The 57,671-nt window shown below is 61.3% G+C and carries 43 protein-coding genes (2 of these 43 running past the window's edge); 24 read left to right on the plus strand and 19 right to left on the minus strand.

The features are described from left to right. From AC1RBR_RS24800 to AC1RBR_RS24820, 5 genes are all read right to left on the minus strand, one after another. Positions 1-1,836 carry the 5' portion of a sarcosine oxidase subunit alpha gene (locus tag AC1RBR_RS24800; protein ID WP_492566979.1) on the minus strand. It extends 1,182 nt beyond the left edge of the window, so the window shows 1,836 of its 3,018 coding nt (coding positions 1-1,836); it begins with the start codon at positions 1,834-1,836; the stop codon falls past the left edge of the window. Further along, positions 1,833-2,162, minus strand: a complete 330-nt coding sequence (locus AC1RBR_RS24805) for a sarcosine oxidase subunit delta (protein WP_003228964.1) — start codon at positions 2,160-2,162, stop codon at positions 1,833-1,835. The genes AC1RBR_RS24800 and AC1RBR_RS24805 overlap by 4 nt, the downstream gene beginning before the upstream one ends. 14 nt (positions 2,163-2,176) lie before the next feature. After that, entirely contained in the window at positions 2,177-3,427 is a 1,251-nt protein-coding gene (locus AC1RBR_RS24810; protein WP_003206307.1) for a sarcosine oxidase subunit beta, read from the minus strand. A 20-nt stretch (positions 3,428-3,447) separates the two neighbouring features. Next, entirely contained in the window at positions 3,448-4,701 is a 1,254-nt protein-coding gene (gene glyA / locus AC1RBR_RS24815; RefSeq protein ID WP_007962601.1) for a serine hydroxymethyltransferase, read from the minus strand. A 285-nt stretch (positions 4,702-4,986) separates the two neighbouring features. Next, positions 4,987-5,697, minus strand: a complete 711-nt coding sequence (locus tag AC1RBR_RS24820; RefSeq protein WP_492566980.1) for a TraX family protein — start codon at positions 5,695-5,697, stop codon at positions 4,987-4,989. Between the two features lie 126 nt (positions 5,698-5,823). Here AC1RBR_RS24820 and AC1RBR_RS24825 point away from each other — a divergent pair, with 126 nt between their 5' ends. Both AC1RBR_RS24825 and AC1RBR_RS24830 read left to right on the plus strand, forming a co-directional pair. Next, a complete protein-coding gene (locus AC1RBR_RS24825; protein WP_007913115.1) occupies positions 5,824-6,864 on the plus strand; it encodes a threonine aldolase family protein in 1,041 nt (346 codons plus the stop codon). Between the two features lie 263 nt (positions 6,865-7,127). Then, positions 7,128-7,952 carry an SDR family oxidoreductase gene (locus AC1RBR_RS24830; RefSeq protein ID WP_492566981.1) on the plus strand — a complete coding sequence of 275 codons (825 nt, stop codon included), beginning with the start codon at positions 7,128-7,130 and terminating at the stop codon, positions 7,950-7,952. 122 nt (positions 7,953-8,074) lie between these two features. On the opposite strand, the gene gbcB is transcribed toward AC1RBR_RS24830, so the two are convergent. Continuing rightward, a complete protein-coding gene (gbcB, locus tag AC1RBR_RS24835) occupies positions 8,075-9,175 on the minus strand; it encodes a glycine betaine monooxygenase reductase subunit (RefSeq protein WP_027610659.1) in 1,101 nt (366 codons plus the stop codon). 281 nt (positions 9,176-9,456) lie between these two features. Here gbcB and gbca point away from each other — a divergent pair, with 281 nt between their 5' ends. Further along, complete coding sequence (gbca, locus tag AC1RBR_RS24840) at positions 9,457-10,752, plus strand: glycine betaine monooxygenase oxygenase subunit (protein WP_115986006.1); 1,296 nt, start codon at positions 9,457-9,459, stop codon at positions 10,750-10,752. 128 nt (positions 10,753-10,880) lie between these two features. On the opposite strand, the gene AC1RBR_RS24845 is transcribed toward gbca, so the two are convergent. The 9 genes from AC1RBR_RS24845 to AC1RBR_RS24885 all read right to left on the minus strand — a co-directional run bounded on the left by AC1RBR_RS24845 (position 10,881) and on the right by AC1RBR_RS24885 (position 26,594). Further along, positions 10,881-12,125 (minus strand): metallophosphoesterase family protein, encoded by a 1,245-nt coding sequence (locus tag AC1RBR_RS24845; protein ID WP_456018090.1) that lies wholly within the window; start codon positions 12,123-12,125, stop codon positions 10,881-10,883. A gap of 25 nt (positions 12,126-12,150) precedes the next feature. Beyond that, complete coding sequence (locus AC1RBR_RS24850) at positions 12,151-14,019, minus strand: c-type cytochrome (RefSeq protein ID WP_492566983.1); 1,869 nt, start codon at positions 14,017-14,019, stop codon at positions 12,151-12,153. A 198-nt stretch (positions 14,020-14,217) separates the two neighbouring features. Then, positions 14,218-17,670, minus strand: a complete 3,453-nt coding sequence (locus tag AC1RBR_RS24855) for a GMC family oxidoreductase N-terminal domain-containing protein (RefSeq protein ID WP_492566984.1) — start codon at positions 17,668-17,670, stop codon at positions 14,218-14,220. Between the two features lie 1,071 nt (positions 17,671-18,741). Continuing rightward, positions 18,742-19,512, minus strand: coding sequence for an electron transfer flavoprotein subunit beta (gene etfB / locus AC1RBR_RS24860; RefSeq protein ID WP_095137468.1), 771 nt, complete (start codon positions 19,510-19,512; stop codon positions 18,742-18,744). A 10-nt stretch (positions 19,513-19,522) separates the two neighbouring features. Then, entirely contained in the window at positions 19,523-20,743 is a 1,221-nt protein-coding gene (etfA, locus tag AC1RBR_RS24865; RefSeq protein ID WP_097089050.1) for an electron transfer flavoprotein subunit alpha, read from the minus strand. Continuing rightward, complete coding sequence (gene dgcB, locus AC1RBR_RS24870) at positions 20,743-22,692, minus strand: dimethylglycine demethylation protein DgcB (protein ID WP_492566985.1); 1,950 nt, start codon at positions 22,690-22,692, stop codon at positions 20,743-20,745. Before dgcB ends, etfA begins: the two co-directional genes overlap by 1 nt. Before the next feature lie 211 nt (positions 22,693-22,903). Next, positions 22,904-24,964, minus strand: coding sequence for a dimethylglycine demethylation protein DgcA (dgcA, locus tag AC1RBR_RS24875; RefSeq protein ID WP_047596497.1), 2,061 nt, complete (start codon positions 24,962-24,964; stop codon positions 22,904-22,906). Between the two features lie 15 nt (positions 24,965-24,979). Beyond that, complete coding sequence (locus tag AC1RBR_RS24880; protein ID WP_007926354.1) at positions 24,980-25,510, minus strand: DUF5943 domain-containing protein; 531 nt, start codon at positions 25,508-25,510, stop codon at positions 24,980-24,982. 106 nt (positions 25,511-25,616) lie between these two features. After that, positions 25,617-26,594, minus strand: a complete 978-nt coding sequence (locus AC1RBR_RS24885) for a dipeptidase (RefSeq protein WP_027610650.1) — start codon at positions 26,592-26,594, stop codon at positions 25,617-25,619. 234 nt (positions 26,595-26,828) lie between these two features. Between AC1RBR_RS24885 and AC1RBR_RS24890 the strand changes: the two genes are divergently transcribed. The 3 genes from AC1RBR_RS24890 to AC1RBR_RS24900 all read left to right on the plus strand — a co-directional run bounded on the left by AC1RBR_RS24890 (position 26,829) and on the right by AC1RBR_RS24900 (position 28,102). After that, positions 26,829-27,230, plus strand: coding sequence for a lysozyme inhibitor LprI family protein (locus AC1RBR_RS24890; protein WP_492566987.1), 402 nt, complete (start codon positions 26,829-26,831; stop codon positions 27,228-27,230). A 103-nt stretch (positions 27,231-27,333) separates the two neighbouring features. Then, positions 27,334-27,657, plus strand: a complete 324-nt coding sequence (locus AC1RBR_RS24895; protein WP_047596501.1) for a helix-turn-helix domain-containing protein — start codon at positions 27,334-27,336, stop codon at positions 27,655-27,657. A 28-nt stretch (positions 27,658-27,685) separates the two neighbouring features. Next, entirely contained in the window at positions 27,686-28,102 is a 417-nt protein-coding gene (locus tag AC1RBR_RS24900) for a DUF3010 family protein (RefSeq protein ID WP_095137473.1), read from the plus strand. A gap of 139 nt (positions 28,103-28,241) precedes the next feature. On the opposite strand, the gene AC1RBR_RS24905 is transcribed toward AC1RBR_RS24900, so the two are convergent. Then, positions 28,242-29,186, minus strand: a complete 945-nt coding sequence (locus AC1RBR_RS24905) for a GlxA family transcriptional regulator (RefSeq protein ID WP_025108540.1) — start codon at positions 29,184-29,186, stop codon at positions 28,242-28,244. A 192-nt stretch (positions 29,187-29,378) separates the two neighbouring features. Here AC1RBR_RS24905 and AC1RBR_RS24910 point away from each other — a divergent pair, with 192 nt between their 5' ends. From AC1RBR_RS24910 to AC1RBR_RS24935, 6 genes are all read left to right on the plus strand, one after another. Beyond that, positions 29,379-30,323, plus strand: coding sequence for a choline ABC transporter substrate-binding protein (locus tag AC1RBR_RS24910; RefSeq protein WP_492566990.1), 945 nt, complete (start codon positions 29,379-29,381; stop codon positions 30,321-30,323). Between the two features lie 118 nt (positions 30,324-30,441). Further along, entirely contained in the window at positions 30,442-31,329 is an 888-nt protein-coding gene (gene cdhC / locus AC1RBR_RS24915; protein WP_086793588.1) for a 3-dehydrocarnitine:acetyl-CoA trimethylamine transferase CdhC, read from the plus strand. Between the two features lie 140 nt (positions 31,330-31,469). Next, the gene (locus AC1RBR_RS24920) at positions 31,470-32,435 is read left to right on the plus strand and encodes an L-carnitine dehydrogenase (protein ID WP_492566992.1); all 966 of its coding nucleotides are present in this window, start codon (positions 31,470-31,472) and stop codon (positions 32,433-32,435) included. A gap of 128 nt (positions 32,436-32,563) precedes the next feature. Continuing rightward, positions 32,564-33,040: a thioesterase family protein gene (locus AC1RBR_RS24925; RefSeq protein ID WP_492566994.1), complete on the plus strand. Its 477-nt coding sequence runs from the start codon at positions 32,564-32,566 to the stop codon at positions 33,038-33,040. A 23-nt stretch (positions 33,041-33,063) separates the two neighbouring features. Further along, on the plus strand, positions 33,064-34,230 hold the full coding sequence (locus AC1RBR_RS24930; protein WP_492566996.1) for a gamma-butyrobetaine dioxygenase: 1,167 nt from the start codon (positions 33,064-33,066) through the stop codon (positions 34,228-34,230). Positions 34,231-34,599: 369 nt separating this feature from the next. Continuing rightward, positions 34,600-34,863 carry a hypothetical protein gene (locus tag AC1RBR_RS24935; RefSeq protein ID WP_007962640.1) on the plus strand — a complete coding sequence of 88 codons (264 nt, stop codon included), beginning with the start codon at positions 34,600-34,602 and terminating at the stop codon, positions 34,861-34,863. Positions 34,864-35,016: 153 nt separating this feature from the next. On the opposite strand, the gene gbdR is transcribed toward AC1RBR_RS24935, so the two are convergent. Both gbdR and AC1RBR_RS24945 read right to left on the minus strand, forming a co-directional pair. Continuing rightward, the gene (gene gbdR / locus AC1RBR_RS24940; protein WP_007949927.1) at positions 35,017-36,120 is read right to left on the minus strand and encodes a choline metabolism transcriptional regulator GbdR; all 1,104 of its coding nucleotides are present in this window, start codon (positions 36,118-36,120) and stop codon (positions 35,017-35,019) included. Positions 36,121-36,670: 550 nt separating this feature from the next. Continuing rightward, a complete protein-coding gene (locus AC1RBR_RS24945; protein WP_492566998.1) occupies positions 36,671-38,047 on the minus strand; it encodes an L-serine ammonia-lyase in 1,377 nt (458 codons plus the stop codon). Positions 38,048-38,483: 436 nt separating this feature from the next. Here AC1RBR_RS24945 and AC1RBR_RS24950 point away from each other — a divergent pair, with 436 nt between their 5' ends. The 3 genes from AC1RBR_RS24950 to choV all read left to right on the plus strand — a co-directional run bounded on the left by AC1RBR_RS24950 (position 38,484) and on the right by choV (position 41,515). Continuing rightward, positions 38,484-39,428: a choline ABC transporter substrate-binding protein gene (locus AC1RBR_RS24950; protein WP_007959751.1), complete on the plus strand. Its 945-nt coding sequence runs from the start codon at positions 38,484-38,486 to the stop codon at positions 39,426-39,428. 66 nt (positions 39,429-39,494) lie between these two features. Continuing rightward, entirely contained in the window at positions 39,495-40,340 is an 846-nt protein-coding gene (gene choW, locus AC1RBR_RS24955) for a choline ABC transporter permease subunit (protein WP_492566999.1), read from the plus strand. Further along, a complete protein-coding gene (gene choV, locus AC1RBR_RS24960; RefSeq protein WP_007962646.1) occupies positions 40,337-41,515 on the plus strand; it encodes a choline ABC transporter ATP-binding protein in 1,179 nt (392 codons plus the stop codon). The genes choW and choV overlap by 4 nt, the downstream gene beginning before the upstream one ends. A 200-nt stretch (positions 41,516-41,715) precedes the next feature. Here choV and AC1RBR_RS24965 read toward each other — a convergent pair whose 3' ends face one another. Then, complete coding sequence (locus AC1RBR_RS24965) at positions 41,716-43,656, minus strand: BCCT family transporter (protein WP_492567271.1); 1,941 nt, start codon at positions 43,654-43,656, stop codon at positions 41,716-41,718. Between the two features lie 485 nt (positions 43,657-44,141). Between AC1RBR_RS24965 and betI the strand changes: the two genes are divergently transcribed. From betI to yccS, 9 genes are all read left to right on the plus strand, one after another. Next, the gene (gene betI / locus AC1RBR_RS24970; RefSeq protein WP_095137483.1) at positions 44,142-44,735 is read left to right on the plus strand and encodes a transcriptional regulator BetI; all 594 of its coding nucleotides are present in this window, start codon (positions 44,142-44,144) and stop codon (positions 44,733-44,735) included. A gap of 90 nt (positions 44,736-44,825) precedes the next feature. Continuing rightward, positions 44,826-46,298 (plus strand): betaine-aldehyde dehydrogenase, encoded by a 1,473-nt coding sequence (betB, locus tag AC1RBR_RS24975; protein ID WP_027610639.1) that lies wholly within the window; start codon positions 44,826-44,828, stop codon positions 46,296-46,298. Positions 46,299-46,507: 209 nt separating this feature from the next. Continuing rightward, a complete protein-coding gene (betA, locus tag AC1RBR_RS24980) occupies positions 46,508-48,211 on the plus strand; it encodes a choline dehydrogenase (RefSeq protein ID WP_115985990.1) in 1,704 nt (567 codons plus the stop codon). A gap of 285 nt (positions 48,212-48,496) precedes the next feature. Further along, a complete protein-coding gene (locus tag AC1RBR_RS24985) occupies positions 48,497-49,939 on the plus strand; it encodes a TldD/PmbA family protein (RefSeq protein WP_492567002.1) in 1,443 nt (480 codons plus the stop codon). Further along, a complete protein-coding gene (locus AC1RBR_RS24990) occupies positions 49,939-51,276 on the plus strand; it encodes a TldD/PmbA family protein (protein WP_481395962.1) in 1,338 nt (445 codons plus the stop codon). Before AC1RBR_RS24985 ends, AC1RBR_RS24990 begins: the two co-directional genes overlap by 1 nt. 174 nt (positions 51,277-51,450) lie before the next feature. Next, complete coding sequence (mdtD, locus tag AC1RBR_RS24995; protein ID WP_095137487.1) at positions 51,451-52,890, plus strand: multidrug transporter subunit MdtD; 1,440 nt, start codon at positions 51,451-51,453, stop codon at positions 52,888-52,890. A gap of 228 nt (positions 52,891-53,118) precedes the next feature. Next, complete coding sequence (gene dbpA, locus AC1RBR_RS25000) at positions 53,119-54,504, plus strand: ATP-dependent RNA helicase DbpA (protein ID WP_007962660.1); 1,386 nt, start codon at positions 53,119-53,121, stop codon at positions 54,502-54,504. Between the two features lie 153 nt (positions 54,505-54,657). After that, a complete protein-coding gene (locus tag AC1RBR_RS25005; protein ID WP_492567005.1) occupies positions 54,658-55,836 on the plus strand; it encodes a BaiN/RdsA family NAD(P)/FAD-dependent oxidoreductase in 1,179 nt (392 codons plus the stop codon). A 227-nt stretch (positions 55,837-56,063) separates the two neighbouring features. Further along, positions 56,064-57,671 carry the 5' portion of a YccS family putative transporter gene (gene yccS / locus AC1RBR_RS25010; RefSeq protein WP_481395964.1) on the plus strand. It continues 585 nt past the right edge of the window, so 1,608 of the gene's 2,193 nt are visible here — the first part of the coding sequence; the start codon lies at positions 56,064-56,066; the stop codon falls past the right edge of the window.

Raw genomic sequence — 57,671 nt, forward strand, 5'->3', positions numbered from 1 at the left:
AAAGATGTGCCCACAGTGACGACCGGCCACGGCGCCGAACGTTACCGGCGTGTAGTTGGGGCGGAACATCGTGGTACCCATCTGCGGGATGGTCACGTTCAGCGAACGCGCGGCGATGGCCAGGCCGTTGACGTTGCCGAGCTTGCCCTGGTCGGTGCCGAAGCCCAGCGCGGTGTAGCGTTTGACGTGTTCGACCGACTCGAAACCTTCGCGGGTCGCCAGTTCGATGGCGGCGGCGGTGACGTCGTTCTGCAGGTCGACGAATTGCTTCGGCGCACGCGAGGTGCCCTTCTCGTGCGGCACCTGGAACAGCGCCAGGGTCGCTTCTTCGAGACGGCTCAGGGCCTTGGGCAGCGTGCCTTCGACCACCGCGAAGCCGGCTTCACTGGCAGCACGAGCGCCACCTTCAAAACCATCGGCCAGCGAATCACCGAGACCGTAAACACCGTTGATGCCACCGACGCACACACGTTTCTGCGGTGCTTCGCCCGGTACGAAACCGAGGATGTCTTCGCGCCAGATCGGTTTGCCACCGAGGTGCGAAGCCAGGTGCACCACCGGGCTGTAACCGCCGGAACTGGCGATCACGTCGCAGTCGAGCCATTCGCCCGGGCTGGTCACGGTGTGCGCTTTGACGTCAATTGCGGCGACGCGGGCAGCGCTGACGCGCTTGCTGCCACGGGCCTCGATCACGGCGCTGCCGGTGAGGATGCGAATGCCTTTGGCGCGGGCTTCTTCCACCAACGCGCCACGCGGATTGCTCCGTGCATCGGCGATGGCCACCACTTGCAGGCTGGCGTCGAGCCAGTCCAGCGCCACGCGGTAGGCGTGATCGTTGTTGGTGGTCAGGACAAGTTTTTTGCCCGGCGCCACGCCATAACGGCGCACGTAAGTCGAGACCGCACCGGCAAGCATGTTGCCCGGCACGTCGTTGTTGCCGTAGACCAGCGGACGCTCATGGGCGCCGGTCGCCAGCACTACACGCTTGGCGCGAACCCGGTGGATGCGCTGACGCACCTGACCGATTGGCGCACGGTCACCGAGGTGATCGGTGAGGCGTTCGTGAATGGTCAGGAAGTTGTGGTCGTGGTAACCGTTGACCGTGGCGCGCGGCAACAGCAGCACGTCCGGAGTGTTCTTCAGTTCAGCAATGACGCTGGCCACCCATTCCATCGCCGGTTTGCCGTCGAGGCTTTCGCGGGAATCGAGCAGGCTGCCGCCGAACTCTTCCTGCTCATCAGCGAGGATCACCCGCGCACCGCTGCGCGCAGCCGCCAGGGCAGCCGCGAGACCGGCAGGGCCGGCGCCGACGATCAGCACGTCGCAGTGCTGGTTCATGTAGTCGTAGGTGTCCGGATCGACTTCGGTCGGCGAACGGCCAAGCCCTGCAGCCTTGCGAATGTATTTCTCGTACGTCATCCAGAACGATTGCGGGTACATGAAGGTTTTGTAGTAGAAACCCGGCGGCATCAGCTTGCCGCCGACCTTGCCGAGAATCCCCATCATGTCGTTGTTGACGCTCGGCCAGCCGTTGGTGCTGGTGGCGACCAGGCCTTGATACAGCGCCTGTTGCGTGGCGCGCACGTTGGGAATCTGCGTGGCTTCGGTGGCACCGATCTGCAGCACGGCGTTCGGCTCTTCGGCACCGGCGGCGAAGATCCCGCGAGGACGCGAATACTTGAAGCTGCGGCCGATGATGTCGACGCCGTTGGCGATCAGTGCCGAGGCCAGCGAGTCGCCCTCGAAGCCTTTGTAGCTCTGACCGTTGAAGGTGAAGCTCAGCACTTTGTTGCGGTCGATCCGTCCACCGTTGGACAGGCGATTGGTCTGGCTCATACCTTCTCTCCCAGCGCCGTCGTGGCTGTTTTCGCCGTATCAGCCTTGTCGGTGAATTGCGGCTTGGTGCCGATCTTGTAGGTTTCGAGAATCTCGTAGGTCACGGTGTCGCGAGTGACGTTGAAGTACTGGCGGCAACCGGCGACGTGATCCCACAACTCGTGGTGCAGACCACGCGGGTTGTCGCGGAAGAACATGTAATCGCCCCACTCTTCATCGGTGCAGGCGTTCGGATCCAGCGGACGCGGGATGTGCGCCTGCCCGGATGCGTGGAATTCCTCTTCGGAGCGCAGTTCGCCGCAGTGAGGACAGAAGATATGCAACATGGGGATTTCTCCTGTTAGTGGGCAACCGCAGCAGCGCCGTGTTCATCGATCAACGCACCGTTGTGGAAACGGTCGATGGAGAAAGGTGCAGCCAATGGGTGCATTTCACCCTTGGCCAGACTCGCGGCAAACACGTTGCCCGAGCCAGGTGTGGCCTTGAAGCCACCAGTGCCCCAACCGCAGTTGAAGAACATGTTCGGTACCGGGGTTTTCGAAATGATCGGGCAGGCGTCTGGCGTGGTGTCGACGATGCCGCCCCACTGGCGGTTCATGCGCACCCGCGACAGCACCGGGAACATCTCGACGATGGCCTGGATGGTGTGCTCGATCACCGGGTACGAACCGCGCTGGCCGTAGCCGTTGTAGCCGTCGATACCGGCGCCGATCACCAGGTCGCCCTTGTCGGACTGGCTGATGTATCCGTGCACGGCGTTGGACATGATCACGCTGTCGATAATCGGTTTGATCGGCTCGGACACCAGCGCTTGCAGCGGGTGAGACTCGATCGGCAGACGGAAACCGGCGAGTTTGGCCATGTGCCCGGAGTTACCGGCGGTGACCACACCGACACGCTTGGCACCGATGAAACCCTTGTTGGTTTCTACGCCGATGCACACGCCGTTTTCCTTGCGGAAACCGATCACTTCGGTCTGCTGGATCAAGTCCACGCCCAAGGCATCGGCGGCACGGGCAAAGCCCCAGGCCACGGCATCGTGACGAGCGACGCCACCGCGACGCTGAACGGTCGCGCCCATCACCGGGTAGCGAGTGTTTTTCGAGCAGTCGAGGTACGGAATCTCGTCGGCCACTTGCTTGGCATTGAGCAGTTCGCCGTCGACGCCATTGAGGCGGTTGGCACTGACCCGACGCTCGGAATCACGGATGTCCTGCAGGGTGTGGCACAGGTTGTAGACACCGCGCTGGGAGAACATCACGTTGTAGTTGAGATCCTGCGACAGGCCTTCCCACAGTTTCATCGCGTGTTCGTACAGGTGCGCCGACTCGTCCCACAGGTAGTTGGAGCGCACGATGGTGGTGTTGCGCGCGGTGTTGCCGCCGCCCAGCCAGCCCTTTTCGACCACGGCCACGTTGGTGATGCCGTGCTCTTTCGCCAGATAGTAGGCAGTCGCCAGACCGTGCCCGCCACCGCCGACGATGACCACGTCGTAGACCTTCTTCGGCGTCGGCGTGCGCCACATGCGCTGCCAGTTTTCGTGGTGGCTGAGGGAGTGTTTGAAGAGGCCGAAGCCCGAATAGCGTTGCATAGTCATTTACTCCAAACCGCTCAGCGATAAACCGGGTAGTCGGCGCACAGTGCCGCGACGTTCTTGGCCACATTCGCTTCAACGTCGGCGTCACCGAGGTTGTCGAGGATGTCGCAGATCCAGCCGGCCAGCACTTCACACTGGGCGACCTTGAAGCCACGCGTGGTGACTGCCGGGGTGCCAATGCGCAGGCCCGAGGTCACGAACGGCGACTGCGGGTCGTTCGGCACGGCGTTCTTGTTGACGGTGATGTGCGCACGGCCAAGGGCAGCGTCAGCATCTTTGCCGGTCAGGCCCTGACGGATCAGGCTGACCAGGAACAGGTGGTTGTCGGTGCCGCCGGACACTACATCGTAGCCACGTTTGATAAACACGCTGGCCATCGCTTGAGCGTTGTCGATCACTTGTTGCTGATAGGCCTTGAAGCCTGGCTCCAGCGCTTCCTTGAAGCACACCGCTTTACCGGCGATGACGTGCATCAGCGGGCCGCCCTGGGCGCCGGGGAATACGGCGGCGTTGAGCTTTTTCTCGATCTCTTCGTTGGACTTGGCGAGGATCAGCCCGCCACGCGGACCGCGCAGGGTCTTGTGCGTGGTGGTGGTGACCACGTCGGCGTACGGCAGCGGATTCGGGTACAGGCCAGCAGCGACCAGACCGGCGACGTGGGCCATGTCGACGAACAGCAGCGCACCGACCTTGTCGGCGATCTGGCGGAAACGCGGGAAGTCCAGAGTTTTGGAGTAAGCGGAGAACCCGGCAACGATCATCTTCGGCTTGCACTCGACGGCCAGACGCTCGACTTCGTCGTAATCGATCAGCCCGGTGTCGGTGTTGATGCCGTACTGCACCGCGTTGTACAGCTTGCCCGAGGACGACACTTTGGCACCGTGGGTCAGGTGACCGCCGTGGGCCAGGCTCATGCCGAGAATGGTGTCGCCCGGCTGGATCAGCGCCAGATAAACAGCGCTGTTGGCCGAGGAACCGGAGTGCGGCTGGACGTTGGCGTAATCGGCGCCGAACAGCTGCTTGGCGCGCTCGATGGCCAGCGCTTCGACTTTATCCACATGCTCGCAGCCACCGTAGTAGCGCTTGCCCGGATAACCTTCGGCGTATTTGTTGGTCAGGCCGCTGCCCTGCGCTTGCATGACGCGCTTGCTGGTGTAGTTCTCCGACGCGATCAGCTCGATGTGATCTTCCTGACGTTGCTCCTCGGCATTCATCGCCGCCAGCAGTGCATCGTCGTAACCCTGGATCTGGTCTTGCTTGCTGAACATCGCGTCTCTCCCAGCGGCATCTGTGCGCCATTCGTCTCGGTAAGGCACTGGCAATCAAGGCAGTGCCCTTTGATGCGATGGTATGACCGGCGCAGACAGCTCAAATGCCTACGGACGCCACGCAAAGGTGCGTTTACGACATGGCCGGAAAAGGCTGATCGGACACATCATCCAAAACTGCGGAGATCCCCTGTGGGAGCGGGCTTGCTCGCGAAGAGGCCGTGTCAGTCGACATCAATGCCGCCTGACGCACCGCTTTCGCGAGCAAGCCCGCTCCCACAGGGGTCAGGTGTATGCCGTGCGGACGGCGAGCAATAGGAGGAAATGCGCGGGGTAGAGGGCGTAAGCCCAGCGCCGCATTGGCGGTGGCTGGAGATGTCGCCCATGTCGCAACAGGAACATTCCGAGCATTGGCGCGAACAGGCAGGTGGCAATGCCAAGTATGGCCACGCTACTGCCGAACCTCGCCGACTCATACAGCACCTGCCACTGATTACCCGCCAGACACACCAGCCCCGACAGCAGGCTGAAATACCAGGGACGACGAAACACCAACAGCAGCGCCAGCGGCAACAGAACGCCGAAGAATCCGAACATCAGTCGCTCCGGAAAAACAGCGGCCAGCACCAACGCAGCGACACCCAGTAATCGCGACATGATCGAGGGATCCTGCCAGCCCCGCGCCACCAGCAACCCCAGCGCCAGCGTAGGCATCACGTTCAAGGTGTCGGGATCAGGAATGTACAAGCGGTACGGAATCTCACTGACCGCACTGAACAACAGCAGCCAGCCCAGATAGCGCCACTCGGTCTTCTGCGCACCGGCCCGGGACAGGTTCGCCGCCATCGCCAGACAGAACCACGGGAACGCCAGACGCCCCGGCACATACAGCCAATCGGCGCTGATCCCGACATATCGCAGGTGATCGAGCAGCATGCTCAGCAGCGCCAGCCACTTGAGCAGATCCAGCGCGCCGTCGCGTTTAGTCACGTGCATAATCGGGTAACAAACTGGTAATTTTCTGACAGCGACATCCCGTGTGCTCCCCGGAAGATCTTCGGTAAAGTGCGCACCCTCATTGACCACGAGCCTTCACAAGAGTCTCGACCACGGAAGCCGGCCATGACCGACAAGAGCCAACAATTCGCCAGCGACAACTACTCCGGTATCTGCCCTGAAGCCTGGGCCGCCATGGAACAGGCCAACCACGGCCACCAGCGCGCTTATGGCGACGATGAATGGACCGCACGCGCGGCCGACCATTTCCGCCAGCTGTTCGAAACCGACTGCGAAGTGTTTTTCGCCTTCAACGGCACCGCCGCCAACTCGCTGGCGCTGTCGTCGCTGTGCCAGAGTTACCACAGCGTGATCTGCTCGGAAACCGCCCACGTCGAAACCGACGAATGCGGCGCCCCGGAATTCTTCTCCAACGGCTCGAAACTGCTGATCGCCGGCACCGAAAACGGCAAGATCACCCCGCAGTCGATCCGCGAGGTCGCGCTCAAGCGCCAGGACATCCACTACCCGAAACCGCGCGTGGTGACCCTGACCCAGGCCACTGAGGTCGGCAGCGTCTACACCCCGGAAGAAGTCCGCGCCATCAGCGCCACCTGCAAAGAGCTGGGCCTGCACCTGCACATGGACGGCGCGCGTTTCTCCAACGCCTGCGCATTCCTCGGCTGCTCGCCGGCCGACCTGACCTGGAAGGCTGGCGTCGATGTGCTGTGCTTCGGTGGCACCAAGAACGGTATGGCGGTGGGTGAAGCGATCCTGTTCTTCAACCACAAACTGGCCGAAGACTTCGATTACCGCTGCAAACAGGCCGGGCAACTGGCGTCGAAAATGCGCTTCCTCTCGGCACCGTGGGTCGGCATCCTCGAAAACGACGCCTGGCTCAAATACGCCCGCCACGCGAACCACTGCGCACAACTGCTGGCCGAACTGGTCAGCGACATCCCCGGCGTGGAACTGATGTTCCCGGTGCAGGCCAACGGCGTGTTCCTGCAACTCTCGGAACCGGCCATCGCCGCGCTGACCGCAAAAAACTGGCGCTTCTACACCTTCATCGGCAAGGGCGGCGCACGCTTCATGTGCTCGTGGGACACCGAAGAAGAACGCGTACGCGAACTGGCCCGCGACATTCGCGAAGTCATGTCCGCCTGATTCCTTGGCAAATGAACTCCTGTAACAAGTTACTCCCCTGTGGCGAGGGAGCTTGCTCCCGCTGGGCTGCGTAGCAGCCCCCAAAACCTGAGTAGGCGGTTCGTCAGACAAACCGTATTGCCTGGGTTTACGACTGCTGCGCAGCCGAGCGGGAGCAAGCTCCCTCGCCACAAGTTCACTTCGCCGCCCCTATCGCGACAGCTGCTTGGTCTACATTGTCTGTCGAGCCCTCCGCTCACATAACAATAAGCAGGAGCATCGGCATGTCGCTACAAGGCAAAACCCTGTTCATCACTGGCGCCAGCCGTGGCATCGGGCGTGAGATTGCGCTGCGGGCCGCGAAAGACGGGGCCAATATCGTGATTGCGGCCAAAAGCGCCGAAGCCCACGCCAAGTTGCCTGGAACCATTCACAGCGTCGCCGCGGAAATCGAAGCGGCGGGCGGCAAGGCATTGGCCCTGCAAGTCGATGTGCGTGATGAAGACGCGGTGCGCAGTGCGCTGGCCCAGGCCAATGAACATTTCGGCGGTATCGATGCGCTGGTCAATAACGCTGGGGCGATCAAACTCACCGGTGTGCAGCACATCGAACTCAAGCGTTTCGACCTGATGCACCAGATCAACACCCGCGCGGTGTTGCTGTGCAGCCAGGCCGCCCTGCCCTATCTGAAGAAATCCGCCGGGCATATTCTCAATCTGTCTCCGCCACTGAACCTGGCGAACAAGTGGTTCGCCCAGTTCAGCCCCTACACCGTGACCAAGTACGGTATGAGCATGCTGACGATCGGGATGAGCGAGGAATTCGCCAGTTACGGCATCAGCGTCAACTCACTGTGGCCGCAGACGATGATCGCCACCGCCGCCATCGAATTTCAGCTGGGCAACCGCGAGTCGTTCAAGCAGGCGCGCACGCCGGCGATCATGGCGGATGCGGCGCATGTGATCCTGGATAGCCGCCAGCGGCAGATCACTGGACGGCTGCTTATCGACGAAGAAATTTTGCGTGAGTACGGCGTAACTGAGTTCAAGCATTACCGCTTCGAGCCGGACAGCGACGCCGCGCTGATGCCCGACCTGTTTATCGACTGAAACACATTCCCCCTGTGGGAGCGGGCTTGCTCGCGAAAGCGGTGTGTCATTCAACACGTATGCTGACTGATCCGACGCTTTCGCGAGCAAGCCCGCTCCCACATTTGGGCCCGTGCAAAGCCTTAGAACTCGATACGCACGTCGCCCTTCGGCACGCTGCAGCACGACAGAATGTAACCCTCGGCCTCGTCGTCCTCGGTAATCCCGCCGTTGTGCTCCATTTCCACTTCGCCCCCCAGTTTCATCACCTTGCACGTCCCGCAAATCCCCATGCCGCAGGCTTTCGGAATCATCAGGCCAAGCTTGGCCGCCGCTGCGTGCACGGTTTCGCCCGGGGCCACGCGAATGCTCTTGCCGGAGGCGGTGAATTCGACCTGATGCAGATCCGCCGCATCGATTTCCGGCGCATCGGCTGCTTGCTCGGCTTGCTCCACCGCATCGGCACGCGCTTCCGGTGGCGTGGCGCCGAAGGATTCCTCGTGATAGCGCGACATGTCGTAACCGGCCACTTCCAGCAGGCGCTTGACCGCGTTCATGTACGGCGTCGGGCCGCAGCAGAACACTTCGCGCTCGAGGAAGTCGGGAACCATCAGCTCCAGCATCTTGTGATTGAGGTAGCCGCGATAGCCGGCCCACGGCTCGCCCAGCCCGTGTTTCTCGCAGATCAGGTGCAGGCTGAAGTTGTCGATCCGCGACGCCATGTGCTCCAGCTCGCGGTGGTAAATGATGTCTTTTGGCGAGCGGGCGCTGTGGATAAAGGTCATGTCGACGTTGGCGTTGGTGTCGTAGAACCAGCGCGCCATCGACATGCACGGGGTGATCCCCACGCCGCCGCTGAGATACAGGACTTTCGGGCTCGGGAAGTCGATGGCGTTGAACAACCCGACCGGGCCGTGCACCGCTAGCTCCTGGCCTTCATGCAGGGTGTCGTGCAGCCAGTTGGAAACCTTGCCGCCCGGCACGCGTTTGATGGTCACCGAGAAGCTGTACGGCACCGACGGCGAGCTGGAAATGGTGTACGAGCGCATGATCGGCTGACCGTCGATTTCCAGCTCCAGGGTCACGAACTGCCCGGGCTTGAAGAAGAACAGGATCGGCTGGTCGGCCATGAAACAGAAGGTGCGCACATCCCAGGTTTCCTGGATGACTTTGACGCAACGGACGATGTGTCGGCCATTGGCCCAGGTCTGGGTGGTGACCGGATTCAGGAAGCTGTTGGACATGCTGTTCTCCACGGCCGACTGTCGGCCTTCATGTGGCGATTCTGCGTATAGCGTGAACCGCCCGTTTACCTATCCGCGACATCGGCATACTTATCGCGACCAGCCCCCAACCGCCGGGGGTTGCGCGTCGGGAACAGATTGCACCATGTCGCCCATGGATAAGGTTCCGGGCAGCGCCGGCCCCACACTCGCCCCACACCAAGACGAATTCTTTACACCTTGCGTAGCAACCCTGATCAGCCACTTTCGCGGCCACGCAGATGGCCTTGAGGAATACATCGATGGACGTCACCGCAAAAATCAGCCTGGGCGATCCGCTGGAACCCGCACGCAAGGCCACCGCACAGATGCTGCAGGAGCGCGAGCGCACCTTTTCGCTGCCGCAGCCGTTCTACAGCGACGAGCGCCTGTTCGATATCGACATGCAGGAGATCTTCCAGAAAGAGTGGTTGATCGCCGGCATGACCTGCGAGATCCCGGCCAAGGGCAACTACCTGACCCTGCAGGTCGGCAAGAACCCGATCATCGTCATTCGTGGCGCCGACGGTGTGGTGCATGCCTTTCATAACGTCTGCCGCCACCGTGGCTCGCGCCTGTGCACCAGTGAAAAGGGCAAGGTCGCCAAACTGGTCTGCCACTATCACCAGTGGACCTACGAACTGGACGGGCGCCTGCTGTTCGCCGGCACCGAGATGGGCGCCGACTTCGACATGAAGCAGTACGGCCTCAAACCGGTGAACGTGAAGACTGCCGGCGGCTACATCTTCATCAGCCTGGCGGAGAATCCGCCGGCCATCGATGACTTCCTGTCGACGCTGAACCACTACATGGAACCGTACGACATGGAGAACACCAAGGTGGCGATCACCACCACCTTGATGGAAAAGGCCAACTGGAAACTGGTGCTGGAAAACAACCGCGAGTGCTACCACTGCAATGCCTCGCACCCGGAACTGCTGAAAACCCTGCTGGAATGGGACGACGTCACCGACCCGCGCGCCGATCAGGCCTTCAAGGATCACGTCGCCGCCTCCGCTGCTGCCTGGGAAGCCGAGAAGATCCCTTACGCCCACGCCAGTTTCGGCCTGCGCAACCGCATCGTGCGCATGCCGCTGCTCAAGGGCACCGTGTCGATGACCCTGGACGGCAAACAGGGCTGCGCCAAACTGATGGGCCGGATCAAGAACCCCGATCTCGGCTCGATGCGCATCCTGCACCTGCCGCATTCGTGGAACCACTGCATGGGCGACCACATCATCGTGTTCACCGTGTGGCCGATCAGCGCCCAGGAAACCATGGTCACCACCAAATGGCTGGTGCACAAGGACGCCGTCGAAGGCGTGGATTACGACGTCGAACGCATGCGCCAGGTGTGGGACGCGACCAACGATCAGGACCGGCGTCTGGCCGAAGAAAACCAGCGCGGGATCAACTCCACGGCTTATCAGCCTGGGCCGTACTCGAAGACCTATGAGTTTGGCGTGGTCAATTTTGTGGATTGGTACAGCGAGCGGATGCTGAGCAACCTTGGGGCCGAGCCTGCGCCGTACCTCAAAGGCGTCCCGGTCCAGGGCTAAAAGCAAAAGCAAAGGCTTCGCGAGCAAGCCCGCTCCCACAGGGACTGGCGGTGTACACAAATTCTGTTATCACCGCCGACCACTGTGGGAGCGGGCTTGCTCGCGAAGAGGCCGGCCCTGTCACCGCCTCACTTCGATGACCACCTCACACTGCCATCCTCACCAATAAACTCCTCAAAAATATCCTCCCCCACCAGCCTGATTTTCGCGTAGCCATTCAACACCCGCAGCGGATACGCCGGGTCGTTGGCATCCTGCGTCTCCGACCACAACACCCGCGAATGCCCGTTCAGCTCGCTGGCATTGCCATAGGGAATCGCCCCGTGCCCGGCGCAGCGCGCGTGCAAACCGCCCTGCTGTGCGTAAACGATGCCGTTGTGCAGATGCCCCCAGTACCAATAATCCGGCTCGCGCCCCAAGGCATCGCATACCGGTTGATACAGCGCGGTCTGGTGATGCCCGGAAATATCGAAGCCCTGGTGATGACTGAGCACCATGATCTTTTTGCGTTTCGGCAGGGCTTTCATCCAGGTGATCTGCGGCTCGTTGAGCGTGCCGTCCATGTACAGGTTCATCGCGTCCGAGGCATACGCCGAATCCAGCCCGACCACCAGCCAGTCGTCGTTGATCAAGGCGAAATAACTGGTGCCCTGCTGCCCCGGAAAGCGCTTGGCCAGTTCCTTGAAATAGCCGTGGGCGCCGCTGTACATCTCGTGATTGGAGTTGAGGGTGAACGAGCCGTGGCTGCCCATCGGCCAACCGGCCATGTCGACGTCTTCCTGCGAATGGCTGCCGGCGTAGTAGACGTCGCCCAGATGGATGGTGAAATCGGCCTGGGCCAGTTGCATCTGGTTGGCGACTGAAACCGCCGGTGCATGACTGTTAAAGGGGCCGGTGCCCCAATCGCCGGCAATCGCCAGGGTCACGTCGCGCTCCATCTGCACCACCGCCGGGTCAGTGCCGAAGGTCGCGTGATGGCGCAGGTTTTCAATCCACTTGAGCAATGCCTCGCTCCACAGCAGGTCGAGCAATTCCCACTTGCGACACCCCAGCAAACTGCCGTCCTGCAACACCCGGGTTGCCAGTTGATCCGGCGATTGCGGCAACGGTGTGGCATTGCCGATACGCAGGATCGACAGGCCATGGGACAACTCCCACGGCACCGCCGGTTCATCGCCCGGCAACTCACCGTTTTTCAGCACGTACTGCGCCTGATCGTGACCGCGCTGCAGCAGCTTGATGATCGCCTGAAACTCCTGCGGCTCCAGCTCGCTGATGAGCTTCATCCAGGCCATTTCCATGCGCGTGAACAAGCCGTGAATGCGCAGCTTTACCTTGTCGTACTCGTGTTCCCAATGACTGACCAGTGACATGGCGTAATCCTCTATCCGTAAGGGCTCACAGGGTTTTCATGAATTCGATCAACGCACGTTTGTCGTCGTCCGACAGCGTGGTGCCATACAGGTGACCGCTGTTGTGGTTGCCTTCCAGTCGGGTGTCGTATTTGAAATCCGCCGAGGCTTTAGCCTGAGCGCCCGTGGTGACGAAACCGACGTTGACCGGGTCGTAGACGTCGGAGCCGGTGATGAACACCACCGGACGTTTTTCCGGCGGTTGCAGCAGATCCCACAGGGTCGGCACCGAACCGTTGTGCAGGTACGGCGCGCGCAGCCAGATGCCGTCAGTCGGCGTGTTGCTGTAGCTCTGGGTCTTGCGATAGGCGCCGAAGTCGAACGGCGGTTTCTTGAAGGTGTGAAACGCGGTCACCAGACCGGTGGTGAACGAGTCCAGCCGATGCGGATCGGTGCCCAGTTGATCGATGTTGGTGGTGACCTGCCCGGTGTCGGCGCGACCGAAGTCGTGGCACGCGGCGCAATTGGCATCCCAGATCGGCTTGCCTTGCGCGACCCTGGCCTGATCCAGCGCCCACGGCCATGCCGGCGCCTTGTGCCCGAGCAGCCAGTTGGTCACGCGGTTGAAGCTCGGCGGCAGCACCGATTCCGGGGTCGCGCCCACGGCCATCGCGGCGGCGTAGTTGCGTTCGTGGATCTTGTTGTTATTGCCGTCCCAGTGCAGGTACATCGATTCCCGCGGCTTCTGGTTCCACACTTGCGGCAGATCGACGGTGCCGATGGTCGAGTCATCCGGGAAGCCGAACACCACCATTTTCGTCGGGTTGAAGGTGTCGGTGCGGCCCGGGCCCTGTTGCGGACGCAGCTTCTGCCAGGCGTAGGCCTGTTTCTGCTTGAGCAAAGCGCTCTTCGCCATCGGAATAATCAGATATCGGTTGTAGAGCTTCTCGAAAAAGCCCAGCTGGAATTTGCCGTTGATCGCCGCCATCACCGCGTCGGTGGTGAATTTCGGGTCGCTGGCGCAATCGTAGGCGAACCACTGGAAGGCCTGCAGTTGCAGGGTGTTGGCCGGCGCGCTGGGTACGTTGACCGCAACGTCGCTGGCATTGGCCCGGTAGGAGCCGGTGTGACACAGCGCGCAGTTTGGTTCCACGGTCGGGTAACCGATCTGCCGCTTGGCCATGCCGATCGGCAGGTCCTTGCCGTTCTCATAGAGAAAGCCGAAGACCTCCCAGCCGCCGGGTTTGGTCAGCTTTTCCGGGCACATCTGCGGCAGCACGGCGAACAGGTAATACGGGATCCGCGCTTCGATGCCCAGACCGATGGCCGCGTATTTGTAGTGATCTTCGTCGGAGGCGTACTCCTGCTCCGGCACCACCCGCAGCATCTGGTACCAGGTCTGGTACCCAATGAAACCGAGCAGCGCCAGTACGACCAAGGTACCGACCTTGAAGGTATGGCTCTGCCATTGCCGCGCCCAGGCCGCGCGCCACTCGCGCCAGCCATCGCACAGCAGCGCCCATGGCCGGTTCGCGGGCGTGGTGCCGAGGTACAGCAGAATACCGAGGATCAGGAAGAAGCTCAGATCGCCCAACAGCATCGGCACGAACACCGAGCCTTGAATGCTGGTGTTGATCAGGTAAATCCAGAACACCACGGCGATCAGCCGCGTCAGCACGCACAGCCAGGAATGCACCACATAGCGCGGCGCGTTGAAGCCCGACGGCATGTAAAACACGCTGATGCCCACCAGCAGCATCCCGGCGTTTTCCAGCCACGGGTCGGAGAGTTGCGGCGGCAGCCCGACCACCGATGTCAGCAACCCCGGCGCAAACAGCGCCGGGATCGCGAACACCATGTTCATCGCAATGCCGATCCAGATGAAGCGTTGAAACCAGCGGATGTAGGTATCCATGTCATCCATTTCCTTGTGCAGACCTTAGGAGAGTCCCTCTGTGTGATGAGCTTTTGTGGCGAGGGAGCTTGCTCCCGCTCGGCGGCGAAGCCGTCGTAAACCCGGCAGATGCGGTGGTTCAGGAAAACCGCACTCTCAGGTTTTGGGGCCGCTTCGCAGCCCAGCGGGAGCAAGCTCCCTCGCCACAGGAAAACCTCATCAGCCGAGGGCAGTTTTCTCCAGGTGCTCAAGGATGAGCGGATACACATCCACCACCGCGTTCTTGCCGAACATGCAGTCGATGTGGCCATAGCCCGGCACCACATGCCGGCTGTAGCGCTCCGGCCCGTTGACTTCGCAGACTCGCTGGTAGGTCTTGAGTGTGCTTTCCGGCAGGTAACACTGGTTGTCCGCGCCACTGATAAAGCAGATCGGCATCGTCAGCCGGTCGAAGTGCGGCATGTACACATCGTTGCCCTTGAAATCCACCAAGTGCCCTTTGCGCACGATCAGCGCCAGGTGCTCGAAGGTCTCGATATTCGACTCGCCGAACAGCTCGTGCAGATTGTCGTGCAAGGTTTCGTTGAGCGTGTCGTGGCGGTACAGCGAGGCGTACATGAAGGTGATGCGATGGCACACCGGGTTGGTGCAATAACCCTGCGCCTCAATCCGCGCGTAACCGTTGAGGGCCTTGTCGTAGAGGCGGTTGAACCAGTTTTCCTTGCTGTCAGCGTAAGCCGTCATCGATTTGATACCGATGGCATCGAGCATGCCCGGCAAGTGCAGACCGGCCTTCAACCCGGTAGCCGTGGCAACCACGGTGTCAGCGGCAATCTGCGAGCAGACCACCGAGCGCACACCCTGCAGCCCTGCCAGCAACGACATGAAGAATGTCGTCGCGCCGTAGCAATGCACCATGCACTGCACGTCTCTGGCCTGCGTCTCCTGCTGAATTTGCGCAATGGCAGCCTTGAAGTCGTACTGGGCAATCTGGTCGCCGTTCCACTCCTTCTTGCTCGCCGGCAGCAGAATGCTCACGCGGAAATCCAGCAGCCACACGTCATAGTCGTGCTTGCACAGGTACTCCAGCAGGTTGGTCTGGATGGTGTCGGTGGAAAAGATATTCGAGCCGACGCCCAGGCCGTGCACCAGCATCACCGGGCCTTTGCTGCCGGCCTGGTATCGGGTCAGGCGCAGCTCGACGCCGTCTTCGGTGGGGAAGAAATGCACCGCCGGGGTCGGCGCATCCAGCGGCCGCTTCAGCCGTGGCGGCGCGTCGGGGTTGAAGTAGATATCGCCAGCGAAGACCCCGCCGTAACTCTCCCAGAGAATCCCGGCGAAGAACTTGCCGAAGCGCGCCAGGCCTTCGATGCGCTCGCGCTCGTTACGCGCGTTGAGCACTTTCATGGTGGTCATCTGTTTGGCGAAATCGGTTGGATGAATGTGCATCACCCCGGAGCCGATCACCTCGCCCGACTTGTCCGGCCCGCGATACAGCGTCACGTACAGGGTGCTGGTGTCGTGCCAGATATTCAACACGCCATTGTCTTCCGGCACGGTTTTGAAGGCGCTGAAGAAATAGTCGCTGCCATCCTCGGCGGTCAGTTTCATGTCGTATTTCATGTGCCGCGTGTCGACCTGCTGCTCGAATTGCTCGAACAGGTTGAACACGCCATTGCTGGCGGTCAGCGGTTGCGGCGACAGCGCCGGGGCATTGACCGTACCGACAATGGTCGCGGCGTGCTCCGGTTCCTTGATCATCCGGTTCAGGTCGTTGGCAGTGATGGTCAGGGTGAAGTCGATTGGCGAGTTGTCCGCCTCGCCGCGTTTGGCCGCGGCTTCATAGACTTTCAGATCGGTGCTTTGCGCGGCAGTGAAGGCCCGGGAGAAATAGCCTTTCATGGTTTCGGTGAACTGCACGCCGAGGGTCGGCGGCGCTACCTGTTTGCGCGGTGCCGACGGCAACGTGTAGTCGATCTGCCAACCGCGGTCGGCGGCGAGCAGGCCCATGTTGCGCTCGCTCACGGCGGAGATGGTCAGCAGCGGATTGACCGCCAGCGAAGTCGGAATCACCGCGCCGTCAGTCACGTACAGACTGGGGTAAACATCGGTGCCGGCCGCGCCGCTGAACACCTGGCCCTTGTGATTGACCACGCCTTGCGTCGCGTCTTCGCCCATCACGCAACCGCCCAGCGGATGCACCGAGACGATGCTGTGCTTGAGCAGTTGGGTCCAGATCGGATTCTCGACCCAGACCCCGCCCAGTGCCTTGGTGCTCTGGTACAAACGTTCGTTGCCGAGCTTGAAGTTTTCCTGCTCACCGACACCCGGCCAGTCGATGCGCAACTGGTCCTTGTTGTCGAGAATCATCCGGCCCTGGCCACTGTCGTGGCTCATGATCAGGTAGGTCTGCATATTGTGCAGCGCGCCGTAATAGGGGCCGCGCAGGAAGCTTTCGGCCTCGCGCTCCTTATAGCCGAGCTTGCCGCTGAAACTGTCGTCCGTGGCCACGCCGATCATTTCGGCGAACCCGGCCATCGCCGGCACCATCGGCCGGCCGAGGGCGCCGGGGATCGAGCCCTCCTCGATGACCATACGGCTGCGCCAGTCACCTTCGGTGCGCATGTCGATGATCGAGGTGATGCACGGGCCGACCGGGTGCAGCTCCTTGGCCGAATGCGCGCCGAAGCCGATGCCGTTGATGGTCTGCTCGCAGTTGTGGCCGAAACCGAGGATGTCACCGTTACCGCTCATGTTCTCGCCGAGCTGGCCGGACATCACCAGCCCCTTGTCCCGCGAACGCAGCAGAATTTCGGTAGAGCCGAGGGTGCCGGCGGAGACCACGACGATATCGGCCTTCACGAACAGCGTTGGCGCGTCGAATTTCTCGCGGCCGCTGTCCAGGTACTGGAAGTGCACGATCCAGCCATCGCCGTCGCGCTCCAGATGCCGCACTTCGGCCTGGCAGAAAATCTCCGCGCCGTGGTTCCAGGCGTCCGGCAGATAGTTCATCAGCGTGGTGTTCTTGGCCTTGTTGTTACAGCCCGAGACACAGTCGCCGCACTGGTTGCACGGCAGTTGTTCGACGCCGACGTGGTTGAGGTTGTTCGGCAGTTTGTCGAAGTTGACGTTGATCGGTGGCTTGTAGAAATGCGCGCCTTGCTTGAGGTAGTCCGCCGATTTTTTGTTGGCGTCGAGCTTGGGCAGGTTTGGCGCGGTATTCGGGTACGGATTGGGCTTGAGCATTTCCCGCGCGCGGGCGTAACCGTCCTTGAGCAGCGTATCGCGATGATCGCGTACCGCCTGCGGCCAGCGTGGATCCTCGAACACCCCGGGTTCCGGCTCCAGGGAAACGTTGGCATTGATCAGCGACGTACCGCCGAGGCCGCAGCCGACCACCACGTTCTGCTGGGCGTTGACGTGCAGATCGAACAGCCCGGTGCGCGAGCCAATGTGGCCGTCCGGGTCATGCACCTGCAACTCTTCGGTCGCGGCGATCATGGTGTTGGGGTATTCACCGGGCTGGATTTCCCGTCCGCGTTCAAGCAGGCACACCTGCTTGCCGGCCCGGGACAGGCGCGACGCAGCAATGCCGCCGCCATAGCCGGAGCCGATGACGATCACGTCGTAGTGTTCCTTGATCTCGCTGATGGGCGTTGCGATGCGTGTCATGAGGGTATTCCTCTCTCAGGCAGATGGGGCAACTCTGCGGTTGCCTGCAATCAATGGTCGAACGGGCACCTGGCCTCCGGGGCGAGCCCGGCGACAGCACAGCGGTTAAAGCAGGAGGTCGCTACAGACGAGCGCGTTGATTGGCCGCACGACGTAACGTGCGCTTGCGTGGCGAGGGGGGATGGCGGTGTGGGCGGCTATCCATCATGCGTTCTCCCAGAACCTGATGTGGATAAGTGACGGCTGTCCTTGTGCCATTGCAGTGAAGACAGCGCAGGAATCGAAGTCAAGGCAACGCCTTAGAACTGTATGAAATGTGATCAATTGCGGTTTGGACTAAGCCGGCCGGGGCCCGTGCAGTTCAGCGAACAAGTTATCCACATAGCCATGCACAGCAAATGGGGGTAACTGTGGATGAATGGAAAAATAACTGGCTGATTTGTGAAGAAAAATCGTGACTTATCCAGAAAGATGGTTTGCAGGAGGGATTGACTGTTTTTTGATCAAACCTCTACAAGTCACGTTTCATATGGGTTGTAGAGGATGGCGAACACGTTATCCACAGAAGCGCCAACAGAGATCGGGGGTAACTTTGCGGCGGCTGTGGAAAAGCACTGAGGGCTGTGTGAAATCGCGGTTTACACGGGGATTATCAGCTTTAAAAGCTTAATCGATCACTTATTGATCAATTTTCTACAGGCCACGTTTTATATGGCTTGCAGCGGACAGCGAACATCTTGTCCACAGAAGCGCCAACAGAGATTGGGGGCAACTCTTGGCGTTATGCAGGAAAAAAAGCCCGGAAAAACCGTGACTTAGGCTGGTTGTTTTTTGAGCTGAGGCCTGGATGGCTTGATTGGCGTGGGGTGCAGGGATGGGCGAACACGTTATCCACAGATCCGCCAACAGGGATTGTGGGTAAACACACGGAGATCTGCTGCCCCCTTAACCAATGTGGGAGCGGGCTTGCTCGCGAAAGCGGTGGGTCATTCAACTTTGATGCAGCTGAAACGACGCTTTCACGAGCAAGCCCGCTCCCACAGGGGGTGTTCACTGTCTGAAGGATCGTGGCTAGCGAACGACGCCTTCTTCGATCAGGAGTTTGAGGATCGCTTCCGCCCCGGCCTGCGCGGTGACGCCCTTGAGCACTTGTCCACCACCACCGCTGGCCTTGGCCGTAGCCGCTTTCATCCGGTCCGCACCGCTCTTGGCCTTGATCACCTTCAAGCGTTTCGGCCGTGGCTTGGCCGGTTGCAAGGTGGCAATCGCGAGCAACTCATCGTCCACCACTTCGATGTCTTCAGCCTGCAAAACTCCGCGTCGCGCCGGTCCATAGGCACTCTGCCGAGGTTTCGGCGCGGCGTTATCCACAGTCGCCAGAAACGGCAGCTTCACTTTCAACCGGCGCCGCTGCCCACGGGGCAAGGCTTGCAGCACCAGCGCCGAACCGTCGGTGATCGACTCGACCTGCGCCAGTCCCACCACCAGCGGCCAGCCCAGCCCTTCGGCCAGCAAAAACGGCAACATGCCCGAGCCTTCGCCGGTTTCCGCCTGGCTTCCGGTCAGCACCACTTGGGCGCCGGCATCACGCAGATACGCGGTCAGCGCCGGCAAGGCGTCGGCGCCAGCGGGTTGCTCCAGCACATGCAGCTGTTCCAGGCCCATGCCCAGATAGGCGCGCAGCGCCGGTTCCGCAACGTCCCCGGCGTGCAGCACTTGCAGGTTATCCCCAGCCAGTTGCAGGCCCAGTTCCACGGCGCGCGCGTCCTGTTCGGCGCGACGTGGCCGGCCCGACGTCGGGTGGGCACCGATGGAAACCAGACTGATGATCTTTGTGCTCATAACCCCTTCCTTAAGCCGCATCGCGCTTGGCTTCGTTGCGGTAAGCCGCTACCGCCGCGATCAACGCCTGAAGAATTTCCGCGCTCTCGCCAATCACCGAAAGATCGGCGCGTTTGATCATGTCGCAACCGGGGTCGAGGTTGATCGCCACCACCTTGTCGCAGGCACCGATGCCTTGCAGGTGCTGGATCGCCCCGGAGATACCCACAGCCACGTAAACCCGCGCGGTGACCCAAGTGCCGGACGCGCCGACCTGCCGATCACGGGCCATGAAGCCGTCGTCCACCGCCACCCGCGAGGCGCCTTCGGTGGCGCCGAGCGCCGCAGCGGTCTGGTGGAACAGCGCCCAGTCCTTGACCCCGTTGCCGCCGGAGAAAATGAACTCGGCTTCGGCCATCGGAATCGCCGCCGGATCCACCGCCACCGCACCAAGATCCTCGATCCGCGACAGGCTGCGCGCCACCGTTGTGGATAACTCCACCGGCAGTGCCTCATGACGGGTTTCGCTGACCGGTTCCGCGCATTCGGCTGCGGCCAGAATCAAACGTGCGACCGGTCGCGCCAGGTCTTGCAGGCCCGCGCCAGCGCGACCGATGCATTCCTGATCCTTGACCTGCCAGACTCGCGTTGCCGGCCGTTCGCCCAGTGCCGCGGCAAAACGCCGACCGAGTTCGCCGCCACCGCTGCGGCTGTCCGGCAGCAGCCAGTGGCGCGGATTGAACTGGTTATCCACAGCCCGCAGGCCCTGCACCCGTTGCTCCGGTGCATAACCGCTGAATTGGTCGCCCTCCAGTACCAGCAAGCGATCGACGCCGGCCGTGGCGAAGGCGTTCTCTTTGTGCTCGCCAAACACCACCGCCAGCACCGCGCCGTCGTTGCCGGCCAGTTGATGAGCCAGGCCGAGCAAGTCGCGGTCGTGGCTGCTCAGGCGGCCGCCGACCATGTCCGGCACCACGCTGATGTAGAACGCCGGGGCTGGCACCTGATGCAGCGGCAACTGCACTTCAACCGTGGCCGAACGTTTGACCGCCCCGCCCTGTTGCGCGCCGCTGCGATCGATACGCTTGATGCCGTTGGGGCCGATGAATCCGATGCCGTGCAGGTTCTTGCGGATGACGCCATTGGGGCCCATCCAGCTGTGTTGCGCCGGTTGCATGGCCGCGTGCAGCGGGTGCAGGCGGTTGCGTGCGATCCATTCGGCGCGTGGGTCGCGGCGGATAATGTCGCTCATCAGTGGGCCTCCGCAGGTTCACGTTTGGCCGGGGTGGCAGGCTTGTTCGGCGCGGCATCTTCGAGCAGCGCATCGGCCACCAGTTCGGCGATGTCCTTGATCAGCGGGCGCGGTTCGACCACGCCCTCGAGCATCGCAGTGCATTGTGGACAACCCACCGCCACCAGCTCGGCGCCGGTCTCGCGGATGTCGTCCATGCGCATGTCGGGAATCCGCTGCTTGCCCGGAATGTCGGTGATCGGCGCCCCGCCACCGCCGCCGCAGCAGCGCGAGCGGAAGCCGGAACGTTGCATCTCTTTGACCTCGATGCCGAGGGCGCGCAGCACTTCGCGCGGCGCCTCGTACTCGCCGTTGTAGCGACCGAGGTAGCACGGGTCGTGGTAGGTCACGCTGTTGCCTTTGTGCTGACCAAGGTTCAGCGCACCGGCCTGAATGATTTCCGCCAGGTAGGTGCTGTGGTGCTGCACCAGGTAGTTGCCGTCGAACGCGCCGTACTCGTTTTTCAACACATGAAAACTGTGCGGATCGCAGGTGACGATGCGGTTGAAGCTGTATTTGGCCAGGGTCTGGATATTGCGTTTGGCGAGCAACTGGAACGTCGCTTCGTCACCGAGACGCCGTGCTACGTCGCCGCTGTCACGCTCTTCGAGACCGAGTACGGCGAAGTCGATTTTCGCCGCTTTCAGCACTTTGACAAACGCGCGCAGGGTGCGCTGGTTGCGCATGTCGAAGGCGCCGTCGCCGACCCAGAACAGCACGTCGGTGGATTTCTTTTCGCTAAGCAGATTGAGGTTCAGATCCGCCGCCCAGTTCATCCGCCCGCCCGGAGCGAAACCGCCGGGGTTGTCAGTGGCGATCAGGTTTTCCAGGACTTCGGCGCCCTTGTTCGGGGTCGCGCCTTTTTCCAGCGTCAGGTGGCGGCGCATGTCGACGATGGCGTCGACGTGCTCGATCATCATCGGGCACTCCTCGACGCAGGCGCGGCAGGTGGTGCACGACCACAGGGTTTCGGCATCGACCAGACCGTTGACGATCGGCTGGTGCGGATTGCCGCTGTGCTCACCAATTGGCTTGCCGGGGTACGGACTGCCAGCGAACTTCGCGTCAGTGCCGCCAGCCAGGCCGACGACCATGTCCTGAATCAGTTTTTTCGGGTTCAGCGGCTGGCCGGCAGCGAACGCCGGGCAGGCGGCTTCGCACTTGCCGCACTGCACGCAGGCGTCAAAACCGAGCAACTGGTTCCAGGTGAAATCCTTGGGCTTTTCCACGCCGAGCGGCGCGCTTGGATCATTCAGATCCAGCGGTTTCAAACCGGTGGAACGACCGCCGCCAAAGCGCTCGGCGCGGCGGTGCCAGGCCAGGTGCAGGGCACCGGCGAAGGCGTGTTTCATCGGCCCGCCCCAGGTCATGCCGAAGAACAACTCCGACACGCCCCACAGCACGCCGAGCCCGAGAATCGCTGCCAGCAGCCAGCCGCCGAAGTTCTCCGGGAGGATCCCGGCCACCGGCAGGGTCACCAGAAAGAACGAGGCCGAGAACGCCAGCAGGCTTTTCGGCAGGCGCATCCACGGGCCTTTCGACAACCGTGCCGGCGGATTGAGCCGGCGCCGATAAACGAAGAGCGCACCGACGAACATCACCGCCGTCATCAACAGCAGCGCATAACCGAGGATGCGGTTATGCAGGCCGAAACCGTGCACCAGAATCGCCAGCACGATCGACGCCACCGCACCGCCCGCCGTGGCGACGTGGGTGTTGGCGATGTATTTGTCCCGCGCCACCACGTGGTGCAAGTCGACCATGTAACGCTTGGGCATGGCGAACAGGCCGCCGAGCAGATCGACCTTCGAGGCCCGGCCCCGACGCCACATGGTCACCCGCCGCAACGCGCCCAGCACCGCAAGGGCCAGGGCTGCGAACAACAGGATTGGAAGAAGGGTGTTCAACATGGTGAAGCTCCCAAAGACCTCGGGGTCATTTGTGCGCTGGCAAGAGCAACACACCTACCTGTGGCGAGGGAGCTTGCTCCCGCTGGAGTGCGCAGCGCTCCCAATACAGTCGCCGGTATATTCCTGATACACCGCGACTACAGTTTTTTGGGGCCGCTTCGCAGCCCAGCGGGAGCAAGCTCCCTCGCCACAGGTGATGGTGGTGATGCCGTTAGAAATCCTTGCACAACCGCAGGGCGTCGTAGATGGCGGCGTGGGTATTACGCTGCGCCACGCAGTCGCCGATGCGGAACAGCAAGTAGCCGTCACCGGTGCTGCTCAACGATGGCTGCGGCTGGATCGCGAACAACGCTTCGACGTCGATCTGACCCTTGTTGCGCGAACCCTCTTTGAGCGCGTAGTAGATTTCCTCGTCCGGACGCACGCCGTTCTCCACCACCACCTGATCGACCACCCGCTCCTCTTTGGCGCCGGTGTATTCGTTCTCCAGCACCGCCACCAGCTTGTCGCCTTCGCGGTAGACCTTCTCCAGCATCATGTCGCCGGTCATGATCACTTCTTTCGGGTACATGCTGCGGTAGTAGGTCGGGAACGACGTCCCACCAATGGCCACGCCCGGTTTGATGTCGTCGGTGACGATCTCGACCTGGCTGCCCTTGTCGGCGAGGAAGTCGGCGACCGACATCCCGGTGAACTCGCAGATGGTGTCGTAGACCAGCACGTTCTTGCCCGGCGCAACCTTGCCGTCGAGCACGTCCCAGCTGCTGACCACCAGCCCTTCGGCAGCGCCCCAGTGTTCGTTCTGCTCAAGGAATGGATGCCCACCGACTGCCAGCACCACCACGTCCGGACGCAGATCCATAATGGTTGCCGCATCGGCCGCAGTGCCCAGACGCAGGTCGACTTTCAGCCGCGCCAGCTCCAGCTGGAACCAGCGGGTGATGCCGGCGATCTGGTCACGTTGCGGCGCTTTCGACGCGGTAGTGATCTGCCCGCCGATGAATTCTTTCTTCTCGAACAGGGTCACGTCGTGGCCACGCTCGGCAGAGACGCGTGCTGCTTCCATCCCGGCCGGGCCGGCACCAACGATCACCACTTTGCGTTTGACGCCTGTGGACTTCTCGATGATGTGCGGCACGCCCATGTATTCACGGGAGGTCGCGGCGTTCTGGATGCACAGCACGTCCAGACCTTGATACTGACGATCGATGCAGTAGTTGGCGCCGACGCACTGTTTGATCTGGTCGATCTGGCCCATCTTGATCTTGGCAATCAGGTGCGGGTCGGCGATGTGCGCGCGGGTCATGCCGACCATGTCGACATAACCGCCTTCAAGGATGCGCGTGGCCTGGTTCGGGTCTTTGATGTTCTGTGCGTGCAGCACCGGAACCTTGACCACTTCCTTGATTCCGGCCGCCAGGTGCAGGAACGGCTCCGGCGGATAGCTCATGTTCGGAATCACGTTGGCCAGGGTGTTATGGGTGTCGCAACCCGAGCCGACGACGCCGATGAAATCGAGCATGCCGGTGTCGTCGTAATACTTGGCGATCTGCTTCATGTCCTCGTGCGACAGACCATCCGGGTGGAACTCGTCACCGCAGATACGCATGCCCACGCAGAAGTCGTCGCCGACCTCGGCACGCACGGCTTTCAGTACTTCCAGGCCAAACTTCATCCGGCCTTCGAAGCTGCCACCCCATTCATCGGTACGCTTGTTGACGCGCGGGCTCCAGAACTGGTCGATCATGTGCTGGTGCACGGCCGACAGCTCGACGCCGTCCAGACCACCGGCCTTGGCGCGGCGCGCGGCTTGCGCGTAGTTGCCGATCACTCGCCAGATCTCTTCCGGTTCGATGGTCTTGCAGGTCGCACGGTGCACGGGTTCACGGATACCCGACGGCGACATCAGGGTCGGCCAGTGGAAACCATCCCAACGTGAGCGACGGCCCATGTGGGTAATCTGGATCATGATCTTGGCGCCATGCTTGTGCATGGCGTCGGCCAGATTCTGGAAGTGCGGAATGATCCGGTCGGTGGACAGGTTGACCGAACTCCACCATTGCTGCGGACTGTCGATGGCGACCACCGACGAACCGCCGCAGATCGCCAGGCCAATGCCGCCCTTGGCTTTCTCTTCGTAGTATTTGACGTAGCGCTCGGTGGTCATGCCACCGTCAGTCGCGTAGACCTCAGCGTGCGCGGTGCTGAGCACGCGGTTGCGGATGGTCAGTTTGCCGATCTGGATCGGCTGGAACATTGCTTCGAAAGCCATGGCGGGTTCCTCGACTTACAACGGCTTGACGGTGAACAGGCCGTCGTCGTGGCCTTCTTCGGAGCCACCGTAGACTTGCTCGGCAACCGTACGAATCTTGCTGCCGCGAGCGGCGAGGATCTGGTCCATGGCGCCGGCAAACCAGCCGGTGAACATGTAGTCAACCTTGCGCCCGACCTTGCCGTAGACGTAGACGAACGCGGAGTGTTCGAGCTTGACGCTGGCGGTGCCTTTGTCGAGGTCGATGTCCTGAATCTTGAACAGGCCCCAGCCGCGTTGCGACAGGCGCTTCATGTAGTGTTCGAACACCGCGACGCCTTCCAGGCCGTGACATTCGGCTTCTTTTTCACACCAGTGCCAGGCGGACTTGTAGCCGGCCTTGTAGAGGATTTCGGCATAGGCGTCGGCGCCCAGCACTTCCTCGATACCCATGTGGTTGTTGACGAAGAAGTGACGTGGCACGTAGAGCATCGGCAGGGCGTCGGAGGTCCAGACACCGGTCTCGCTGTCGACTTCGATTGGCAATTGCGGGGCGATCTTGGCCATGGAAACTTAACTCCAGAAAAATTTAGATTCAGTGTTGGCCGCAGCCCTCACCCCAGCCCTCTCCCCGAGGGAGAGGGGGCAGATCGGCGGCGGTCTTGAGTAAGCGTTACTCGCCCCAGACGTCTTTCAGGACGTTGACCCAGTTCTCGCCCATGATCTTGCGCACCACTCGCTCTGAGTGGCCGCGCTTGAGCAGGGTTTCGGTCAGGTTCGGGAACTCGCCGACGGTGCGGATGCCCAGCGGGTTGATGATCTTGCCGAAGCTGGTCAGACGACGGGCGTAGCCCTTGTCGTGGGTCAGGTATTCGAAGAAATCCTGGCCGTGACCCTGGGTGAAGTCGGTGCCGATGCCGATGGCGTCTTCGCCGACGATGTTCATGGTGTATTCGATGGCTTCGGCGTAATCGTCGATGGTCGAATCGATGCCTTTGGCGAGGAACGGCGCGAACATGGTCACGCCGACAAAACCGCCATGGTCGGCAATGAACTTCAGTTCTTCATCGGACTTGTTGCGTGGGTGCTCTTTCAGACCCGACGGCAGGCAGTGGGAATAGCAGACCGGTTTTTTCGATTCGAGGATGACTTCTTCGGAAGTCTTGGAGCCGACATGGGACAGGTCGCACATGACGCCGACGCGGTTCATCTCGGCGACGATTTCCCGACCGAAGCCCGACAGGCCGCCGTCACGCTCGTAGCAACCGGTGCCGACCAGGTTCTGGGTGTTGTAGCACATCTGCACGATGCCGACGCCAAGCTGCTTGAACACCTCGACATAGCCGATCTGGTCTTCGAACGCGTGGGCATTCTGGAAGCCGAAGAGGATGCCGGTCTTGCCCTGCTCCTTGGCGCGACGAATGTCGGCGGTGGTGCGCACCGGCATCACCAGGTCGCTGTTTTCGCGGATCAGCTTCTGGCTGGCGGCGATATTGTTCACAGTCGCCTGAAAGCCTTCCCACACCGACACAGTGCAGTTGGCCGCCGTCAGACCGCCCTTGCGCATGTCTTCGAACAGCTCGCGGTTCCATTTGGCAATGATCAGACCGTCGATAACGATGCTGTCGGCGTGTAATTCGGCTGGGCTCATCAGGCGTCCCCTTATTGGCGATTCATGCGCCGAATCGTCTGCCGGCGCTTTGGGGCCAGCATATGCCTCGGTGCCGGGGCGACCGGGTGCAAAAACGACAGGGGAATTGCCGAAAGCGTCAATCCGCGACAAAGGGTCATCAGGCGCTCCGATCAGCTACCTGTTCAAGCCCGCACGCTTGAGCCAGAATCTGGCGCATCTTGCATACATCACTGGATTAGAGCGGCGACAACCATGAAATCGATCTTCCTGGCCTTGGCACTGATGGCGACCGGCGTACACGCCGCCGAAGAGACCGACAACAACCCGTGCGACGCGGTGGAAAACGACGTCCAGACCCTGGAATGCTCGACCTACAGCCGCAGCACCGCCGAAGACCTGCTCAAGGACAACTACACCAGCCTCAACGAACGCATGCAGGCCACCTACGGCAAAAACGCCGCGCAACTGGCCGACATCACCGCCAAATTGAAAACCGCCCAACAACAATGGCTGAAAACCCGCGACGCCGATTGCGCCGTGGAAGCCTTCCCCGCCACCGAAGGCAGCAAGGCATTCAAGATTGCGCAGAATGACTGTGTGGCGCGGATGAGTGACGAACGGTCGGAGTTTTTGGAGTCGATTGGGCAGGAGTGATTCGGGAAGTTCGGCAACATGCCGACAAACGTTGTTGATTGGCCGACTGGAAAATATAAGTAAAGATTCGAAAATCTTATAAAAGACTTATATTTCCAGAGCCATGACTCAATCTGTCGACATCCAAATCATCAACGATGCCGAAGGCAACCCGGCCTTCGTAGTCATTCCCTACGCTCAATACGTTGCGCAGAAATTGCAGCCCGATCTGATCCCTCATGAGGTGGTCAGTCGCATGGTCGACGGGGCGACACCAATCCGTGCCTGGCGCGAACACCTGAACCTGACTCAGGAAGAAGTGGCGAAACGTCTGGGAATTTCCCAGCCGGCGTTCGCTCAACAGGAAACGGTAGCGAAGCCACGCAAGGCAACCCGCGAGAAAATTGCAGCGGCGTTCGGCATCACGGCCAATCAGCTTGAGTTGTAGGCTGCCCTCTTCATTCAAAGGAATTCCCATGAACATCTGCGGCATCGAAATCAAAGGCAGCGAAGCGATCATCGCCGTGGCCTCCCTCGACGGGACAACGCTGAGCCATGTGGCGCTCAACACCAAGAAAATTGCCCTCGACGATGATGACGAGGCGGCCAACGTCAAACGCTTCGCGGCGCAGGTCGCTTCGTTTGTCCGCGAGCATTCGATTGACCGGATTGCGATCAAGAAGCGCAGCAAGAAGGGTGAGTTTGCCGGTGGGCCGACCACGTTCAAGATCGAGGGGGTGTTTCAGTTGCTGGACGGGTGCGAGGTGACGCTGTTGTCGCCGCAGACGATCAATGCCCAAGCCAAGAAGCACAATTTCGAGCTGCCGGGGACGTTGAACAAGTATCAGCATGAGGCTTACAAGGCGGCGTGTTCGGCGTTGGTGAAGAAGTAACCTTTTCTTCAGACACTGAAGATCAAAAATGTGGGAGCGGGCTTGCTCGCGAATGCGGTGGATCAGTCAACTCATGTTTCGACTGACACTCCGCTTTCGCGAGCAAGCCCGCTCCCACATTGGTTTTGCATGCATCCATTCAAGCTTGGGCGGTACGGCGGTCTTCGCGGGGGCAGCGGGCGAATTTTGCTCGGTAACTTCTTGTGAAATACGACGGCGATTCAAACCCGCAAGCGATGCTGACTTCGAGCACGCTCATATCGGTCTGGCGCAACAGCTGCCGGGCTTTTTCCAATCGCAGGCGCAGATAGAAATTGCTCGGCGTATCGTTCAGATGCAGCCGAAACAGGCGCTCCAGTTGCCGCCGCGTCACCTTGATCGATTCCGCCAGTTGCAGCGTGGTCAGCGGTGGTTCGCTGTGTTGTTCCATCTCGCCAATCACCTGCACCAGCTTCTTGTTGCTGATGCCGTAGCGCGTGGCGACTTCCATGCGCTGGTGGTCCTTTCGTGGGCGGATCCGCCCCAGCACGAACTGCTCGCTGACCTGGATTGCCAGTTGCGGGCCGTGGGCCTGGGCGATCAGATCGAGCATCAAGTCGATGGACGCCGTGCCGCCCGCCGAGGTGATGCGCCGCCGATCGATTTCGAACAATTCCTGGGTCACGCTGAGCTGTGGATAAGATTCCTTGAACGCATCGATAGCTTCCCAGTGCAGGGTCAGGCGATGGCCGTCGAGCAGGCCGGCTTCGGCGAGGACGAAGCTGCCGGTGTCGATAGCGCCGAGGGTCACGCCTTCGTTGTCCAGCCGGCGCAGCCAGTGCTCAAGGGTTGGTGTGGCGAACTTCAGCGGTTCGAATCCGGCCACCACCAACAGCGTCGCACCTTTCTTCAGCGGTTCCAGCGCCGCGTCGGCGTTGACCGACATGCCATTGCTCGCCAGCACCGCCCCGCCATCGGCGCTGAGCACGTGCCAGCGGTACAGCTCGCCACGAAAACGGTTGGCTACCCGCAGCGGTTCGATCGCGGAGATAAAGCCGATGGCGGAGAACCCCGGCATCAGCAGAAAGTAGAAATCCTGGGACATGTGCGCACTCGGTTAGCGGGTAGCGTGGATCGTTGATACGCCGATTGTCGTCAGCGTTCAAGCGCACAGGTCGCTACAGTGCAAGAGCCAGTCGCCGCAGTGCGCTTTCAAAGGCCTACAGCTGCGTAACTTTGCATCACCGGCACGCCAGATGCCGGAACTCACAATAAACGACCTGCCGAGGAACCCGACATGAAACGACTGATCAGCAGCTGTGTTCTTGCACTCAGCGGTACCGCTTTCTTGAACGCCAGCGTCATGGCGGCCGAACCCGCCTCGTGCCAGAACGTGCGCATGGGCGTCGTCAACTGGACCGACGTCATCGCCACCAGTGCCATGACCCAGGTCCTGCTCGACGGCCTCGGCTACAGCACCAAACAGACCAGTGCGTCCCAGCAGATCATCTTCGCCGGGATTCGCGATCAGCGGCTGGACCTGTTCCTCGGCTACTGGAACCCGCTGATGACCCAGACCATCACCCCGTTCGTCGACGCCAACCAGGTCAAAGTCCTGGAAGCACCGAACCTGAAGGATGCCCGCGCGACCCTCGCCGTGCCGACCTATCTGGCGGACAAGGGCCTGAAAACCTTCGCCGACATTGCCAAGTTCGAAAAGGAACTGGGCGGCAAGATCTACGGGATCGAACCGGGTTCGGGCGCCAACACGCAGATCAAGGCGATGATCGCCAAGAATCAGTTCGGCCTCGGCAAGTTCCAGTTGGTCGAGTCCAGCGAAGCCGGAATGCTCGCCGCCGTCGATCGCGCCGTGCGCCGCAAAGAGGCCGTGGTGTTCTTCGGCTGGGCGCCGCACCCGATGAACGTCAACGTCAAGATGACTTACCTCACCGGCAGCGAAGACGCCCTTGGCCCGAACGAAGGCATGGCCACGGTATGGACCGTCACCGCGCCGAAATACGCCGAACAGTGCCCGAACGTCGGCCGCCTGCTGAGCAACCTGACGTTCACCGCCGAAGACGAGAGCCGGATGATGCAACCGCTGCTCGATCACAAGGACGCCTTCGAATCCGCCAAACAGTGGCTCAAGGATCACCCCGAAGACAAACAGCGCTGGCTTGACGGTGTGACCACTTTCGACGGCAAACCGGCCGCTGAAAACCTGCAACTGACCAGTAAATAACCCCCGTTTGAAAAGCCCCTCACCCTAACCCTCTCCCCAGGGAGAGGGGACTGACCGACGCTTCGCAGCCCGAGAAAGGGCTGCGAACAGACCCATCACGCCTGAAGGAAACCGCACCATGAACCATGACGTCATCATCACCTGCGCACTTACCGGTGCTGGCGACACGACCGCCAAGAGCCCCCACGTGCCGGTCACCCCGAAACAGATTGCAGCGGCTGCGGTGGAAGCGGCCAAGGCTGGCGCCACCGTCGTGCATTGCCATGTGCGCGATCCGCAGACCGGAAAATTCAGCCGTGACGTGGCGCTGTACCGCGAAGTGATGGAGCGCATCCGCGAGGCGGACGTCGACATCATCGTCAACCTCACCGCCGGCATGGGTGGCGACCTGGAAATCGGCGCTGGCGAGCACCCGATGGAGTTCGGCCCGAACACCGATCTGGTCGGCCCGCTGACCCGTCTGGCCCACGTTGAAGAACTGCTGCCGGAAATCTGCACCCTCGATTGCGGCACGCTGAACTTCGGCGACGGCGACACCATTTACGTCTCGACCCCGGCGCAACTGCGCGCCGGCGCCAAGCGCATCACCGAGCTGGGGGTGAAGGCCGAACTGGAGATTTTCGACACCGGCCACCTGTGGTTTGCCAAGCAGATGATCAAGGAAGGTTTGCTCGACAACCCGCTGTTCCAGCTGTGCCTGGGCATCCCGTGGGGCGCGCCGGCCGACACCACCACCATGAAAGCCATGGTCGACAACCTGCCCGCCGATGCGGTGTGGGCCGGGTTCGGCATCGGCCGCATGCAGATGCCGATGGCCGCGCAAGCGGTGCTGCTCGGCGGCAACGTGCGGGTTGGTCTGGAAGACAACCTGTGGCTGGACAAGGGCGTGCTGGCCACCAACGGCCAACTGGTCGAACGCGCCAGCGAGATCCTCAGCCGCCTCGGCGCCCGCGTGCTGACCCCGGCTGAGGGGCGCAAAAAGATGGGCCTGACCCAGCGCGGCTGACCCAGCACTCATTTCCCCCTGTGGGAGCGGGCTTGCTCGCGAAGGCGCTGGCTCTGCCCATAAAGATGCGTCGGATGTACCGGCCTCTTCGCGAGCAAGCCCGCTCCCACAGTTTTTTGTGCCAAATTCAGGAAATCACCATGAGCTTTATCACCGAGATCAAAACCTTCGCCGCCCTCGGCAGCGGTGTCATCGGCAGCGGCTGGGTCGCGCGTGCCCTCGCCCATGGCCTCGACGTGGTGGCCTGGGACCCGGCGCCCGGCGCTGAAGCCGCGCTGCGCAAACGCGTGGCCAATGCCTGGGGCGCGCTGGAGAAGAACGGTCTGGCGCCCGGCGCGTCGCAGGAGCGTCTGCATTTTGTCGCGACCATCGAGGAATGCGTACGCGATGCCGACTTCATTCAGGAAAGCGCCCCGGAACGCCTTGAGCTGAAACTGGAGCTGCACAGCAAAATCAGCGCAGCGGCCAAGCCCAATGCCTTGATCGGATCGAGCACTTCCGGCCTGTTGCCGAGCGAGTTCTACGAGAGTTCGACCCACCCTGAACGCTGTGTGGTCGGTCACCCGTTCAACCCGGTCTACCTGCTGCCGCTGGTGGAAGTGGTCGGCGGCAAGAACACTGCGCCGCAAGCTGTGCAAGCGGCAATGAAAGTCTACGAATCCCTCGGCATGCGCCCGTTGCATGTGCGCAAGGAAGTGCCGGGATTCATCGCTGACCGTCTGCTCGAAGCGCTGTGGCGCGAGGCGCTGCACCTGGTCAATGACGGGGTGGCGACCACTGGCGAGATCGACGACGCAATCCGTTTTGGCGCCGGGTTGCGCTGGTCGTTCATGGGCACGTTCCTGACCTATACGCTGGCCGGCGGTGACGCGGGGATGCGTCACTTCATGTCGCAGTTCGGCCCGGCGCTGCAGTTGCCGTGGACTTATCTGCCCGCGCCGGAATTGACCGACAAGCTGATCGACGATGTGGTCGATGGCACCAGTGATCAGCTCGGCCGCCACAGCATTTCGGCGCTGGAGCGCTATCGTGATGACTGCCTGCTGGCGGTGCTGGAGGCGGTGAAAACCACCAAGGAAAAGCACGGGATGAGTTTCAGCGAGTAATCCTTGCTCAGCAGTTCCGGCCCCTTCGCGAGCAAGCCCGCTCCCACAGGTGACCGCATTCCAATGTGGGAGCGGGCTTGCTCGCGAAGACGGCAGCCCCAGTCACTATTAATGTTGGATCTGACACCATGCCCACTCTCACCACCTACCAAACCACCATCATCCCCGACTGGGTCGACTACAACGGCCATCTGCGCGACGCCTTCTATCTGCTGATCTTCAGTTACGCCACCGATGCCCTGATGGACCGTCTCGGCATGGACAGCAGCAACCGCGAAGCCAGCGGCCACTCGTTGTTCACCCTCGAACTGCATCTGAATTATCTGCACGAAGTGAAGCTCGACGCCGAGGTCGAAGTGCGCACGCAAATCATCGGCCACGACAGCAAACGCCTGCACCTCTATCACAGCCTGCACCTGGCGGGCGACGACAAGGAACTGGCCGGCAACGAGCAGATGCTGCTGCACGTCGACCTCGCCGGCCCACGTTCCGCGCCGTTCACCCCGGACACCTTGAGCCGCCTGCAAGCCATCGTTTTAGAGCAAGTCGACTTGCCCGCCCCGGCTTACATCGGCCGCGTCATCGCCCTGCCACCCGCCCGCTAATTCCTCCCACGCAAGGAGCCGCCATGTACACCGCTGCCGCTGTTGCCGATTTCCGTACTTATCCGTTGATCAGCGCGCTGAGCGGCGTGCAGAACCTGACGGATCGCGTTTCGCTTGCCTGGGCCGATGGCCGCATCAGTCCGTTTCATCATGTCTGGTTGCGGGACAACTGCCCGTGCGAGCAGTGCGTCTACAACGTCACCCGCGAGCAAGTATTCGAGATCGTCGATGCTGCGCCGGATCTCGTCCCCGCCCACGCGCACATCGACAGCGACGGCTGTCTGCTGATCGACTGGCAGGATGGCCATCGCAGTCGCTTTTTCGATCCGGGCTGGCTGCGTGCGCACGCCTATGACGACGAGTCCCGCGCCGAACGTCTGGCGGCCAAACCCCAGCCCTATCTGTGGCGCAGCAATTTGCAGCTACCGGTATACGAATATTCAGCGCTGATGAACGACAACGGCGCGCTGCTGCAATGGTTGGTCGCGGTACGCGACATCGGCCTGACCCAAGTGCGCGGCGTGCCCACCGAGCCGGGTTCGCTGAAGCTGATCGCCCAGCGCATTTCGTTCATCCGCGAGAGCAACTTCGGCGTGCTGTTCAACGTGCAGTCCAAGGCCGATGCCGACAGCAACGCCTACACCGCTTTCAACCTGCCATTGCACACCGATTTGCCGACTCGCGAGCTGCAACCGGGGCTGCAATTTCTGCATTGCCTGGTGAATGATGCCGAGGGTGGCGAGAGTATTTTCGTCGACGGTTTTGCGATTGCCGATGCTTTGCGTCAGGAAGCACCGGAGCTGTTTCAGGCGCTGTGCGAGATCCCCGTGGAATTCCGCAACAAGGATCGTCATAGCGACTATCGCTGCCTGGCGCCGATTATTGCGCTGGACGCGTTGGGGCGAGTCGCGGAGGTGCGCATGGCGAACTTTCTGCGCGGAGCGTTCGATACATCGGTGGAGCAGATGCCGCTGCTGTATCGCGCCTATCGGCGCTTGATCGCGATGACCCGCGAGCCACGGTTTCGGCTGATGCAGCGGCTTAATCCGGGTGAGCTGTGGTGCTTTGATAATCGGCGGACGCTGCATGCGCGCAATGCGTTTGACCCGGCGACCGGGGCGCGGCATTTTCAGGGCTGCTACATCGATCGGGATGAGTTGTTGTCGCGGATTCTGGTGTTGCAAAGGTAAACCGCGTCATCGTTCTTCGCGAGCAGGCTCGCTCCCACACTGGAACGCATTTCAAATGTGGGAGCGGGCTTGCTCGCGAAGGCGTCAGAGCCAACCACACATCGCTCCCGGATTCACAGCCAAAAAAAGCCCCGATACAAGCCGTGACAGGATCGGGGCAGAGGGTACTGTTGAGGAGCTGCCAATCGAGGGTGACCAAACCGTCTGTAGCGAGCTGAGGTCAGTGTGCCGACTCCCCTTTGTACTGAGTTAGCCGAAAACGACCTGTTCATAGCCGTCGCGGCCACTGCGACAAATCGCCCTTGCCGTCACTCCCCCCGCCCACCAGAATCGAATCACGACCTCCGTTGCCGAAGAAGGAAGCGCGCCATGATGTATGCCGATTTGATCGATCAGGAAGACTTGTTGGGCCAGCTCAAGGCATTGGGGTTTCAGGTGCCGAGCGGTTCGACCGCCGAGCAGGCCTGTGAGTGTGCGGTGCGTGGTCTGGACAATGTTCGCGCGTTTGAATTGCGCAAGATGGTCAAGGACATGTACACCAGCGGCGCCAGTATCCAGCCTGCAGTGCGCCAGGCGATCGACAAGCAGTTGTTGCCGGCGTTGGCGGATTACCAGCAAAGCCATAGCGCCTGACAAATAACTGTGGCGAGGGAGCTTGCTCCCGCTGGGCCGCGCAGCGGCCCCAACCCGGCAGATGCACTGTTCCAGATAAATCGCATTCGCAGGTTTAACGAGCGCTTCGCGCTCGAGCGGGAGCAAGCTCCCTCGCCACAAAAACTGTTCGGTCTACAGCCTTACGCTGGCAAACGTCGACTCATTACGCGCCTGACTCAACGCCGACATCGGCCCAGACAGCGGCGACATCACGATCGCCTGCGGCAGCGGCAGCATCGCCACTTGCTGCGTGGTGTTGGAGCCGACGCGCTCGTCACGCGGCGGAATGCCGAAGTATTCGCGGTAGCACTTGGAGAAGTGCGGCGTCGAGACGAACCCACACACCGACGCAACTTCGATGATCGACATCGGCGTCTGCTTGAGCAGTTGCCGCGCGCGGATCAGGCGCAGCTTGAGGTAGTAGCGCGACGGCGAGCAGTGCAGATATTTCTGGAACAGCCGCTCCAGCTGGCGACGCGACACGGCGACATACACCGCCAGTTCGTCGAGGTCGATCGGCTCTTCCAGATTGGCTTCCATCAGCGCGACGATTTCCTGCAGCTTCGGCTGGTTGGTGCCGAGCATGTGCTTGAGCGGCACGCGCTGGTGATCCTGCTCGTTGCGGATGCGTTCGTAGACGAACATTTCCGAGATCGCGGCGGACAGTTCACGGCCGTGATCGCGGCTGATCAGATGCAGCATCATGTCCAGTGGCGCGGTGCCGCCGGAGCTGGTGAAACGGTTACGGTCGAGGGTGAACAGTCGGGTGCTCATCGCCACGCGCGGGAAAGCTTCCTGCATCGCCGCCAGACATTCCCAGTGCACGCTGCAATCGAAACCGTCGAGCAGACCGGCGCAAGCCAAAGCCCAGCTGCCGGTGCACACCGCGCCCAGACGCTTGGACTGACGGGCCTGGCTCTGCAGCCATGAAACGTGTTCACGGGTCACGGTGCGTTGAATGCCGATCCCGCCGCAGACGATCACGGTGTCCAGGGGCGGGGCTTTGTGCATGGAGGCATCGGGGGTGATTTGCAGACCGTCACTGGCCCACACCTGGCCGCCATCGACGGTCAGGGTGCTCCAGCGATACAGCTCACGACCGGACAATTGGTTGGCCATGCGCAGGGGCTCGACTGCGGAGGCCAGAGAAATCAGCGTGAAATTGTCCAGCAGCAGAAAGCCGATGGATTGAGGCGCACGGTTCTGGGGTTGGGCCCCGGAGTTGAACGACGTCATCGCGGTATCTCCTCACACAAAGCGGGTGATGGCCTCAGGCGGAGGCTCTTGTTATTGCCGGCGTTCTCGCGTGGGAGACGGGCTTTGTTATGACAGAGCAATTGCCATGCCTAAAATTGAATGGCTGTTCAATAACTCCTGAAAACGACGTCGCGACGTGTCTATTCAAGACGTCGGACACAGGGTGTTTCGAAGTGCCATCAGCGGCGCCGAGAGCCCTGCCCCGCTGCCTGTGAGCAGATCGGTAGCACTTGTGGGAACGGGCTTGCGCGCAGTTGTTTCAGAGTGTCACCGCAAGCACGGGTGACGGACGGTAGGGGGTGCGAATGGCGTACTGCGAGTGGGAAAGGCTCTTATCTGATTGCGACGCGCTAAAAGGTGGCGTGATCTGATTAGCGTGTGCACTTGGTGAGCAGTTTTGACTGGTCTGGACTCTTCGCGAGCAAGCCCGCTCCCACAGTGAATCTCCAGTGAACACAGAATTTGTGAACACCCGGTTCCAATGTGGGAGCGGGCTTGCTCGCGAAGAATTCCACTCGGTATTGCTGATTCAGCACTCAACCGCACTAACCGCCAACCCACCCCGCGAGGTCTCTTTATATTTGTCATGCATATCAGCGCCGGTATCACGCATGGTGCGGATCACCCGGTCCAGCGAGATGAAGTGCTGGCCATCGCCGCGCAGGGCCATCTGCGCCGCGTTGATCGCTTTCACCGCAGCAATCGCATTGCGCTCGATGCACGGCACCTGCACCAGCCCACCCACCGGATCGCAGGTCAGGCCGAGGTTGTGTTCCAGGCCGATTTCCGCGGCGTTGCACAATTGCTCCGGCGTCGCGCCGAGAATCTCCGCCAGCCCTGCGGCTGCCATCGCGCAGGCCGAGCCGACCTCGCCCTGGCAGCCGACTTCGGCACCCGAGATCGAGGCGTTCTTCTTGCACAGAATGCCCACCGCCGCCGCGCCCAGGAAGTAGTCGACGACGTTGGCGTCGGTGACCGCTTCGCTGAACTTCATAAAGTAGTGCAACACCGCCGGGATGATCCCCGCCGCGCCATTGGTCGGCGCCGTGACCATGCGCCCGCCGGCCGCGTTTTCTTCATTGACCGCGAGGGCAAACAGGTTGACCCACTCCATGGCGCTGAGGGTCGAGCCGATCACGTTGGGCTTGTTCAATTCCTGCAGGCTGCGATGCAACTTGGCTGCACGCCGACGCACATTTAGGCCACCGGGGAGGATGCCTTCATGCTTGAGGCCCTGCTCGACGCAATCCTGCATCGCCCGCCACAGCTTCATCAGCCCGGCACGGATTTCCTCTTCGCTGCGCCAGACCTTTTCGTTGGCCATCATCAATTCGGCAACGCGCAAGTTGTTCTTTTGACACAACTGCAGCAGCTCCACCGCGCTGGAAAAGTCATAAGGCAATTCGGTGCGATCCAGATCGACCACGCCGCTGGATGCCTGTGCCTGATCCACGACAAAGCCGCCACCGACCGAATAATAGGTGTCGCGATGAATCTCCCCATGATCGCCTTCGGCAATCAGGGTCATGGCGTTGGGGTGGAACGGCAGGTTTTCGTCGATCAGGCGCATGTCGCGGGCCCATATAAACGGGACCGACAGGCGACCATCCAATAACAGCGTGTGAGTTTCACGCAGCGCCTGAATGCGCGGGCCGATTTGCGACGGGTCGATTGCGTCCGGCCACTCGCCCATCAGGCCCATGATCACTGCGTTGTCGCTGCCGTGCCCGATACCGGTGGCCGACAGCGAGCCGAACAGTTGCACTTCAATACGCCGCACCTGCTCGAGCAGGTGCCGGTCGCGCAGCGATTCGACAAACAGGGCGGCGGCGCGCATCGGGCCGACGGTGTGGGAACTGGACGGGCCGATGCCGATTTTGAACAGGTCGAAAACGCTGATAGCCATTGCTGCAGAGCTCCTGAGGATGCCGTTCCCGGGCGTTAAGCGCCCGCTGGCGGAGCTGCTACGCTCAAGCTGCGATCCGCCGGAATGCCCGCATCATCAGGCTTTTGTCAGGTCGCTCGGCGTCTGACACCGACGCACTCATGCCCACCAACGCCGTGCCGGTTTCCTCCCGTGTTTTCGCCGTTTTTATGCGGTTCAGATGGCCAAACCGGGTAGAAAAAAGCTGTAAACGACGTCACTGACACTGGATGCGACCATCCCTGTACTGGATACGACCCACCCTGTAGGCGTCAGATTTTCACTGGTACATGATCGTTATGACTCGATTGCAAGGCGCCGTGGTAGAGCTGTCTCCAGAACGCCATCCAACCGCAACCTATAAGTGCGGTGGTCCTCAGTCGGAACACTGCCAAAAAAAACACCAAGGAGTCCATCCATGAAAGGTTCCCCGTCGTTGTTGTTGGCCGCCATGCTGAGTCTGCCGTTACTGGCTCAAGCCGCAGAACCGGCGCAGTGCAGTACCGTGAACTTCTCCGATGTCGGCTGGACCGACATCACCGCAACAACCGCCACCACCTCCGTCGTGCTCCAGGCCCTCGGCTACAAGACCAAGACCACCATGATCTCTGTACCCGTGACCTACAAGTCGCTGGCCGACGGCAAGAACATGGACGTGTTCCTCGGTAACTGGATGCCGACCATGGAAAACGACATCAAGGCCTACCGCGACGCTGGCACCGTGGAAACCGTGCGCACCAACCTCAAGGGCGCCAAGTACACCCTCGCCGTACCGCAAGCCCTGTACGACAAGGGGCTGCATGACTTCGCCGATATCGCCAAATTCAAGAAAGAGCTCGATGGCAAGATCTATGGCATCGAGCCTGGCAACGACGGCAACCGCCTGATCCAGAGCATGATCGACAAGGACGCTTTCGGTTTGAAAACCGCCGGCTTCAAGGTCGTCGAATCGTCCGAAGCGGGCATGCTGTCGCAGGTCGACCGCGCGCAGAAACGCGACACCGCCGTGGTGTTCCTCGGCTGGGCGCCGCACCCGATGAACAAGCGCTTCAAGATTCAATACCTGACCGGTGGTGACGATTTTTTCGGCCCGGATTTCGGCGCCGCCACCGTGGCGACCAACACCCGCAAGGGCTACGCAGAGGAATGCAGCAACGTTGGCCAACTGCTGAAAAACCTGGAGTTCACCGTCGACATGGAGAGCGAACTGATGGGCAACATCCTGGACGACAAGATGAAGCCTGACGCGGCCGCCAAGGCCTGGCTGAAAAAGAATCCACAGGTGCTCGATACCTGGCTTGCTGGCGTGACCACCATTGACGGTAAACCAGGCCTGGAGGCCGTGAAAGCCAAACTCCAGTAATCGCTTATGCCGGACGGCTCACGCCGTCCGGGCTGTTTATTTCCTTGCATGCGGACGTTCACTACCATGCTGATTGATCAGAAAATCCCTTTAGGCCAGTACATCGCGGGCTTCGTTGAATGGTTGACGCAACACGGCGCCAACACCTTCGACGCAATCGCCGTGACACTGGAAACGATGATCCACGGCGTGACGTTTGCGCTGACCTGGTTCAACCCACTGGTCTTGATTGGCCTGATTGCAATCATCGCCCATCTGATTCAACGCAAGTGGGGCCTGACCGCGTTTGTGGTCGCCTCCTTTCTGCTGATCCTCAATCTGGGGTACTGGCAGGAGACCATGGAAACCCTCGCCCAGGTGATGTTCGCAACCCTGGTCTGCGTGGTCATCGGCGTGCCGCTGGGCATCGTCGCCGCGCACAAGCCGATGTTCTACACGGTGATGCGTCCGGTACTCGATCTGATGCAGACCGTACCGACCTTCGTTTACCTCATTCCTACCCTGACCCTCTTCGGGCTGGGTGTGGTGCCGGGCCTGATCTCCACGGTGGTGTTCGCCATCGCTGCGCCGATCCGCCTGACCTATCTGGGCATCCGCGATGTCCCGCAAGAACTGATGGACGCCGGCAAGGCCTTTGGCTGCTCGCGTCGCCAATTGCTCTCACGGATCGAACTGCCTCACGCCATGCCGAGCATCGCTGCCGGCATCACCCAGTGCATCATGCTGTCGCTGTCGATGGTGGTGATCGCGGCACTGGTGGGCGCCGACGGACTCGGCAAACCGGTGGTCAACGCACTGAACACTGCTGATATCGCCCTGGGCTTCGAAGCGGGCCTGGCGATCGTACTGCTGGCGATCATGCTCGACCGTATCTGCAAACAACCCGACGCCAAAGCAGGGGGTGACTCATGAGCATAATTCGCTTCGATAACGTTGACGTGATCTTCACCAAGGATCCGCGCGAAGCACTGAAACTTCTCGATCAAGGCTTGACCCGCAGCGAGATCCTGAAAAAAACCGGGCAGATCGTCGGCGTTGAAAAGGCCAGCCTGGACATCAACAAAGGCGAGATCTGCGTACTGATGGGCCTGTCCGGCTCCGGCAAGTCGAGCCTGCTGCGTTGTATCAACGGCCTCAACACCGTGAGTCGCGGCAAGCTGTTCGTCGAACACGAAGGCAAGCAGATCGATATCGCGTCCTGCACGCCGGCCGAACTGAAAATGATGCGCACCAAACGCATCGCCATGGTGTTCCAGAAGTTCGCCCTGATGCCGTGGCTGACGGTGCGCGAGAACATCAGTTTCGGTCTGGAAATGCAGGGCCGACCGGAAAAGGAACGCCGCAAGCTGGTCGACGACAAGCTCGAACTGGTCGGCCTGACCCAATGGCGCAACAAGAAGCCCGATGAACTCTCCGGCGGCATGCAGCAGCGTGTCGGCCTGGCCCGGGCGCTGGCGATGGACGCCGACATTCTGCTGATGGACGAACCGTTCTCGGCCCTCGACCCGCTGATCCGTCAGGGTCTGCAGGATGAACTGCTGGAACTGCAACGCAAGCTGAGCAAGACCATCGTGTTCGTGAGTCACGACCTTGACGAGGCGCTCAAACTGGGTAGCCGCATCGCGATCATGAAGGACGGCCGGATCATCCAGTACAGCGTGCCGGAAGAGATCGTGCTGAACCCGGCGGACGACTATGTACGCACCTTCGTGGCCCACACCAACCCGCTCAACGTCCTGTGTGGCCGCAGCCTGATGCGCACGCTGGACAACTGCAAACGCATCAACGGTTCGGTGTGCCTCGACCCGGGTGGCGATTCGTGGCTGGATCTGGCCGAAGGCAACACGATCAAGGGCGCGCGGCAGAACGGTTCGGTGCTGAACCTGCAGAACTGGGCACCGGGGCAAGCGGTGGAAGCGCTGGAACGCAAGCCGACCCTGGTGGACTCGAACATCGGCATGCGCGATGCGCTGCAGATTCGCTACCAGACCGGCAACAAACTGGTGCTGCACGACAACAACCATGTGGTGGGGATTCTTGGCGACAGCGAGCTGTATCACGCGTTGCTGGGCAAGAACCTGGGGTAAGAACCGCAGACACAAAAACGCCGCGAGAGGATCGCGGCGTTTTTGTTTGTCAGGGAATCAGGTCAAACCGTGTTGTGGTTGATGGCCTTTTCGCGAGCAAGCCCGCTCCCACAGTTAAAATGCATTCCAATGTGGGAGCGGGCTTGCTCGCGAAGAATGCGGCGCGGTGCATCAGACAGAAACACCGCACCACCTGCAACTTAGCTGTACACCCGGCCAAGGAGCTGCCGATGGCTTTCAAACTGATCGAGCACATCGCGTGTGATCTGATCCTGCGTGAAGCCCATCAGGTCGTAGTCCTGGCTGCCGTTGTGCAAATACACCTCGGCGCGGTAGTAACGCTGGCGCGCTTCATCGGACTGGGCCGATTCGGTCGGGTTCGCCAGGTAGCCGTCCAGGCTCACTTCGTAGACGAAAGGGTTGCCCTCTTCCATCTCGATGCGCACGCCCATGCAACGCTTGGATTTGCCCAACAGCGTCTGCACTTCCAGGCCCTGTGCACGCATTTGTGCAGCAGCGTCTTCCAGCGCCGGGCTGACCTGCTTGTCCATGAAACGCTGCACCACCGATTGGCTCGGTTGCAGGTCCAGTTGCGTCAGACGCTCGCTGAAACCACGACGACCGCGCTCAGCCAGTTGCGCCTGCTCCTGTTCGATCTGCACGTCCTGGCGCATGGCCTTGTGCAGCCCGAACATGAAGCACACCAGCACCACCGAGAACGGCAGACCGGCCAGCACCACCATGGTTTGCATGGCTTCGAAGTTACCGGCGAACAGCAGACCGATGGTCACCAGGGTGATCACCACCGACCAGAAGATCCGCAGCCAGTGCGGCGCATCTTCATCAACGTTGCCGCCCTTGCAGGACAGATTCGCCATCATCACCGCGCCGGAGTCGGCCGGAGTCAGGAACAGCACGAAACCCACGAAGATCGACACACCGATGACGACTTTCGACGCCGGGTAGTGTTCCAGCAACTGGTAGATCGCCATCGACGGCTGTTCCAGCGCCGTCTTGCCGAGTTCCACCGCCCCCTGGTTGATCACCAGATCCAGTGCCGAGTTACCGAAGATCGACAGCCACGCCAACGTGAAGCCCAGCGGAATCAGCAGCACGCCGGCCACCAGTTCACGCACGGTACGACCACGGGAAATACGCGCGATGAACATGCCGACGAATGGCGCCCAGGAAATCCACCAGGCCCAGTAGAACAGGGTCCACAGGCCCAGCCAGCGGTCGGACTTGGCGTTGTCGCCTTCGTAGACGTACAGGTCGAAGGTCTTCAGCACCACGCCGTTAAGGTAGTCGCCGATGTTCTGCACGAAGCCGTTGAGCAAGTGCAAGGTCGGGCCGAACAACAGGACAAAAATCAGCAGGCCGCTGAACAGCACGATGTTCAGGTTGGACAGACGACGAATGCCGTTTTCCACACCGGACACGGCAGCGATGGTCGCCACGGTGCTCATCACGATGATCACGATCAGCAGATTGGTGTTGCTGTGTTCCATGCCGAACAGGTTTTCCAGGCCGGAGGACACTTGCAGCGAGCCGATCCCCAGGTTGGTCACCAGACCCAGCAGGGTCACGAACATGCCGAAGCCGTCCACCGCGTGACCGGCCGCGCCTTTGACCCAACGCTCGCCCACCAGTGGATACAGCGCCGAACGCAGGGCCAGCGGCTGGTTATGACGGTACGCGAAGTACGCCACGGCCAGACCGACCAGTGCGTAGATCGCCCAGCCGTGCAGGCCCCAGTGCAGGAAGGTCAGTTGCACCGCCTGACGCGCGGCCAGGTTGGTGGCCGCTGCGCCTTCCGGCGGATTGAAGTAATGGTCCAGCGGCTCGGACGCGCCGAAGTACAGCAGCGAAATACCGATACCCGACGAGAACAGCATCCCCGCCCAGGCGCCGTAGCTGAAATCCGGGGTGTCGTCCTTGCTGCCCAGTTTGAGTTTGCCGTACGAGGAAAACGCCAGGCCCACCACAAACACCAGGTAAGCGGCGATCACCACCATGTAGTACCAGCCGAAGCTGCGCGACAACCAGGCCTGAGCCATACCCAACATTCTGCCGGCCTCTTGCGGGGCGATGATCAGAATGGCGGTCAACAACAGAATCAACGCGGTAGAGGTGTAAAACACCCAACCGTTGACCGTCACCTTCTCGGGCGGGGTCTTTATTAGCGAGGCAGAACTCATGGCACAAATGCTCCAGGCAGTGCGAGAGAAGAACACAAGGCAACACGGAACCCGACCAATCGGTTAGTTGGCAGCCGACCGGCGGGTGATATAAAGACACCCCGAAAAAAGCCCGAACCTGCCGAAATGGCGTTGCGAATCGCTTTCGTGGCCAAAGCTGTGCGGACGTTCATCCGAAACCTGGCCCCGAGCGTCTTGCCCATTCAACACGTCCATCGAACAGCGAACCGCGCCATGCCCCACGCAGGTTTCAAGCATTTTCGGATGTCGTTTTATCGCCATTTACAAGCAGAAAAAATCTGTAGGCAGCGACGATTTGTCGCAGATCTTATTCTTTGTTGATTGAACGTTCAATCAAAACAAAATAGACTGGCCCTCAATCCGATAGGCGTTTATCGCCCGTTGGAAGGCCTAAGGAGATGTGCAAGATGCCCAAGGTCGGTATGCAACCCATCCGCCGCCAACAACTGATCGAAGCCACGTTGCAAGCGGTCGATCAGGTCGGTATGGGGGACGCCAGCATTGCGCTGATCGCCCGTTTGGCCGGTGTCTCGAATGGCATCATCAGTCACTATTTTCAGGACAAGAACGGCCTGATCGCCGCCACGATGCGGTATCTGATGAATGTCCTCAGCGAGAACGTCACCGCGCGCCGTCAGGCGCTGGCAGACAGCAGCCCACGGGCGCATCTGCAGGTGATCATCGAAGGCAACTTCGACGCCAGCCAGGTCAATGGCCCGGCAATGAAAACCTGGCTGGCCTTCTGGGCCACCAGCATGCACCAGCCGTCTTTGCACAGGTTGCAGCGGATCAACGATCACCGTCTGTATTCCAACCTGTGCTGCGAGTTCCGCCGTGTGCTGCCGCTCGAAGATGCGCGCAGCGCCGCGCGTGGACTGGCAGCGTTGATTGACGGCTTGTGGTTGCGCGGCGCGCTGTCGGGAGACGCTTTCGACACGGTGCAGGCGCAACAGATCGCTTACGAATACATGGATTTCCAATTGGCCAAGCAGGTGAGTTAGAGCACACAGAAAACGCTCGGCCCCTGAACCGCCATCGCAGCACCACCGCGATGGTCAACGCCAACCAACCAATGCACTTGCGAGGACACTATGGCCCGTTTCGAACTGCAAAAACTCTACATCGATGGCGCGTACTCCGACGCTGGCAGCGATGCCACTTTCGAAGCCATCAACCCGGCGAACGGTGAAGTCCTCGCCCAAGTGCAACGTGCGACCAAGGAAGACGTCGAGCGTGCCGTGGTCAGCGCTGAAAAGGGCCAGAAGATCTGGGCAGCGATGACCGCCATGGAGCGTTCGCGCATCCTGCGTCGCGCCGTCGACATCCTGCGCGAGCGCAACGATGAGTTGGCTGCTCTGGAAACCCTGGACACCGGTAAAGCCTTCTCCGAAACCAAATACGTCGACATCGTCACCGGCGCCGACGTGCTGGAATACTACGCAGGCCTGGTGCCGGCGATCGAAGGCGAGCAGATTCCGCTGCGCGACACTTCCTTCGTCTACACCCGTCGCGAGCCACTGGGCGTGGTTGCCGGTATCGGCGCGTGGAACTACCCGATCCAGATCGCGCTGTGGAAATCCGCACCGGCCCTGGCCGCCGGTAACGCAATGATCTTCAAGCCAAGCGAAGTCACCTCGCTGACCACCCTGAAACTGGCCGAGATCTACACCGAAGCCGGCCTGCCAAACGGCGTGTTCAACGTACTGACCGGCAGCGGCCGTGAAGTCGGTACCTGGCTGACCGAGCACCCGCGCATCGAAAAAGTCTCCTTCACTGGCGGCACCGACACCGGCAAGAAAGTCATGGCCAGCGCTTCGGCTTCCTCGCTGAAAGACGTGACCATGGAACTGGGCGGCAAGTCGCCGCTGATCATCTGCGACGACGCCGACCTCGATCGCGCCGCCGACACCGCGATGATGGCTAACTTCTACAGCTCCGGTCAGGTCTGCACCAACGGTACTCGCGTATTCGTGCCGAGCCACCTGAAAGCCGCTTTCGAAGCCAAGATCGTCGAGCGCGTAGCGCGCATCCGCATCGGCAACCCGGAAGACGAAAACACCAACTTCGGCCCGCTGGTCAGCTTCGCCCACATGGAAAGCGTGCTGGGTTACATCGCCAAGGGTAAAGAAGAAGGTGCCCGCGTGCTGTGCGGCGGCGAGCGTCTGACCGACGGCGAATTCGCCAAAGGTGCATTTGTCGCGCCGACCGTGTTCACCGACTGCACCGACGAGATGACCATCGTCCGTGAAGAAATCTTTGGCCCGGTGATGGCGATCCTCTCCTACGAGACCGAAGAGGAAGTGATCCGTCGCGCCAACGACACCGACTTCGGCCTGGCCGCCGGTATCGTCACCAAAGACCTGAACCGCGCACACCGCGTGATTCATCAACTGGAAGCCGGTATCTGCTGGATCAACGCCTGGGGCGAGTCCGACGCGAAGATGCCGGTTGGCGGTTACAAGCAGTCGGGCGTGGGTCGTGAAAACGGCATCAGCTCGCTGACCAACTACACACGCATCAAATCGGTACAGGTCGAGCTGGGCGATTACGTCTCGGTGTTCTGATCTGACGCAACTCTGAAGTTGGGGCCCTTGTGGCGAGGGAGCTTGCTCCCGCTGGGCTGCGCAGCGGCCCCAACTGCAGACACCGCGCTCATCCAGACAGAGCTCGGTCGCAGGTTCTGCGACTGCTTCGCAGTCGAGCGGGAGCAAGCTCCCTCGCCACAGAAAGTGGCCACTCGGCAGCCTGACCACATCTAAAGAGGGTGCATTCAATGTCCCAAGAATTCGATTACATCATCATCGGTGCCGGCTCGGCCGGTAACACCCTGGCGACCCGTCTGACTGAAGACGAAGGCGTCACCGTGCTGCTGCTCGAAGCAGGTGGCCCGGACTACCGTTTTGACTTCCGCACGCAAATGCCGGCCGCGCTGGCATTCCCGCTGCAAGGTCGTCGCTACAACTGGGCGTACGAAACCGATCCGGAGCCACACATGGACGGTCGCCGGATGGAGTGCGGTCGCGGCAAGGGCCTCGGCGGCTCCTCGCTGATCAACGGCATGTGCTACATCCGTGGCAACGCCATGGACTACGACGGCTGGGCGAAACTGCCAGGTCTGGAAGACTGGTCGTACCTCGACTGCCTGCCGTACTTCCGTAAAGCGGAAACCCGCGACATCGGCCCGAACGACTACCACGGTGGCGACGGCCCGGTCAGCGTGACCACGCCGAAGGCGGGCAACAACCCGCTGTTCCACGCCATGGTTGAAGCCGGCGTGCAGGCCGGTTACCCGCGTACCGAAGACTTGAACGGCTACCAGCAGGAAGGCTTCGGCCCGATGGATCGCACCGTGACGCCGAACGGCCGTCGTGCTTCCACCGCCCGTGGCTACCTCGACGTCGCGAAAAAGCGTTCGACCCTGACCATCGTCACCCACGCCCTGACCGACAAGATTCTGTTCGAAGGCAAACGTGCGGTCGGCGTGCGTTACCTGGTCGGTTCGGCGGAAGAGCGCGTTGAAGCCAAGGCACGCAAGGAAGTCCTGCTGTGCTCCGGCGCCATCGCTTCGCCGCAGATTCTGCAGCGCTCCGGTGTCGGCCCGGCAAAACTGCTGGAAAGCCTCGACATCCCGGTGGTTCATGACCTGCCGGGCGTCGGTGAAAACCTGCAGGATCACCTTGAGCTGTACCTGCAATACGCTTGCACCCAACCGGTCTCGCTGTACCCGTCGCTGCTCTGGTACAACCAGCCAGCCATCGGTGCCGAGTGGCTGTTCAATGGCACCGGCATCGGCGCCAGCAACCAGTTCGAAGCCGGCGGGTTCATTCGTTCGCGTCCGGAATTCGAGTGGCCGAACATCCAGTACCACTTCCTGCCAGTAGCGATTAACTACAACGGCAGCAACGGTGTGAAAGAGCACGGTTTCCAGGCGCACATGGGTTCCATGCGCTCGCCGAGCCGTGGCCGCATCCAGTTGAAGTCCAAGGATCCGCGTCAGCACCCGAGCATCCTGTTCAACTACATGGCCACCGAGCAGGACTGGCAGGAATTCCGTGACGGCATCCGCCTGACCCGCGAAATCATGCAACAGCCGGCACTGGACGCCTTCCGTGGCCGCGAAATCAGCCCGGGCATCGAAGTGCAAACCGATGAGCAGCTGGACAAGTTCATTCGCGAGCACGCCGAAACCGCGTTCCACCCGTCCTGCTCGTGCAAGATGGGCACCGACGAGATGGCCGTAGTGGATGGCGAAGGTCGCGTGCACGGCATGCAAAGCCTGCGTGTGGTCGATGCTTCGATCATGCCGATCATCACCACCGGTAACCTCAACGCGCCGACGATCATGATCGCCGAGAAAATCGCCGACAAGATCCGTGGCCGCAAGCCACTGCCGCGCAGCAATGCTGCCTACTACGTTGCTGGCGGTGCGCCGGTGAAGGGCAAGCCGATGCGTGATATCACGCCTGTTGCTCAGTAAGACGTAATACCGCGTCACGGCTAATCGCGAGCAGGCTCACTCCTACAAGGATCTCCAGCGACCACACATTATGTGAACACTGGAGATTAACTGTAGGAGTGAGCCTGCTCGCGATGAGGCCCTGCAATTCAATACCCCTCCCCCCTGCTGCACAGTAAATCCTCCTACACCCCCTCTTCACTTGATCCTACCCCCACGCAGGCCTACTCTAGACCTCGCGCAATCGTTTCACCCCTCCCCGCCGAATCGCTTCACCCCGCAACTCCATAACAAGGAGGTTCCCGAATGTTCGATTTTCACCCCCAGCTCAAGCAGCGCTTCGCTGCCTTGCGCACGGGCGCCGAGTTTTTTTCCCTGCGGTATGTGCGCGAGTCCGGCCAGTACCTGTCGGTGCGCAAGAACGTCGCCGAACCGCCGAGCCTGAGCCGTGACGAAGGCGCGATGCTTACTGTGCGGGTCAACGGCGTTGAAGCCTATGCGGCGACCAACGACCTGAGGCAGCAAGGCCTGCAAGCCGCCCTCGAACGCGCCGAACAGCAGGCCCGGCGACTCAAGCCGCACGCCTTGCTCGATCTGCGCGATCAGCCAGTGTCGAGCGATCGCGCTGATTACTTGTCGCCCAACCTCGAACAACCCTTCCCGTCCCTGAGCGAATGCTTCGAACTGCTCGGCGCGGAATCCGCCTCGGTGCCAAAGGATGAGCGCCTGGTGAATTGGCAGGCGAGCATCGGCATCACCTACGTCGAGCAGATCTACCTGAGCAGCGCCGGTGCCGAATTACGCCAGGCCCAACGCTTCGTTTATCCAAGTCTCGACGTCACTGCCTACGACGGCAACGACAGCCAGACCCGCTCCCTCGGCCGCGAAAACTTCGGCCAGCAGGGTGGCGCCGACGTGATCAGCCGTTGCGGCCTGGTCGGCGCGGGCCCACAAGTGGCCGATCAGGCCCTGCAACTGTTGCTCGCGCCGAACACCCCGCAAGGCCCGCGCGATCTGTTGCTGATGCCTGACCAGATGATGCTGCAGATCCACGAGTCGATCGGTCACCCGCTGGAGCTCGACCGCATCCTCGGTGACGAGCGCAACTACGCCGGCACCAGCTTCGTCAAAACCAGCGACTTCGGCAGCCTGCAATACGGTTCGAAGCTGCTCAACGTGACCTTCGATCCGGACATTCCCGAAGAGCTGGCCAGTTACGGCCACGATGACGACGGCAGCAAGGCCAGCAAACAATTCCTGATTCGCGAAGGCTTGCTGTTGCGACCACTCGGCGGGGCACTGTCACAGTTCCGAGCCGGTCTCGACGGGGTTGCCAACAGCCGCGCCTGCGGCTGGAACCGGCCGCCGATCGACCGCATGGCCAACCTCAACATCGAGCCGGGCGATCAGTCGCTGACGCAACTGATCAGCGGCATCGAGCACGGCATTCTGATGAGCACCAACCGTTCGTGGTCGATTGACGATGCGCGCAACAAATTCCAGTTTGGTTGCGAGTGGGGTCAGTTGATCGAGAACGGCGAACTCAAGGGTGTGGTGAAAAATCCGAATTACCGGGGCATTTCCGCGCACTTCTGGAAGAGTCTGCGCGCGGTCGGCAATGCCGGCACCCGAATGGTGCTGGGCACGCCAAACTGCGGCAAGGGCGAGCCAAACCAGGTGATCCGCGTCGGCCACGCTTCGCCGGCCTGCGTATTCAGCAACGTTGATGTGTTTGGGGGAGACGCCTGATGAGCATTTCGAAGAGTCAGTCCGACGCCTTCAAGGTCATGGTCAATTGGCTGCGCGACAGTGTGCGCGAGCCGGAACAATTCACCCTCAGCTACGCCGCCGAGTCCTCGGCGTTCGTGCGTTTCAATCACGCCAAGGTGCGTCAGGCCGGCCAAGTGCAGCAAGCCGACGTAGGGCTGAAGCTGATCAACGACGGCCGTCATGCCGACCTGCATATCACCCTGTCCGGTGATCAGGAAGCCGATCTGCAACGCCTCGCCGAAGGCCTGCAACAATTGCGCGAAACCCTGCCGCTGCTGCCACAGGATCCGTACCTGCTGCTCAACCACAACGGCTGGCAGAGCAACAACGTGCAGGAACATCCGCTGCCGGACACCGAGCAGGTGGTCGAGGAAATCTGCAGCGCTGCTGAAGGTCTGGATCTGGTCGGCTTCTATGCTGCCGGCCCGATCAGCCGCGGTTTCGCCAGTTCATCGGGGGCGTTCGGCTGGCATCAGGCCAACAGCTTCAACTTCGACTTCAGCCTGTTCCACGACAACGGCGAAGCAGTGAAAGCAAGCTACGCCGGGCACGAGTGGAGCAGCGAAGGCTTCGCCCGCCGCTTCCAGCAGGCGCGCGAGCAACTGGCGTTCCTCGGTCGACCGTTGCGCACTCTGGCACCGGGGCAATACCGCGCGTACCTGGCGCCGGCCGCGCTGGAGGAAATCATGGGCATGCTCAGCTGGGGCGGTTTCTCGGCGCAGTCGATTGCCAGCAAAAGCAGCCCGCTGCAGAAGCTGTATGTCGGCGATCAGGCGTTCAGTCCGCTGGTCTCACTGGATGAGCAAGTCAGCGGTTCGTTGAGCCCGGCGTTCTCCGGCGAGGGTTATCCGCGCAGCGATCTGCGACTGATCGTCGAAGGCAAGGCTGGCGATCAACTGGTCGGTTCGCGCAGTGCCGCCGAATACGGCCTGACCGCCAACGGCGCCGGCGGCGGTGAAATGCCGAGTGCGCTGAACATGGCGGCCGGTGATCTGTCACAGGCAGAGATCCTCAAGCAGTTGGGCACCGGGCTGTACATCAGCAACCTGTGGTACCTGAACTACTCGGATCAACCAGCGGCGCGCCTGACCGGCATGACTCGCTTCGCAACTTTCTGGGTCGAAAACGGCGAGATTCAGGCGCCGGTCAGCACCATGCGCTTCGACGACAGCGCCTACAGCCTGCTGGGTTCGCAGCTGGAAGCATTGACTGCCGAGCGCGAGTTGCTGCTGTCGGCGAGCACGTATAGCCAGCGCAATACCTCGTCGGCGTTGTTGCCGGGGGCGCTGGTGAGCCGACTGACCTTGACCCTGTAACACCAGGATCTCCAAAACACTGGAGATCTACTGTGGGAGCGGCGGTGCGACGATTCGACTTGCTCGCGAAAGCGGTGTGTCAGCCACAATAAATGTTGAATGACACAATGCATTCGCGAGCAAGCCCGCTCCCACCAAAAGCCTGTGCATCAACGCCCAACCACAAGAGGTTCCATGCCCACTCGCCCGCCTCTCGACGCCATCACCGCCCGCTGGTTGCCGTGGGTCGTCGCCATTGCGTTCTTCATGCAGTCCCTCGACGGGACCATCCTCAACACCGCCCTGCCGGCCATGGCCCGGGATCTGGCCGAAGACCCGTTGCGCATGCAAGGCGTGGTCATCGCCTACATGCTCACCGTGGCCTTGCTGATTCCGGCTTCGGGCTGGATCGCCGATCGCTTCGGCACCAAGAAGATTTTCTTCGGCGCGATCCTGCTGTTCAGTTTCGGCTCGCTGCTCTGCGCCTTGTCCAGCAGCCTGAGCATGCTGGTCGGCGCGCGGGTGATCCAGGGTCTGGGCGGTGCGTTGATGCTGCCGGTCGGACGGCTGGTGGTGCTGCGCGCCTATCCGCGTTCGGAGCTGGTGCGGATCATGGGTTTCATCACCATTCCCGGCCTGCTCGGCCCGCTGATCGGCCCGACCATGGGCGGCTGGATGGTGCAATACCTGACGTGGCACTGGATTTTCCTGATCAACCTGCCGGTCGGTGTTCTCGGCTGCTACGCGGTGTGGAAATTCATCCCCGACCTGCGCGGTACTGAACGCACGCGCTTCGATAGCCTCGGTTTCCTGCTGTTTGGCGCGGCGATGATCCTGATCACCATCGCCATGGAAGGTCTGGGCGAATTGCACTTGCCGCACCTGCGGGTGATGTTGCTGCTGTTCGGCGGTCTGGCCTGTCTGGCGGCGTACTGGCTGCGCGCCGGGCGTATCGAGAATCCACTGTTCGCCCCGTCGTTGTTCAAGACGCGAACCTTCGCGGTCGGAATCATCGGCAACCTGTTCGCCCGCCTCGGCAGCGGCGCCCTGCCGTTTCTGGTGCCGTTGCTGCTGCAAGTCGCGCTGGGTTACTCGCCGTCGCAAGCCGGGATGAGCATGCTGCCGCTGGCCGCTGCGGCGATGTTTGCCAAGTGGATGGCGCGGCCGCTGATCGAACGCCTTGGCTATCGCATCGTGCTCACCGGCAACACCCTGGCACTGGGGATCATGCTGGCGAGCATGGGCCTGGTCAGCGAGCAGACGCCATACTGGCTGCTGCTGTGCCTGCTGGCGGTTCTCGGCGCAATCAACTCGCTGCAATTCACCGCGATGAACACCGTCACCCTGATCGACCTCGACGACGCCAGCGCCAGCAGCGGCAACAGCTTGCTGTCGGTGGTGGCGCAATTGTCGTTGAGTCTGGGCGTGGCCTGCGCCGGTGCATTGCTCGGCGGGTTTACGGCGGAAATCGGCAACGACGGCGTCGAGACCGTGCTGGGCGCGTTCCAGCTGACGTTTGTCACGGTGGGGATCATGGCGATGCTGGCGGCGACGATCTTCTCGCAACTGTCGAAAGAGGACGGTCGTCGGGTCAAACGCCCGGATGAACATCCGGATGAGCACATTGAACACTAAACAAACAGTGAATGCTTTTGTGGCGAGGGAGCTTGCTCCCGCTGGACTGCGCAGCAGTCCCTCTTTTGACTAGAAGAGCGGGGCCGCTTCGCGCCCCAGCGGGAGCAAGCTCCCTCGCCACAGTTGAATCCCTTCTCATGGGTTTCAGGCACTGTTCGTCCAGAACTTTCGAGGAAAGTGGCACGGGGCTGCTACACTGCGCGACATTTTGTTTTGCAGGCCAGTCCCGTGACCACCATCGCCACCGCTTTTAATACTCTGCCGCTGTCCGCCGCCATGCTGGCTAACCTCGAATCCCTCGGTTATGCCCAGATGACGCCGATCCAGGCGCAGAGCTTGCCGGTGATCCTCAAGGGGATGGACCTCATCGCCCAGGCCAAGACCGGCAGCGGCAAGACCGCCGCCTTCGGCATCGGCCTGCTCAATCCGATCAACCCGCGCTACTTCGGTTGCCAGGCGCTGGTGATCTGCCCGACCCGTGAGCTGGCCGATCAGGTCGCCAAGGAAGTCCGGCGTCTGGCCCGTGCCGAAGACAACATCAAAGTCCTGACCCTGTGCGGCGGCGTGTCGTTCGGCCCGCAGATCGCTTCGCTGGAACACGGCGCGCACATCATCGTCGGCACCCCGGGGCGTATCCAGCAACACCTGCGCAAGGGTTCGCTGGTGCTCGACGGCCTGAACACGCTGATCCTCGACGAAGCCGACCGCATGCTCGACATGGGCTTTTACGACGCCATCGAAGACATCATCGAAAAGACTCCGGCACGCCGTCAGACCCTGCTGTTCTCCGCCACGTACCCGGTGGGCATCAAGCAACTGGCGTCGAAATTCATGCGCGATCCGCAAACGGTGAAAGCCGAAGCGTTCCACGACGACACGCAGATCGAGCAGCGTTTCTACGAGATTTCCCCGGAAGAGCGCATGAGCGCAGTGACCAAAGTCCTGCACCACTTCCGCCCGGCCTCCTGCGTGGCGTTCTGCTTCACCAAACAGCAAGTGCAGGAAACCGTTGACCACCTGACCTCCAAAGGCATTTCCGCCGTCGGCCTGCACGGCGATCTGGAACAGCGTGATCGCGATCAAGTGCTGGCGATGTTCGCCAACCGCAGTACTTCGGTTCTGGTCGCCACCGACGTCGCCGCCCGTGGTCTGGACATCGATGCGCTGGACATGGTGATCAACGTCGAGCTGGCCCGCGATTCGGAAATCCACATCCACCGCGTTGGCCGTACCGGTCGTGCTGGCGAGAAAGGCATCGCGGTCAGCCTCGTCGCACCGTCCGAAGCACATCGCGCGCAAGCCATCGAACAGTTGCAGAAAGCCCCGTTGAACTGGGATCAGGTCGATAACCTCAAGTCCCAGGGCGGCGCTCCGCTGCAACCACCGATGAGCACGCTGTGCATCGCCGGCGGGCGCAAGGACAAGGTTCGTCCGGGCGACATCCTCGGCGCACTGACTGGCGACGCCGGCATCCCCGGCGCGCAGGTCGGCAAGATCGCGATCTTCGATTTCCAGTCGTATGTGGCGGTTGAACGCACCGTGGTCATGCAGGCGTTGCAGCGCTTGAACAACGGCAAGATCAAGGGCCGTTCGCTGCGCGTGCGGGTTTTGTAAGCGATCTTCCAAGCAAAGAAGATCCCCTGTGGGAGCGGACTTGCTCGCGAATGCGGTGTATCAGGCGACTTATGTGTCAACTGACATACCGCTTTCGCGAGCAAGCCCGCTCCCACAGTTTGTTTTGTAGCGACCTACCAAGAGGACACCGTTTTGCGCTCTACCGAAGTCGTGATCATTGGCGCTGGCGCCGCAGGGTTGATGTGTGCACTGACCGCCGCCGGGCGTGGGCGTCAGGTGTTGCTGCTCGATCATGCGAACAAGGCCGGCAAGAAAATCCTGATGTCCGGTGGTGGCCGCTGCAATTTCACCAACATGTACACCGAGCCGGGCAATTTCCTCTCGGGTAATCCGCATTTCTGCAAATCGGCACTGGCGCGCTACACCCAGTGGGATTTCATCGGCATGGTCGTCAAGCACGGCGTGCCGTACCACGAGAAGAAACTCGGTCAGCTGTTCTGCGATAACAAATCCAGCGACATCCTCGGCATGCTGCTCGACGAGTGCGATCAGGTCGGTGTCGAGCTGCACCTGGACACCTCGATCCAGACCATCGAGAAGGTCGAAAGCGGCTACCTGCTCGACACCACCCTCGGCCAGGTTCAGTGCCAATCGCTGGTGATCGCCACCGGCGGGTTGTCGATCCCGACGCTGGGCGCTACCGGCTTCGGTTATCAGGTGGCCAAACAGTTCGGCCATGAACTGCTGCCGACCCGCGCCGGACTGGTGCCGTTTACTATCACCGATCAGCTCAAGGAACTCTGCACCGAGCTGTCCGGTACTTCGGTGGATTGCCTGGTCAGCTGCAATGACCAGAGCTTTCGCGAGAACATCCTGTTCACTCACCGTGGCCTCAGCGGCCCGGCGATTCTGCAGATCTCGTCGTTCTGGGAGCCGGGCGACACCGTGGAGATCAACCTGCTGCCGGATCACGACACCGCCGCGTGGCTGCAACAACAAGTGGCCGAGCGCCCGAACAGCGAACTGAAAACCCTGCTCGGCGAAATCTTCACCAAGAAGATGGCCAACCTGCTGGCGGACAACTGGTTCGTTTCCAAACCGATGAAGCAGTACACCCACGCCGAACTGGCGCTGATCGCCGACAAACTCGGCAGCTGGAAAGTCGTCCCGGCCGGCACCGAAGGCTATCGCACCGCCGAGGTCACGCTGGGTGGCGTCGATACCCGCGAAGTGTCGTCCAAGACCATGGAATCGCTGAAAAGCCCGGGGCTGTATTTTGTCGGCGAAGTGCTCGACGTCACCGGGCATCTGGGCGGTTTCAACTTCCAGTGGGCCTGGGCTTCCGGCTACGCCGCCGCGCAGTACGTCTGATCCAACACAAATCAAAAACTGTGGGAGCGGGCTTGCTCGCGAATGCGCTGGATCAGTCGACATACATGTTGAATGACACACCGCTTTCGGGAGCAAGCCCCCTCCCACAGTTGTTATGCGTGATGCAGTAAGGAACACTTTTTGCTGTCAGATGTGATCGGCGCCATTGCGTCGGCGTCATTACTGGCTCAATTTAGCGGCATCGCCTCGGAAGGCCTTCGCACTTCATGTCCTCGACCTCGTTTCGTCAGTCTTTGCGGCGCCTGTGGGCGCTGGATAAATTCAGCTACAGCGTGCGGGTGTTCATCGCCCTGACCGGCAGCATGGCGCTGTGTTGGTATCAGGATGAAATGGGCCTGCTGATCCCATTGTTCCTCGGGATCATCGCCAGCGCCCTGGCCGAGACCGACGACAGTTGGCAGGGGCGCCTCAACGCCCTCGCCGTAACGCTGGTATGTTTCAGTATCGCCGCGCTGTCGGTGGAACTGCTCTTCCCCTACCCCATCGTGTTTGCCATCGCCCTGGCATTGGCCAGCTTCGGCCTGACCATGCTTGGTGCGCTCGGCGAGCGTTACGGCGCGATTGCCTCGGCGACCTTGATTCTGTCGGTCTACACCATGATCGGCGTGGATCAGCGCGGCGGTGCGGTCACCGATTTCTGGCACGAACCGATGCTGCTGGTGGCGGGTGCCGCGTGGTACGGCCTGCTGTCGGTGCTGTGGCAAGCGATGTTTTCCAACCAGCCGGTGCAGCAGAGTCTGGCGCGGCTGTTCCGTGAACTGGGTTTCTACCTGAAGCTCAAAGCCTCGCTGTTCGAGCCGATCCGCCAACTGGATGTCGAAGGCCGACGGCTGGAACTGGCGCAGCAAAACGGTCGCGTGGTCGCCGCGCTGAACAGTGCCAAGGAAATCATTCTGCACCGGGTCGGCAACGGGCGCCCGGGCTCGAAAGTCAGCCGTTATCTGAAGCTGTATTTCCTCGCTCAGGACATCCACGAGCGCGCCAGCTCCTCGCACTATCCGTATAACGCGCTGGCCGATGCGTTCTTCCACAGCGACGTGCTGTTCCGCTGCCAGCGTTTGTTGCGCCAGCAGGGCAAGGCCTGCCGCGCGCTGGCCGAATCGATCCAGATGCGCCAGCCGTTCGTCTACGACGCCAGTTTTGCCGAAGCCCTGACTGACCTCGATGCCTCCCTTGAACACCTGCGCATCCAGAGCAACCCGGCGTGGCGCGGCTTGCTCCGTTCGCTGCGCGCACTGGCAGCCAACCTCGGCACCCTCGACCGTTTGCTCAGCGATGCCAGCAACCCCGACGCCTTGGCGGACGCCACCGACAGCAGCCTGCTCGATCGCTCGCCGCGCAACCTCAAGGACGTGTGGATTCGCTTGCGTACGCAACTGACACCGACGTCCTTGCTGTTCCGTCACGCCCTGCGCCTGCCGCTGGCGCTGAGTATCGGCTACGGCATGGTGCACCTGATTCACCCGTCACAGGGTTACTGGATCATCCTCACCACCCTGTTCGTCTGCCAACCGAACTACGGCGCGACCCGACGCAAACTCGGGCAGCGGATTCTCGGCACCGCCATCGGCCTGACCGTGGCCTGGGCGCTGTTCGATCTGTTCCCCAGTCCGCTGGTGCAGTCGTGCTTCGCGATCGCCGCCGGGGTGGTGTTCTTTACCAACCGCACCACGCGCTACACCCTGGCGACGGCGGCGATCACGATCATGGTGCTGTTCTGCTTCAACCAGATCGGCGATGGCTACGGGCTGTTCCTGCCGCGCCTGTTCGATACCCTGCTCGGCAGCCTGATCGCCGGCCTGACGGTGTTCCTG

The organism is Pseudomonas sp. GW823-FHT01D03 (assembly GCF_058798255.1).

What these genes read in the sequence shown, in the direction of transcription:
- AC1RBR_RS24805 (WP_003228964.1), bottom strand. Translation starts at nt 2,162, where the DNA reads ATGTTGCATATCTTCTGTCCTCACTGCGGCGAACTGCGCTCCGAAGAG.
- AC1RBR_RS24810 (WP_003206307.1), bottom strand. Translation starts at nt 3,427, where the DNA reads ATGCAACGCTATTCGGGCTTCGGCCTCTTCAAACACTCCCTCAGCCAC.
- glyA (WP_007962601.1), bottom strand. Translation starts at nt 4,701, where the DNA reads ATGTTCAGCAAGCAAGACCAGATCCAGGGTTACGACGATGCACTGCTG.
- AC1RBR_RS24820 (WP_492566980.1), bottom strand. Translation starts at nt 5,697, where the DNA reads ATGCACGTGACTAAACGCGACGGCGCGCTGGATCTGCTCAAGTGGCTG.
- AC1RBR_RS24825 (WP_007913115.1), top strand. Translation starts at nt 5,824, where the DNA reads ATGACCGACAAGAGCCAACAATTCGCCAGCGACAACTACTCCGGTATC.
- AC1RBR_RS24830 (WP_492566981.1), top strand. Translation starts at nt 7,128, where the DNA reads ATGTCGCTACAAGGCAAAACCCTGTTCATCACTGGCGCCAGCCGTGGC.
- gbcB (WP_027610659.1), bottom strand. Translation starts at nt 9,175, where the DNA reads ATGTCCAACAGCTTCCTGAATCCGGTCACCACCCAGACCTGGGCCAAT.
- gbca (WP_115986006.1), top strand. Translation starts at nt 9,457, where the DNA reads ATGGACGTCACCGCAAAAATCAGCCTGGGCGATCCGCTGGAACCCGCA.
- AC1RBR_RS24845 (WP_456018090.1), bottom strand. Translation starts at nt 12,125, where the DNA reads ATGTCACTGGTCAGTCATTGGGAACACGAGTACGACAAGGTAAAGCTG.
- AC1RBR_RS24850 (WP_492566983.1), bottom strand. Translation starts at nt 14,019, where the DNA reads ATGGATACCTACATCCGCTGGTTTCAACGCTTCATCTGGATCGGCATT.
- AC1RBR_RS24855 (WP_492566984.1), bottom strand. Translation starts at nt 17,670, where the DNA reads ATGACACGCATCGCAACGCCCATCAGCGAGATCAAGGAACACTACGAC.
- etfB (WP_095137468.1), bottom strand. Translation starts at nt 19,512, where the DNA reads ATGAGCACAAAGATCATCAGTCTGGTTTCCATCGGTGCCCACCCGACG.
- etfA (WP_097089050.1), bottom strand. Translation starts at nt 20,743, where the DNA reads ATGAGCGACATTATCCGCCGCGACCCACGCGCCGAATGGATCGCACGC.
- dgcB (WP_492566985.1), bottom strand. Translation starts at nt 22,692, where the DNA reads ATGTTGAACACCCTTCTTCCAATCCTGTTGTTCGCAGCCCTGGCCCTT.
- dgcA (WP_047596497.1), bottom strand. Translation starts at nt 24,964, where the DNA reads ATGGCTTTCGAAGCAATGTTCCAGCCGATCCAGATCGGCAAACTGACC.
- AC1RBR_RS24880 (WP_007926354.1), bottom strand. Translation starts at nt 25,510, where the DNA reads ATGGCCAAGATCGCCCCGCAATTGCCAATCGAAGTCGACAGCGAGACC.
- AC1RBR_RS24885 (WP_027610650.1), bottom strand. Translation starts at nt 26,594, where the DNA reads ATGAGCCCAGCCGAATTACACGCCGACAGCATCGTTATCGACGGTCTG.
- AC1RBR_RS24890 (WP_492566987.1), top strand. Translation starts at nt 26,829, where the DNA reads ATGAAATCGATCTTCCTGGCCTTGGCACTGATGGCGACCGGCGTACAC.
- AC1RBR_RS24895 (WP_047596501.1), top strand. Translation starts at nt 27,334, where the DNA reads ATGACTCAATCTGTCGACATCCAAATCATCAACGATGCCGAAGGCAAC.
- AC1RBR_RS24900 (WP_095137473.1), top strand. Translation starts at nt 27,686, where the DNA reads ATGAACATCTGCGGCATCGAAATCAAAGGCAGCGAAGCGATCATCGCC.
- AC1RBR_RS24905 (WP_025108540.1), bottom strand. Translation starts at nt 29,186, where the DNA reads ATGTCCCAGGATTTCTACTTTCTGCTGATGCCGGGGTTCTCCGCCATC.
- AC1RBR_RS24910 (WP_492566990.1), top strand. Translation starts at nt 29,379, where the DNA reads ATGAAACGACTGATCAGCAGCTGTGTTCTTGCACTCAGCGGTACCGCT.
- cdhC (WP_086793588.1), top strand. Translation starts at nt 30,442, where the DNA reads ATGAACCATGACGTCATCATCACCTGCGCACTTACCGGTGCTGGCGAC.
- AC1RBR_RS24920 (WP_492566992.1), top strand. Translation starts at nt 31,470, where the DNA reads ATGAGCTTTATCACCGAGATCAAAACCTTCGCCGCCCTCGGCAGCGGT.
- AC1RBR_RS24925 (WP_492566994.1), top strand. Translation starts at nt 32,564, where the DNA reads ATGCCCACTCTCACCACCTACCAAACCACCATCATCCCCGACTGGGTC.
- AC1RBR_RS24930 (WP_492566996.1), top strand. Translation starts at nt 33,064, where the DNA reads ATGTACACCGCTGCCGCTGTTGCCGATTTCCGTACTTATCCGTTGATC.
- AC1RBR_RS24935 (WP_007962640.1), top strand. Translation starts at nt 34,600, where the DNA reads ATGATGTATGCCGATTTGATCGATCAGGAAGACTTGTTGGGCCAGCTC.
- gbdR (WP_007949927.1), bottom strand. Translation starts at nt 36,120, where the DNA reads ATGACGTCGTTCAACTCCGGGGCCCAACCCCAGAACCGTGCGCCTCAA.
- AC1RBR_RS24945 (WP_492566998.1), bottom strand. Translation starts at nt 38,047, where the DNA reads ATGGCTATCAGCGTTTTCGACCTGTTCAAAATCGGCATCGGCCCGTCC.
- AC1RBR_RS24950 (WP_007959751.1), top strand. Translation starts at nt 38,484, where the DNA reads ATGAAAGGTTCCCCGTCGTTGTTGTTGGCCGCCATGCTGAGTCTGCCG.
- choW (WP_492566999.1), top strand. Translation starts at nt 39,495, where the DNA reads ATGCTGATTGATCAGAAAATCCCTTTAGGCCAGTACATCGCGGGCTTC.
- choV (WP_007962646.1), top strand. Translation starts at nt 40,337, where the DNA reads ATGAGCATAATTCGCTTCGATAACGTTGACGTGATCTTCACCAAGGAT.
- betI (WP_095137483.1), top strand. Translation starts at nt 44,142, where the DNA reads ATGCCCAAGGTCGGTATGCAACCCATCCGCCGCCAACAACTGATCGAA.
- betB (WP_027610639.1), top strand. Translation starts at nt 44,826, where the DNA reads ATGGCCCGTTTCGAACTGCAAAAACTCTACATCGATGGCGCGTACTCC.
- betA (WP_115985990.1), top strand. Translation starts at nt 46,508, where the DNA reads ATGTCCCAAGAATTCGATTACATCATCATCGGTGCCGGCTCGGCCGGT.
- AC1RBR_RS24985 (WP_492567002.1), top strand. Translation starts at nt 48,497, where the DNA reads ATGTTCGATTTTCACCCCCAGCTCAAGCAGCGCTTCGCTGCCTTGCGC.
- AC1RBR_RS24990 (WP_481395962.1), top strand. Translation starts at nt 49,939, where the DNA reads ATGAGCATTTCGAAGAGTCAGTCCGACGCCTTCAAGGTCATGGTCAAT.
- mdtD (WP_095137487.1), top strand. Translation starts at nt 51,451, where the DNA reads ATGCCCACTCGCCCGCCTCTCGACGCCATCACCGCCCGCTGGTTGCCG.